This is a genomic window from Streptomyces sp. NPDC002574, from assembly GCF_042889545.1.
Taxonomy (GTDB): Bacteria; Actinomycetota; Actinomycetes; order Streptomycetales; family Streptomycetaceae; genus Actinacidiphila.
Genome location: NZ_JBIARB010000020.1, coordinates 1 through 54,400 on the forward strand (window position 1 = coordinate 1; position 54,400 = coordinate 54,400).

Below are 54,400 nucleotides of genomic sequence, written 5' to 3' on the forward strand. Positions count from 1 at the left end.
CCGGTGGCCGTTTGTCTATGCGGGCACCAACCCGTACGCCGGAGCAAACCCCCGGATCAGGTCCACCCCGCTACACCACTTCCAAGGACGCAACCCCAGGTTTGTAGGCTGAATCGCGCTGCGCCGTAAATATTTTTCATCGGTAGGTGTGGCACCCAACTGTTGTCGTGGGTCAAGGGACGGTGCGGGCGTGCTGGTGGCGGAGCGGTATCGACTGGACGAGCCGCTGGGCCGTGGGGGTATGGGCGAGGTGTGGCGCGCTGCCGACCAGGTGCTCGGCAGAGCGGTGGCGGTCAAACTGATGCTGCCGGGTGAGGCGGATGCCGAGGCCGCCGGCCGGTTTCGCCTGGAGGCCCAGACAGCGGCCCGTCTCAACCATCCCCACGTCGTCGGCGTGTATGACTTCGGCGCGCATGCCGGCCAGTTTTACCTGGTGATGGAGCTGGTCAACGGGCACAGTCTGGCTCAGGAACTGGCTACGCATGGTTCTGTGGACTCTTTGCGGGCGTCGGAGATCGGTGCTCAGGCCGCGGCTGGTCTGGCTGCGGCGCACCGGCAGGGTGTCATCCACCGTGACATCAAGCCGGCCAATGTGATGCTGACCACCGATGGCAGCGTGAAGATCGCCGACTTCGGGATCGCTCGCTTCACCGATGAGGCCTCCAGGGCGCTCACCGCCACCGGCCGGGTGATGGGCTCCAGCGGCTACCTGGCACCGGAGCGGGCGCTGGGTCGCCCGGCCGAACCCGCCTCGGATGTGTATGCCCTCGGCTGCGTCCTGTACGAGCTGCTCACCGGCCGCCCCCCGTTCGTCGGAGAGTCCGCGCTGGCAGTGATCCACCAGCACGTCGACGCGGCACCGGTTCCCGTCAGACAGCTCAACCCGGCGGTGCCGGGCGCTCTCGCGGACTACATCCTGTCGCTGCTGGCCAAGGAGCCGGGCCAACGTCCCACCGCCGAACAGATAGCCGGCTGGCTCGCCGTCTCGGCAGGCCAGAACGACAAGCCGCAGGCGGCCATGCCCGCTGGCACCGAGCCGACGCCTACGGCAGTCCTGCCCGACGCCGCTCCGTCCCGCCTGTACGGGCGCGGTGCCGCGCAGCAGCGGCGCATTCGAATCCTTATCGGTGTTGCCGTGGTCGCCGTGTTCGGGACTGCGGCCGCCGTCGGTGCGGCCTGGAGCTCCGATGACGGCGGCTCATCGTCACCCGGGCCGGCATCCTCTCCCTCCTCTGTTGTCACTGCGCCCTCCGTACCCTCTGGCGAAGTCTCCACGCCGGTAACTGTCTCGTCGCCGTCATCGCAGACCCCGTCGGGCCCTCGCGGCAAGGGTGAAGATCACAAAGGCAAGGATCACAAGAAGCACGGTCACGACGACTGACGAGCATCACTCAGTAGCGCGGCGCGGCACGGGATTCCTGGCGGACTACACTGATCGTCGGCGCGGGGGCGCTGCTGCTGGAGGACTGGATCCCGCATGGACAGGCTTCTGCCCGACCCCCGTACGCTCGTCGGTCGCCGGCGTGACGGCCGCCCCATCTTTCCGATCCTGGGCGCTGACCCCACCGATCCGTCCAACCAGCAGCTGCCGCCCGGCCCGGTCACGGACCTGGCTGGACCGCCGACGGTCGGGCATCCGCTCGACCAGGAGGCGCTGAACCGACTGCTGGCCCGCGAGAAGCAGCAGGGCGAACGTGCTGCGGTCCGCAAGCTCGTCGAGCAGCTGGGATTCGCCAAGACCGACGAACTGACGGCGTTCGTGCAGTCGCAGCGTGACGCGCAGGCCGCGCAGCTCTCCGAGATCGAGCGCCGTGAGCAGGCCGCCGCCGCGGCGACGACCGCCGCAGAGCAGCGCGAGGCGCAGGCCATCGTCCGTGAGCGTGCCGCGATCCGCCGCGCCGCACTCGTGGCGCTCGGAGCGACCGGTGACGACCTGCTGGACGCCGAACGGCTCCTGGTCGTCGAGGACGACGCCGACGAGGACGCCATCGCCGAGGCCGCTGCCGCCCTGCAGACGCGCAGGCCCGAGCTGTTCTCCGCGCCCGCCCCGGATCTGGTGCCGCCTGCCGCGCCCGGTGGTTCCCCCGCGGGTGATCCGCCGGCGCGCGGCGCCAACATGCCCAAGCCCGGCCAGCAGGGCGAGGCGATGGCGCGCCGGCGCGGCTACATCACCAGCGGCTGAACTTCCCACCGGCGGGTCAAGGCCGGACCTACGGGGACCACGCCCCTCCCACGTGGACGACGCCACCGGTCGGTGAGCGGACGGACTGCCCCACTCGTCTGATCGTCCACGGGAGGACTCATGACCGTTCAGCCGGTCACCACCACCCAGAGCCTGACGGCCGACCGGTCCTGGCTTGCCAGCCTTCACGGAACGCGCGACGTCGACTCCATCACCCTCGACCTGTCCACGTTCGTATCCGGCACCCACTACATGCCGTCGGCCGACACGAACGTCCCCTACAGCCGTCTCCTGTCGGGCCTGCCGGTCGGCAAGATCACCGCCAGTGGCCTGTACGGGCTGTACGCCACCGGGGCCGCCGACGGCCGGCAGAACCTGGCCGGCTTCATCTTCGCCGAGGTGCTGTTCGCGCCCGCCCAGACGAAGGTCGGGGCCGCGCTGCTGTGGCACGGCTCGGTGAAGACCGCCAAGCTCCCCGTCGCCGTTGCGGCGGTCGCCCCGTCCGCCCTCTGCCAGATCCGCTTCGTGTAGAGAAGGAGGCCCGCACTCATGACCATCCAGGACCTGATCAAGGGCGTCACCGTCAAGGACCTGACGACGTTCGCCCGTGCCATCCCCACCCCGGCTGACTTCCTGCTCACGCAGACGATCTTCCCGAAGGTGAAGGTTGCCGACGTGATGTGGCGGATCAAGAACCAGGGCCGGTACGTCAACGCGGCGAAGTACCGCAGCTACGACTCCAGCGTGCCGTTCGCGGACCGCCAGGCGTGGACGACCAGCACCCAGGGCATGCTGCCCGCCCTGGGCCAGAAGCTTCTCGTCGGCGAGATGGAGATCCTGCTGCAGGAGGCATCTCGCGGCGCCGACCAGGACCGCCTGATCGAGCTGCTGTACGACGACGTCGAGCGGCACGTCGAGGCGGTCAACTCCCGCCTGGAGCTGGCCGCCGGCGATGTCCTCACCGACGGCAAGTTCTCCCTCTCGGGGGAGAACGGGCTGACGATGGACCTCGACTTCCAGGTGCCGGCGTCGAACATGCCGACCGCTCCGGTGGCGTGGTCCGACTCGACTTCGGACCCCATCAAGGACGAGCTGGGGTGGCTGGACTACCTCGACTCCATCAGCGCTCCGTTCCCGGAGCTGGTCCTGACCAGCCGCCGCGCGAGCTCGTACCTGGGGAGGAACGATGCCTACCGGGCTGCGTACTACGGCTCGGTGAACCCGTCGAACGCGCCGACGGCGACGCTGACGCCGCAGCAGGTCAACGTGGTGCGCGGCAACTACAACCTGCCGCCGATCGAGCTGTACAAGGGGCAGGTGCGGGTCGACGGCGCCAACGTGCGGCCGCTGCCCGACGACCGGTGGGTGATGGTGCCGCCGGACCGCACCAAGTGGGGCCAGACCATGTACGGCACCACGGCGGAGTCCCTGGTGCTGTCCCGCGGCTCCAACCCGGAGATCACCCGCGCGAGGACGCGCCGTGCCTGATCATCACCAAGGGCACGCAGGACGACCCGCCGCAGGTGTGGAGCAAGGGCGCGGCCGTGGCCATGCCCGTGCTGTTCACGCCGGACTGCCACATCGTGGCGAAGGTGCTGTGACATGGGACGGCGACTGGCGACAGCGGTGCACCTGGAGCCCCCCGAGACGCACGAACTGCTGATCCTGCAGCCCGGCGACGAGCCGGATGAGGTGGTGGCCGCGGCCATCACCAACCCGGACGCGTGGGAGGAGGACCCGGAGGCGCTGACGCTCGACGACCCGGCACTGATCGGGGAGCAGCCGCCCACGCCGGCGTTCGACGATCCGGAACCGGAGCCCACACCCGCGGCCGAGGCGAAGCCCCGGACCCGGACGCGCAAGCAGGCCGACGAGAAGTAGTCCGGCCTGGCCCGGCATCCCTGTCCCACGCGCAGGGGTGCCGGGCCGCGCCACTCCCTGAAAGGACCCCGCCCGTGGACCCCGCAGTCCTGGCCTGGCTACTGTCGCAGCTGGGCCCCGCCACCGACCAGAGCGACCTGCAGACCCGCTACGGCCGGCTGGGCAGCGCGCGACCTGTCGCCCTGGAAGTGCTGTCCGAACGGCGCGCCAGACTCCTGGCCGAGCCACTGCAGCTGACCGTCAACGGCATCGTCACCCTCGACAACAGCAACTACCTCACCGGCCTGGAACGACAGATCACCGACGTGCAGGGCGCCCAGGCCCCCGACGACATCGCAGACGGCTCCGAGCTGGTCGTCGCCCCGCTGCGGCGCCGCACCTACCGCTGGGAACGGCTGTAGCCGTGGCATACGAGTTCGCTCCGCTCGAGCCCGGCGACGCCGACGTGGTCGCCCGCCGGGTCGCCGCAGTACTGCAGGACGCCTGGCAGCGCCTCGCCGACCAGCAGGCCGCCGTCCTTGCCACGCTGGTCGAGCACGGCAGGGCCCCGCACATCGTCGCCCGCACAGCAGAGTTCCAGGCAGCCATCACCGACTTCCAGCAGCGCGTCGACGCTGAGGCCCGTGCGTTCGTCGGCCTCCAGTTGCCCCACCTGTACGAGCAGGGCGCCCAGGCCGCTGCCAAGGCGGTGGGCGGCCGGTTCACGTGGACCCTCATCCACACCGAGGCCCTGCAGGCGCTCGCCGCGGACTCCTACGCCGACTTCCTGGTCCGCTCCCAGGAGGAGCAGCGCATTGCCGGCGCGTTCTACCGGGCCGTGCGGGAGGCCTCACGCCGCGAAATACCGATGCTGGCCGCAGGGAACACCACGGCGCTGCAGGCCGCAAGGTCGTTCGCCGATCGGCTGGCGCCGAGCACCAGCTGACCTACGTCGTCTACCGCAACGGCGCCCGGTACCCGGTGCAGGCGTGGGCGGAGTCGGCGACGCTCACCAAGAGCGCGGTGGCCTACAACGCGGGCACCCTGAACCGGGCGCGGGAAGCCGGCGTGCTGCACATGGAGGTCTTTGACGGCGCCGACTGCGGGTGGACCAGCCACCAGGACCCGGACAAGGCCACAGGCACGCTGCGTACGGTCGAGGAGGCTGCGGCGTGGCCGATCTCCCACCCACGATGCGGGCGGGCGCTCGGGCCACTCCCGCGGCCCGACGTCACCGTTGAAGCGTGAGCGTCGGACGGCCCGAAGCGGCACGGTGTGCGTCGGGGTCATATGCGGCGCCGGCCGATGGTCCTTCCATAGCACTGCCCCGCCGCCCGAGCGAGTGAGGCGGCGGGGCAGTGCTATGGAAGGACCTGATCACGCCAGTCGCGAGCCCCGCTGCGAGGTGTGGAGACCCGGCAAGCGCGAGCGGGGCCGCACTTCCAGGATGCGCCTCTACCGGGTTGCGGTCATCCTGGCCAGCTGCGTGATGGTCTACTCTCCGTCGGACACCAGACTGGGCCGTCATGTTCCCGACGCGGTAGAGAAGACATTGGCCGCCAGTCTGGGCGCACGTGCTACGGGTTCCGTTCCCGATGCTGGTTCTGCGGGTCGACGCTTGTGTATTCCGAGGCGTCCTCACTTCCGCTGGGGCGTGCGGAGCGGCCACGGCGCCCGGTGTCCTCCACCCCCTTCTTGCCGGATTTCCCGGCCCGCTCCTCGCCGCTACGGGAGACGTCCTTCACCGGTGTGCCTTCCAGCGACTCCTCGATCTCCTGCTGACTCGGCTCGCGGTTCCCTCCTCCGGGCGCGTAGGTGTCCGGATGGAAGGAGCGGTGCGCGCTCGGGTTCTCCTCCTGCCGTGTGGCGTCCACGTCGGGAGACCATCCGTGCTGGTCATCGCCCTTGAATCGGCTCGGACCCTCGCCGTGCGGAGGCTCACTCTTCTTCTTCGACATCCCGGGTTCCTTCCCTCCGGAAGCGATAGACATATTTGAACCCTATGCCGTATATGACCCCGCTGCGCTTCCTGCGGGTCGACGGGGTCGGCAGGCACCGGGCCTGCGAGCCGCACATCGTCCGCCCTCTGGGCCGCGCCCAGCGGACGGGCAGGTCCCTGCTCGCCGCCCGGCAGGGGATCGGCTCGTTCGTACCAGCCGCGATGGCGGCGGCAGCCGCATTGGGTCACGGTGAGAAACGTCGGCGGTCGCCGTCGGCAGACAGTGAGATCGCCATCCAAGGAGCCGGGAGCATGTCCGAACGCAATACGGTGTTGCGCAGTTTGCATGATGTGGGACTGGCTGCGTGGTTCGGCGGCTCCCTGATGGGCGCGGTCGGCCTGAACGGCGCTGCCCAGGCCGAAGGCGGGAGCGAGAGAAGAACCGCTCGGATGGCCGCTTCGGGATGGGAGAGGTGGAGCCCGGTCAATGCCGCAGCCATCGGATGCCACCTGATCGGCGCCAGCGGCTTGCTCGCGGTGAACGCATCCCGCGTCGCCGCTCAGCAAGGCGTGGCAGCATCCACCCTGGCCAAGACGGTCCTCACCGGGGCCGCTCTGGCCGCCACCGCCTACAGCGGCCTGCTGGGAAGGAAGATCAAGCTCGCCTCCTCCGACCGCCCAGAAGACGTGCAGAAGGCGACTGAGCATCCCGTCGACATCACCACAGCGCAGCGCCATCTGGCGTGCATGCAATGGCTGGTGCCGGCGCTGACCGGCGGCCTGGTGATCCTCAACGCGCTGCACGGAGAACAGCAGCGCCCCGCACAGCAGGTCCACGGCATGTGGCAGCGCGCCCGCTTCCTCGCCGAGCACACCCCCTCACTGCCCACCCATGCGCCCACCGTCCCCAACTGGCACCTGACGCACTGACGATGGGACGAAGCGGGCCCGCCGAGGGGAATAGAGCCCTCAGAGTCAGGGTGAGGACGGGATGTGCGGGGCTGCGCCCCTTCCAACGGACACACAGCGCTGAATGAGGTGAATGGAAATGCCAGCAGGATCGAACCGCAAGCGCGAGCGGCAGTACGAGCACATCAAAGAGAGCGCTCAGGAACGCGGCGAGAGCGAGAAGCGTGCCGAGGAAATCGCCGCTCGTACCGTCAACAAGGAGCGCGCCCGCGCCGGCGAGTCCAGGACCGCCAGCCGCAGTTCCACCGACGACATGTCCTCTGGACGCCGCGGTGGGCAGCGGTCGGGCAATGGCTCGCAGGGGCCGACCCGAGACCAGCTGTACGCGGAGGCCAAGCGCCGGAAGATCGACGGCCGGTCCCACATGAACAAGGCCGAACTCAAGCGCGCGCTCGACAACTAGGCGATCGAGCGGCTCGGCGCACACGCGAACCCGGGGCCAGGAGGAAATAGTACGCAGGCGCACCACCGCGCATGGGGGGCTGATCTACGGAGGGCACCATGCTTGTCTTGGGCATCATTCTGCTGATCGTCGGCTTCCTCACAGGAATCTCGATCCTGTGGACCATCGGGATCATCCTGGTGGTCATCGGCCTCGTGCTGTGGGTCATGGGAGCCTTGGGTCACGCAGTTGGCGGCCGGCGGCACTACTGGTAGGCGCGGCTGAGCTCACTTCGTCCACAATCTTCACAGGTCGCCGCCCGCGTCAGGAGCAGGCCTGGCACGTTGCTGGGCGCCGCGCTTCAGTGTGCCAGCATCGACGGGGCAGTCGCCATATCACTGACGGGCTCTAGGCCTCGGCGCAGGAATTGGGCTGGCACGTGTGCGCCGGGTCTGCTGTCTTCCTCGTTGTCGGCGGCGGTGAGCTGCGCGGCGAGTCCGGTGAGACCTCGTGCCAGCGCACGAAGTTCACTCGCCGGCATGCGGTGGATGGCTTGGTAGAGCATGGCCTCGCGCTGATCGCGGATGCCCTGAAGGTATTTCTTTCCGGCTGGGCTGAGTCGGAGGGTGATTTCGCGGCCGCTCTCCGGGTGCGGGAGGCGTTCGAGGAAGCCGACGGCCTGGAGGCGGTCGCACATGCGGCTGACGTTCGGCGGCGACGAGGCCAGCAGGTCACAGACAGCGCGCATCCTTATACCGTCCTGCCGGTCGACGACATACATCAGCCGCAGCTGTGAGGTGGAAGCGGGTGCGGTGGCGCCCCTTGAGCGTTCCCACATGACGTCGAGGAGCTCGGTAATGCTGCTGACGGACTGGGAGGCCTCACAGCAGATCCTGCTGGGGGCGGCTTCGCGTGCGGGCATGACTCCCCGTCGTAGTGTGCTCTGCCCGATGAGAGGCCGGGCAGTCGCTCAGGTGGTGCCGTCCGGTCCGGTGAAGCGGGCCGCTTGCGTTTTCCCCCGGGTCATCGGGGGTTTTGCCATGTTCTGCTGCGAGCTCGTGGAGCGGGTGGGGGTCGTCGTCGTGAGGTATTCGAGCGTACCGGTGATGGCGAGGAGCCGGTCCAGCTTGGCGGACCGGTCGTCCAGGTGGAGACGTGCCCTGGCCGCCCTGGTGCGGCGGCCGATCATCAGCAGGACGGATAGCCCCATGGAGTCGACGGTGCCGATCCCCGCGCAGTGCAGGTGCAGGTCTTTCAGATGTGGGCGGGCATCGAGTTGGGCGGTGACCTCGTCCGACAGAAGTTCGACGTTGTCGCAGTCGAGGTCCCCGGTGATCTCTATGTGGACCGTGTCCTCGGTGTAGACCGTGGCCAGTTGGAGTGCCGGGGGCCGCGTGGTCATGCGGGTGTTCCGGCGGGGGTGGAATGGTCGGTCGTGAGGGCGCCGACTCCGCGCTGGAGGGTGCGGGTGGCCCGGGGGAAGTCCTTGAGCTCACGCGCGAAGATGTTCAGGGCAGGCGGCAGTGACTGCGCGGGCACACCTCGCGCTTGGAGGATCTTGGCGGTCCAGGTGATGAACTCGGTGAAGATGTCCTCGTCGCCGAGGTACAGGGCGGTGGCGAGAAACTCCGCGATATGTGCGAGGTCTTCTGCCGTGCGCTCCCGCTGCAGGTCGTCGTAGGTGCGCATGGCGGGGAACGCGTCTTCCATGGCGAGGAAGACGGTCCGCACCAGGGAGTCGCTGCTGCGGACCACCATCGTGTATTCGTGGTCGGCCAGATGCGGCAGATCGTCCATCTGCTGGTGGTCGACCTGCGGCCGCGGCAGGGGCCCCTCGGCGAGCCGGTCGGCGGCGGTACGAGCATCGGGAGCCCATGCTTCGGCGCCCAGCAACTGCGCGTACCGGCCGTCCGGCCCGAACGCGGCGCCGCCGACCAGGACAGGGACTCCGATGGCCTGGCATGCGGTGATCGCCGCATGCGCGGTGGGGAGCCGTGTGGCGATCGAGCTGGACAAGGCGACCGCGTCGGCCTTCGTGGTGTGCAGGTGGGAGATGAGATGCGGCGCGGGGACCTGCGCTCCGAGGTAGTCGACCTGCCAGCCGCGCAACTTCAGCACCTCGGCCACCAACCGGGCGGGCAGAGCGTGCCATTCACCGTCCACGCACGCCACCGTGATCCGGCTCCGGTGGGGAGTCCTCCGGGCGGCGGGGTGCAGGGCGAGCGCGGCGACGGCGCGTTCGTTGATGGAGGTCGCGGCGTGCTCCTGCGCGACGCTGATGCGGTTCGCTGCCCATTCTTCACCGACTTTGCCCTGGACCGCCGCGATCACGTCCAAGAGGACGGATTCCGGGTCGATGTCGTCGTCGAGGGCACGCACGACGACCTCGATGGCGGAGTACTCGTCTCTGGCCGTCACGGACTTCCACAACTGGTCCGACAGCTCACGCAGGCGGGCACTGTCCGAGAGGCGAGGCGGGGTGCTCGTGCTCATGCGGTGTACCTGCCCCGGGTGTTGCCGTTCACCGCGCTCAGGTGATGGGTGCGGGGGGCGGAGATGGCGACGACGGCCATGTCGTCGTGACGGCGGTTGCCGAGCCACTGGGAGGCGAGCATCTGGACGTGCTCCACGATGCCCTCCGACGGCATTCCGGCGCATCCGGCGAGGGCGCGCTTGAGTCGTTCTTCACCGAAGAGGGCGTCCCCCATGGGGCCGCCCTCGGCCTCGGTGATTCCGTCGGTGTACAGGATGCAGGCCTCCCCGGGGGCGAGTGTGACGGTCGTGGTGCGGGCGGGCACGTCCGGCAGGGCCCCGACAAGGGTGCCGCGGGTGTCGGCTTCCTCGACGGTGCAGTTCGCGCGGATGATCAGCGGCTGCGGGTGGCCGGCGCTGGTCAGCCGCACGTGCACATCGCTGCCCTTACGGACGGCGGAAGCCAGGACCAGTGTCGCGAACCGGGCGTGGTGGGAGGTGAGCAGTGCTGTGTTGAGCAAGGTGAGCATCCGCTGGTGGTCGTCCGCCAGGGGCAGCAGCGCATGCAGGGTGCTGCGGATCTTGCCCGTGAGGACGGCGGCCTCCAGGCCCTTCCCGCACACGTCGCCCAAAGTCACCAGCGAGGGCTCGCCCTCAACGGTGGCGGGGTAGACGTCGTAGAAATCCCCGCCGATCCGCTCATGGTCCGCCGATGGGCGGTAACTGCCGGCGTAGTCCACTCCGGAGATCTGGCGCAGTGTCGGGGGCAGCAGCTCCCGCATCAGCGCCTCGGTAATGGCCGTCTGCTCCGCATACAGGCGGGCAGCCGACATCGCTGCCCCGGAACGTGCGGCGAAAAGGCGTGCGAAGACTTCTTCCTCTTCGGTGAAGGCGGCGCTGCCCTCCTTGCGCAGCAGGACCAGCGCACCGGCCGGGACGCCGTGCCCGGGCAGCGGAGTGATCACCAGTGCTCCGATGGGGCCGAAGCCGTCGGGGATCATCCATTGCGGCGCCACCGACGGGTCGATCCACCGGGAGGGCACCGGCGGGAACCCGCGCAGGGCTTCGCCGAGTCCGGGCACGTCGTCGGGGTCGACCGCCTCCTGCGACGTGGTGGGGACACCGCCGCGCAAACAGGTCACCACGGGCAGCCGGTGACCGCGGGCCGGTGCGATGGCCAGAGCCGCGTCGGCAAGGTTCTCGGCGGCCAATTGCGCAGTCACGTCCATGCAGCGCCCCAGGTTGAGTGAGGAGAGCAGGATGGTGGATGCCTTCACGAGGAACGCGGTCCGCTGCCGCTCCGTGCGCAGGGCTTCACGGGCGAGTTGGTGCTCGGTGTCGTCCACCAGCCACCACGCCACCGTGCCGTCGTCCCGCACGCTGGGGTACGCCTCGAAACGGCGCGCTTCGATGGCACCGGACACCGGCGCGCCCGACTCCTGCACGGCGCGAGGGCCGGCCGGCCGCATCGCCTGGTGGGCGGCGGCCAACCAGGCCGGGACCACGTCGGCCAGGCGTCTCCCGGGGCGGGCCACGGGCAGAAGCGCTTGTGCGGCGCCGTTGTGCTGTAGGAGAGTGCCCGCCGCGTCAGCGACCAGGACCGGGTAGGGGGCGCGGTCCCACGGGAAGTCCGGCTCCATGTCTGTGACGGTCTGCGATCGGGTGGAGACCAAATATCGAGGACCCGCTGGGCGAATCCCTCACCTCACCAACTCGAAAGGAATCATTTCCTTCCGGCAACAATCCCCCATGGGTCGTACGCCTGACAACCCGCCCCCGTCCCCACCCCACCATCTGCACACATATGAAGGCGATGTGCGGGTCGGGGGCCGGGCGGACGACACCTCCGGTGGTCTGGCTCCGGCGCTGTTCACGCCGCGAGCCGGCCCGCCCCCTCTGGACAGCGGGCCCGCAGCCCTTGGAAAGCCGCTTCCAAGCCCTTGGCGTTCAGGCAGAGCCGAGGACGCGACGGCCTTCTTTGAGGAGCACCGCGGTGTGGGCCGAACCCCACGCCCGTGCGAGCGGCGGCAGTTGAGCGACATTAAATGAATGTGCGTCAGCTTGCTGAATGCTCAGCGGGCGGCCGCGAGCTGAAATCACTGTGACGCCAGCGGCGGCTCCGTCCCCGCCTCCACTGGGGACGGAGCCGCGCGTCTTGGGTGTCGGCTACGGAAGGGCCAGTGCTTGGGTGCGGAGGCGGGTGAGGATCCTGGTCAGGAGACGGGAAACCTGCATCTGGGAGATGCCAAGGCGTTCGCCGATCTGCGCCTGGGTCATGTCGTGGCCGAACCTGAGGGACAGGATCAGCCGGTCCCGTTCCGGCAGCGCCTGGATCAGCGGCTTGACCGCCTCAATCTCCTCCACCTTCCCGAAGGCGTTGTCGTCGTAGCCCAGCCGCTCTGCCCAGCCGTTCCCGCTGTCGCTCTCCTCGGCGGGCGGCGCGTCCAGGGATGCGGCGGAGTAGGCGTTGGCGGCCGTCATCGCCTCCACGACCTCGTCCTCGCCGATCTCCAGGCGGGCCGCGAGTTCGGCCACCGTCGGCGCCCGGTCCAGCTCGACAGCCAAGAAGTCGGTCGCCTTGGCCAGGTCCAGGCGCAGCTCCTGCAGCCGCCGCGGCACGTGGACCGACCAGCTCGTGTCGCGGAAGAACCGCTTCATCTCGCCCACGATGGTCGGGAGCGCGAAGGTCACGAACTCCACCCCGTAGTCGGGGTCGAACCGGTCGACCGCCTTGATCAGACCGATCGTGCCGACCTGCAGGATGTCCTCCATCTGATCCGCGCGCTGGGAGAAGCGGCGGGCCGCGAAGTGCACCAGCGCCGTATTCATCTCGATCAGCGTGTTACGGACGTACTGGTAGTCGGCAGTGCCCTCTTCCAGCGTCTGCAGGCGGGCGAACATCACCTTGGAGACCTGCCGGACCTCCGGGGTCGTCATCGCCCCGGACGCCTCCGCAAGCGCCTCCGGCGCACCGAAGACCTGCGCCGTCTCAACCGCGTCACCGGCCAATACCTGCATCCCCGCACCCTCCTTAGCCCGCGCTACGTTGCTTCTGCCCTGAGCTCCCATGGCATCACCCACCTGCCCCGGATCACGCCCGACATTCGAACCCCTCAGCGAAGTGCGGCGGCCCGGCGACCGCTACCCAAAACCAGCACGGAAAGCCAGCGGCCCGGTGGCAGCGGCGCTACTGCCGCGGCAGCTTGGTGACGGTGTCGAGGTAGAAGGCGTCGATGCTCTGCACGGCCCGCTCGAAGTCGTCGAGGTTGACGGGCTTGGTGACGTAGGCGTTCGCGTGCTGCCGGTAGGCGCCGGAGACGTCGTCGGGCGCGGAGGAGGTGGTCAGGACCACGACCGGGATCATCCGCAGGTCCTCGTCGGTCTTGATGACGGCCAGCAGCTCGCGGCCGTTCATGCGCGGCATGTTCAGGTCCAGCACGATCAGGTGCGGTCGCGGGTTGGCCGGATCACGAAGGTAGTCGAGGGCCGCCATGCCGTCCTCGACCTGCGTGATGTTGCGGGTGCCGTGTGCGGTGAGGGCGTCCTCGATGAGCATGGCGTCAGCGGCGTCGTCCTCGACCAGCAGCACGTCGTAGGGGCGGGCGGGGGCGATCATCATCGGGAGCTCCGGGGAGTGGCGTGGGGGGTGGGGTCGTGGGTGATCAGTCCCGGCCATCGGCGGCGGGCGCCCTGCCGGGTCATGTTGGAGGCTCTGCCGATCTGCGGATAACCGGCACCGGCCTCGGCCGCCTCATGGGCAGCGTTCTCTTCCAGGCGCTCGATGGCCTGCCGGAGATGGACCAGCATGTGCAGATGTGCCAGGGCCTCCGCCTGGGCGGGCGACTGCTCGCCCCACGGCAAGCGCTCGAAGGCGCGAGCGACCAGGTCCCGGACAAGGTCATCGACCGCGCCGGCGGTGAGCGCGGCGATTTCCTCCTCGCTCATCCGCAAGGAAAAGTGGATGCCAGGCATGTTCACACTGTAGGCGCACACCCCCGAAGACGACAACAAAGGTTGTCGCCCCACCGGGTTGCGGGCGAGTGCGGTCGCGCGAGTCGCTGTGCGTCTCCGCCTCCCTCACACCAAGCGTGCGGTGGCGAGCGTGACCGTGCATGCGCCCCGGAGGGCGTCACGGCACGGTGAGCTGAGCAGAGACTCGACCCCCGCCGCAGCCGTGCGGCGGGGGTCGACTCATGGTGGAGGGTCCGCCTGGGGGTGAGCGGAGGCCTCTACTCCCACACAATTTGGTGCCGATCTTGAAGGCGCGCACGCCGGGCGCGGCCGGTTGGGTGAGGGGCGGCTCCGTACTGAGGAGGCTGTGGTTCGGCTAGGCGGGACCGCATCACCAGGCTGCACACCTCCGGCAGTCGGCCCCGGGTGACGGCGACAGAGCCCCTGCCGCTACCCGGCAGCAGGGGCTCTGTCATGGCTGGCGACCGGAGGGGGCCCAGCATGCCTGCCGCTCCCACGCTGCCCAGCCTCCCCGGCGCGCGCCCGTCGACTGCCGCCTCTCGGGTGACGGCTTCCGGCGCAGCCCTGTGCGGAGACCCGGGACTACGCCGGACCGCTTATCGCGCGACACTCGGCCAGGCAGAAGCCCAGCTGCGACGAAGGTACCTCTCTTCCGGAATGCGCCTCATTCCCGCCGAGGTCAGCCTCGCCAGGTGGCCGTATTAGTCCCTACGACGCTGTTGGTGGCTGCTTCGGCGCAGCCGATCGGTGTGGCGGGTGAGGCTGCCGACAGCAGCGGCGAGCTCGGGGTAGCCGGACTCCAAAAAGGGATGCGTGGCGGCGAGGGGAGCCAGCAGACCGGCCGCGTCATCGTGGGCCAGGGCGCGGTCCACGGCTGCGACAGCGGGGCGTGCCGATTCGGGCAGGTCGGTCAATGCAGTGACCTGTGCGGCGAGCCGGCGCAAGTCGGCGGCTTTGTCCCGGGCCCACACATTGACCGAGCGATCAGCGGCCCGGCCGTCGCGGGTGGCTTTCACGCGCTGCTCCCCTGTGGTGCCGGCCGCTCCTGGCCGCAGGCGCAGATAGCGGCGCTCGGCCGCCTGCCGGCTCGCGACGCCGAGCGGATCGGCCAGATCGGCCCAGCTCGCACCAGCGGCGCGGGCGGTCTCGATCAGGCCACTCTCCCAGCGGGCGAGTTGCTCGCGCACCTCACGCAGAAGAAACAGTGAGGCCAGCGCCTCCTGCGGTCCGTCGTCAGGGCTGGGTTGTGGCGCGGTGCCGTCGGTGGCGCGGGCCACACGAAGGGCCTCCTCGATGGCGGCCAGAGCGGTCGTGGCGGCGAGGAACGAAACGGCTGTGTCGTCGGGCGTTCGGGCGGCTGGGTCGGTCGTCAATGAAGTACTCCCCGCTTGTCATCCTTTCGACGACACATCATTTGTCATCGCTTGGATGACATGCTACAACGGAAGGCAGGTGAAGCGCATTGGCAGCTACTGCCCGAACGCTTGGAGGTGTTTCACGATGTTGATGCGCACCGACCCGTTCCGTGAACTGGACCGTCTGGCCCAGCAGATGCTGGGAGGGACCGGCACCTGGTCCCGGCCCACCGCTATGCCCATGGACGCCTACCGCGAGGGCGACCAGTACGTGATTGTCTTCGACCTGCCCGGCATTTCGCCTGAGGCGATCGACATCGACGTGGAACGGAACATGCTCACCGTCAAGGCCGAGCGACGACCCGTGGCCAAGGCCGAGGACGTGCAGATGGAGCTGTCCGAGCGGCCGCTGGGTGTCTTCTCCCGGCAGTTGGTGCTCGCCGACACCCTCGACACCGATCACATCCAGGCCGACTACGACGCCGGCGTCCTCACGCTGCGCATCCCTGTCGCGGAACGGGCCAAGCCCCGCAAGATCTCCATCACCTCGGCCGACGACCGCAAGCAGATCAGCGGCTGACCGGGCCCCGGGCCCACCCCTCACCGGGCAGCGGAGGACGGGCGGCCATTCCTTCGCCGTCGCCTGCCCGTCCTCCGCACCAGATACAAGCAAGGGGGAACATCCGTGGTCATGCGATCCGAATCGTTCCTGGCGCGGGTCCAGGAACGCGGCGAGTACCCCACACCGCATGAGGCGGACCGGGCGGCCCGCGTGGTGCTCGCCCTGCTGGGCGCACACGTGGTCGGCCGGGAACGCGCCGAACTCGCCGCACGGCTCCCGGAGACGTACGCGCTCATCCTGCTCAACCCCATGCAGGCCACCGAACCGCTGGACGCGGAGCGGTTCGTGCGGGCCACGGCCGCCTGGATCGAGGGCGCCACCGACCAGACCGCACGGTGGGACGTGGGCGCCGTGCTCAGCGTGGCCGCCGAGGAGGCCGGACCAGACCTTCTACGACGCCTCCTGCTGCAATTGCCCCCAGCCTACGACCTGCTGTTCGGCCACCTCGAACCCGGCTGACCCGGCCCGCAAGGGCGGGACGCATCCCCCCGCCCCCTCCCCTCGCATCCAGCACACAAAAACGAAAGGACACCCGCCGATGTCCCAGCAGCCTCAGACAACGCGCCCTGCAGCGGCGATGTCGTTCGAGCACATGGTCGAGCACGTGCGGAATGAGGGCGCCTACGCCACGAGTGAACGGGCCGAGCGGGCCGTACGCGACGTGCTCGCCGCTCTCGGCCGGCAGCTCACCAGCGAAGAGCGTGTCGCCCTGGCCGCCCGGCTGCCCTTCGAGGCCGCCCTTGAACTCACCGCCCAAATCCCTGCCACCCCCCGGACCGGCTTCGGCTTCGTCAGCGACCTGGCCACACGCACCGGTGGTACCCCGGCCACAGCACGCTGGGACGCGGGAACCGTCTTTGCCGTCCTTGCCCAACTCGCCGGGGACGACCTCATTACCCGCATCCTGAACCAGCTGCCCAACGGCTACGCCCTCCTGTTCGGCCGCGCCGAGCTCACGCTCTCTGCCTGACTGCCGCTCCGCAGGGCCTTCTCGGCTCGGCAGCCTTGAGTTCCCCTCCCAGGACGCGGACAGCCTGCTGGTGCGACCAGCCCGGGACGGGCGCAGAAGGCGCGCCCGCAGCCCGGGGGCAAGCCCACTGCTTTGATGCTGGCCCAGCGAAGCCGATGCACTGAACGTGCCGGCCTGCGTCGGTCCGCCATGCGCGAGCGGCGTCTGCCCTGAGGGGACCGAGCCCTGTCGTGGGCAGCTGATCATCGCGGGTCATTGGCCCGTTGCGGCGCCGACGGCCGTTCTGGCTGGTGCTCGCAGGTTGATCGGGCTGGTCAGAAGATTGAAGGACTGGTTGTGTTCCGTGCCGACCGCCGGCACTGACCCGGCTCAGGCGCCGCCAAACAACAGCAGAAGCGGCACTGGGAGGCAGACGGCTGCGGTGACCAGGGCGAGTGCGGCCACCGTGCTCAGCAGTCGGGTGCGCACGTCGTTGAAGCGCCGGGCGTACTCGAGGTGCAGTTGTTGGTCGCGGTCCCAGAAGCGGGTCAGCATCCCGCGGGCCACGTCGAGGCGGTCGACGGTATATAGCCGGACGACCTCGTCTCGCTGGGCGGTGGTCAGCCAAGGCATCCGGTCGGCGAACGCGGCCGCCGCGCTGTAGGCGTCGCCGATCTCGGCTTGCCAGGAGAGGAAGTCCTCACACCGGGCAATGCCGTCGGCGACAGCCGGACGCCAGGCCGCAGAGTCGGGCTTCATCCCTGCTCTCCCTCACCGAGGGGCTTCGCGGTGCCCTTGCCGGGTTCGATGACATCACGGCGGCCGGCATTGAGTTCTCCGCACACTGGCTCTGTCCTGGCCGGTGGTAGTTACGTCGTGCGGCGGTGTGCACAGCTGCCGCTCTCAGTCCCCGGACCAGGCATGACACCGCGGACCGCATTTTCCTTGCCCGAGGCCTTCCGCGTGCGGCGACCAGCATCCAGGGGTGAAATCCGCCGCGAACGGCGGACGTCCCATCCGGCCCTGTTTGCCCGCTTCCGGCAGTGGTTACCCGGAGGCGACGAGGTTTCCGAGGACGAGTGGAGGACGCCATGGCCAACGAGCCGGGGCCAGTCAAGAAGATCGTCGACAAGGTCATGGAAGTGGGCGCGGAGCTCACACCCGCAGCGCGGGCGGACCTTCCCGGCGTGCCCGCGAGCATGCCCCCCACGGTGGAGGAACCGGTCGAGCCGCACGCTCCGCTGCCGTCCAAGCCTGACCAGGGGGTTCCCACCCCGCTCAGCGCGACGGGACGCCCGGACGGCCCGTCCAGGACCGTGCGGGCGCAGGACGGGCCGTTCCTCACTACCGCGCAGGGGGCACGGCTGCCGGATTCCGACCATTCGCTCAAGGCCGGGCCGCGGGGCCCGGTTCTGCTGCAGGACCATCATCTGCGCGAGAAGGTCATGCACTTCGACCACGAGCGGATCCCGGAGCGGGTGGTGCACGCCCGTGGCGCTGCGGCGCACGGCGTCTTCCGGGGCTACGGCACGGCCGCGGAGGTGTGCGAGGCGGCCTTCCTCGCCAAGGACGTCGACACACCGGTCTTCGTGCGGTTCTCCACCGTGCTCGGCTCGCGGGGCTCTGCCGATACCGTGCGTGACACTCGGGGGTTCGCGACCAAGTTCTACACGTCCGAGGGTGTATTCGACCTCGTCGGCAACAACATCCCGGTATTCTTCATCCAGGACGCGATCAAGTTCCCGGACGTCATCCACGCCGGCAAGCCGCACCCGGACCGGGAAATCCCGCAGGCGCAGAGTGCTCATGACACCTTCTGGGACTTCGTGTCGCTGCACACCGAGGCCACCCACCACACCCTGTGGAACATGTCGGACCGCGGCATCCCGCGCTCGTTCCGCACCATGGAGGGCTTCGGCGTCCACACCTTCCGCCTCGTGAACTCAGCCGGCGCCACGACGCTGGTGAAGTTCCACTGGAAGCCGAAGCTCGGCGTGCACTCCCTGGTGTGGGAGGAGGCGCAGATGATCAGCGGTATGGACCCGGACTTCCACCGCCGTGATCTGGCCGACGCGATCGAGGCGGGCGCCTACCCGCAGTGGGAGCTGGGCATCCAGACGTTCCCCGACAGGCCGGAGCAGACGTTCCAGGGGATCGATCTGCTGGACCCGACGAAGATCGTCCCGGAGGAGCTGGCACCGGTGCAACCGGTGGGGCTGCTGACCCTCAACGCCAATCCCACCAACTTCTTCGCCGAGACCGAACAGGTCGCTTTCCACGTCGGCCACCTGGTCCCCGGCGTCGACATCACCGACGACCCGCTGCTGGCCGGGCGGCTCTTCTCCTACCTCGACACCCAGATCACCCGGCTGGGCGGGCCCAACTTCCCGCAGATCCCGATCAACCGTCCCCACGCGCCCGTGAACGACATGCTGCGTGACGGCTTCCACCAGGACGCGGTGCACACCGGTGTCGCCCCGTACAAGCCCAACTCCCTGGACGGCGGCTGCCCGTTCTTCGCCGGCGCCGAAGACCACGCGTACATCGAGTACCCCACGCCCATCGTCCCCTCGGTCAAGGTGCGCGAGGCACCGGCGTCCTTCGCGGACCATTACAGCCAGCCCCGGTTGTTCTGGCTGAGCCTGAGCCCGGTGGAACGCGAGCACACGATCGCCGCGTACACCTTCGAGCTCGGCAAGTGCTACGAGCAGGCGATCAAGGAACGCGCTCTGCGCGCCCTCGCCCACATTGACCCCTACCTTTGCCGGCAGGTCGCCCAGGGCCTGGGTCTGCCCGCCCCTGAGCCTTCCGAGCCCCTCGCCGACGTACAACCGAGTCCCGCACTGTCGCAGCTCGGCCAGACCTGGCCGACCGCCGGACGCGTCATCGGCATCGTCACCAATGGCACCGGCGACCTGGGCCCCGTCGACACCGTCCGCCGTTCCGTGCTGGCCAACGACATGGTCCCGCTGATCATCGCCCCTACCGGCGGCTCCCTCACGGGTGAGGGCACTGGCCCCGTCACCGTGCAGCGCACCTTTGCGACCGCGCGCTCCGTGGAATTCGACGCCCTGCTGCTGGCGGGGACTCCGGGACCGGCCGCCGACGCCCAGGGCGGGCGCGACGCCAAGGCAGGCGCCCCGGGGCTGGCCACCTCACCCGTGGACCCGCGCATCGTGCTGATGCTGCAGGAGGCCTACCGGCACGCGAAGCCGATCGGGGGCTGGGACGACGCGGACCTGGCCCTGCAGGCGGCCGGCATTGCTGCCGACGCAGTCGGCGTCATCACCGGCCCCGACGGTGAGGCCGCCCTCCGTGAGATCACCTCGCTGCTGGGCGCCCACCGCGTGTGGGAGCGGTTCCCGGCTCCGTCGGAGAGCGGCACCGCCTGAGCGGCCGCTCCCGCCTTGCCGGCGGTCTCCTCCGCCGAGCCCCCAGCCGGGCCCCCGAGGCCGCCGGCAAGGCGGGTCCCCTGCGTCGCGCTGCTCTCCGGCGGAAATCCACCGATCGGCGCTGGAAGAAGCGGGCGGTCGCCGTTCACCGCGATCATTCGACGGCGGCGCCGCGTGCCGCTGACCCGGGGCACGGGGCGTCACAGTTACTCTTCACAGCCCCTGTTGTGAACTTGCCGGGGACGGCCAGCGCATGCTCTGGGCACGGCCTGGACGCCGGGGACACGCCCGTACAGCTTGGTGTAGCCGAACAGCTCCGCTCCGCTGCCGTACTCGGTGACTTGAGTCGTCTCGCACTGCGTCGGCAGTCCTTCGCGGCACATGTAGCAGGTTCCGCACGCAATCTGGAACGGCACCACCACACGGTCGCCGGGAGAGAGGTTGCCTACCTCCGACCCGGTCTCCTCGACGATGCCCATCGGTTCGTGACCGAGGATGTCGCCGGGCGTCATCAACGGGGCCAGGACCTCGTAGAGATGTAGATCACCCGCACAAGCCGGTGGACGTCATGCGCACCACCGCGTCGGTGGGCTCTTCGATCCGGGGGTCGGGCACGGTCTCGACCCGAACGTCGTGCTTGCCGTGCCACACGATCGCCCTCATGACCGATCACTTCCTCGGGACGCTGACTGTGGACTGTCGCCGAACACGGCTTGGAACTGGGCGTGACGCGGAGCAGTGATCACCGGTACTGCCCTTCGTCCTCCTCTTCTTCCTCTTCTTCTCCGTCCTCATCCTCACCTTCGTCTTCCTCGTATTCGTCCTCGGGGAATTCGTCCTCAGCCTCTTCCTCTTCGGCGTCTTCCTCGACTTCCTCGTCCTGGTCGTCGGCTGCCTGCTCTTCTTCCTCAATGGCCTCTTCGTGGCTGCGGACCACCTCACCCTCACGGATTTCCCCGCGCCACCCTTCTGGTTCCTCGTCGGTCAACGTTACGTAGCGTTGGAAATGCTTGAAGTCCAGCCGTAGGCGCCGCCCCTGAACGCGCCAGATGTTGCCGGTCTTCTCGAAGAATCCGGAGGGGTAATACTCGACGACCAGCACGATGCGCGTCAGGGTGGGCGTCAGTTCATGGAAGCTGACGCAACCGCGCGTGGTGCCCTTGGCTCCCTCCGAGCTCCACGCGATGCGTTCGTCCGGGATCTGTTCCTGGACCGTGGCCTTCCAGCCGCGAGTGGAGGGACCGACCTTCACTTTCCAGTCGCTGTCGGCGTCCTTTCCCTTGGAGACGCTGCGGACGCCCTTGGTGAAGCTGCTGAACTTTTCGTACTGGGTCCAGTGGTCGTAGGCGTCGCGTATGGGTATGCCGACGTCAAGCACTTCGATGATGTTCATCACCTTCGTGGTGCCGGACCTGCGGCCTTTGCCACCGCCCCCGCCACCAAACGTCTCCTTGACCTTGCCGACCACACTGTCCTTGACGCTCTTCGCCTTCTCGCCGACCAAAGCCTTGACCGGTGAGTCACCTTGAAGCATCCGCAGGCCTGCCTTGGGGAGCACGCCGCCGTTCTCCGCCACACCCGTGAGTCCGCTGGTGATGTCACCCAGTTTGTCGCCGGCCTTGCCTGCCAGGTTCTCTGCCTGTGCTCCAATGAAATCCTTGAGGGCGCCACGTACTTGGTCCAGTCCCGAACCCTGCCCGTTTCCGGTGTCACGTGCCGTGTCGGCCATGGGTCTACCTCCGGCGTCCCGGGGATGCCTTCTTCGCCGCGGTCTTCTTCGCGGCACCCTTCTCCGGCTGAGCTGACGACTTCCTCGCTGCGGTGGTCTTCTTCGCGGGCGCTGACTTTTTGGCCACCGCCTTCTTCGCAGGAGCCGACTTCTTAGCAGGTGTCTTGCTGGTGGCGGCCCTCTCGGGATGCCGCTCACGACCGTGACCGCGTCGGGTACCGCGGTCGTCGTCCTCATCCGGCCGCCGGGCTGCGGGGCGACGCCGGGGCGCGGGCTTTTCCGGCTCTTCGTCTTCCTCCTTCGGTTCTTCTTCCTCGTTCTCTTCGTACTCGTCCTCAGCTTCCTCGTCCCCCTCTTCTTCGGGTTCTTCGTCCTCAGGCTCCTCCTCTTCCTCGTACTCGTCCCCCAACTCTTCGTCGTCGTCTTGCGGCTGATCCTTGCCCTTGCTGCCTATACGCTCGGTGCGCTGGTGCAAAGAGTCGGCGAAATCAGCGAGTTTGCGGTCGGCGACCGCCCTCAGCGCCTTGCGTCCTGCGTCGAGGGCCTCACCGCGGAGCTGCTCGTTGAGGTCGGCGAACTGGGGGAGCTCGCGAATCCTCTTGGCGCCCTCGGTCAGCAGTTGCTGTGGTTGCAGCCCGAACCGACGGCCGGCCAGGTAGGTGGCCATCCCGAACGCGACCCGTCCCTTTTTCGTCCGGCCCAGGACGTACCCGCCGAGAACCGCGGCGGCTAGGGCGACCTTAGGTACATCAGCCATCAGTGTTTTCCCTTCAAGGCGCTGCCGAGCAGACGCTCCGGCTGGCGAGTGACCCTGTGCAAGGGGCCCGCACCTCGCAGATGGAGGATCCGAATGGAGCAGCAGCCAGTGGCCGCGCTCATCGCTCCGCCCTCCCCAGTCTGGGCGGTGATTCCAGCGGTCGCACGCGGAGACCAAATCCACCCGCACGGAGTAGCCGCCGGCTCGTCTCGCTGATGCAGGTGACGGTCATGTCTGATCGACTGGCAACTTTGCGAATACGCGGGGACGGAGGGCGTGCCCGCCTGGATGCAACCGGTCCTTAAGACTCTCGCCCAGCTCACGGCCGCCATTGCGTGATGGCCAGAGACGGTGCCGGGAGCAGTTTCCGAAAGGCACCGTCTGGCTCCTTGGAGCAGTGAAGGACACTGCGGCCGGGAGCCGAGAGCGCGCAGCGGCCCAGGGCACCGCATACATCAGGACCCGTGTGTGCGGACGGTGCCAGCGCCGACCTCGCCCTGTGACGGGCACAGCGAGAGTCGGGAGGAGCGCCGGCCGGCAGTAGGGGAAGGTCATTCAGCCAGGTCCGTGGACCCGGATGGTGGCGTTAGCCGGTTGCGTATTTCGGGAACGGATCTGGGCTGAAGCTCGGGGACAGCCTGAACCGGGAGACGGTGAGCTGCATGGGACACGGCGGGAACGTCATTGAGGAACTGGTCGCCGATCATCGCGAGGTAGACAGCCTCCTCGGCAAGATCAGTGCGCTGCCCAAAGGTGACAAGGAGCGCAGGCGTCTGGCCGACGAGGTGACCACGGAACTGGTCCGTCACGCGGTGGCGGAGGAGATGTACCTCTACCCTGCGGTGCGGGAACACGTGCCCGGCGGCGATGCACTGGCGGACCAGGAACTCGAGGACCACGCCGGGATCGAACGGACCCTCAAGGATCTCGAAGGGCGCGACAGCGACGACCCGCAGTTCGACGAGCTGATCCAGCACCTGACCTCCGAGGTCAGCGAGCACGTCAGGGACGAGGAAAACCGCCTGTTCCCGATGCTCGCCCAGGCGTGCTCTGGAAAGCAGCTTGACGACCTCGGCGACAAGATCCGCACCGCCAAGAAGATGGCCCCCACTCGTCCTCACCCCAGCGCCCCCGACACCCCGCCGGGCAACAAGCTGCTCGCCCCCGGTGCGGGCCTGGTGGACCGAGTCCGCGACTTCGTCAGCGGCCGCGGCCGCTCCTGACCCTGGCCCCCAAGCTGGTGTACCGGTCAGCCCTGCCGTGACGACTGGTACGACGTGGTCCGCACCGGCTTGCGGGGCTTTGGGAGTAACTGGCGCTGGAGCGAGGTAGATGTATTGTGCGGCTCTGTCCAGCTCCACCTCGGATGGGGCCGCGCCGCTACGGCCACACTTCGGGGCCGCCGCCGCGCCACTCAACTACCTCTGGGTCGGTCAGGCTGAACCGATCGGGATTTAGCCCGGCGCGCCGCAAGACGTCCAGGAGCTCCGCCATTCGACGGGCGGATCCGGCGTAGCAGCCACGGACCGCGACCCGGCGATGGTGGTCGATGGGCGGATAGACGATGACGAGGGGCGGCTCAGCAGCAAGCATCTGCACAGGATGCCCATCGGTGGGGGGAAGCGCACTCTGGAATTGCGGCTTCGTTCGCGTTCGCCGAGAACCTGCCCAAGCGGATGGGGTCGCTCAGGTGGTGAGGGGGCCCCCGCCGCGTGTGCCGCGGCAGGGGTCACACCCAAACCCTCGGTCCGCCACCGCGCCAGTCGAAGAGGTCGGCGTCGGTGAGGTCGATGTCGTCCGGGTGAAGGCCCCGCTGCAGGAATTCAAGCAAGGTCGATCGGGCTGTGGGCGATGCCGAGAATCGTGCCGTCGATGCGGACGCCGCGGCCCCCGGTGTCCGAAGGCGGGCACGCGATCACGCGGCATTGCACCTGGCAAGCATGCCCCCGCCCGGTTGGAGGCGCATCCTGGATGTGCGACCCCGCTCGCGCACCCGGCAGGCCAGTGCCCGCGCAGCGGGGTCGCCCCCAGAAGCGGTCTGGCGCGCCTCTCATCCTCCATGACGGTGCCGCGCCGGACGCCATCACCCATTGGGCGTGCTTCGCGCGCGCCTGCGTGCAAGGGGGGGCAGGCTGGGGGTGCGAGCCCGAGGACACGGTCCGGAACCCGCCAAGTCCTCGCGCATGGGTGACCCCCACCGCCACGTAGGGGTGGTGGGGGTCAGCGCTGTCGGCGGATCCGTTGCCTGTGATGGCGGATCCCAACGCCGTGCCCATACCCCAGAGTGCTGCGGAACGGGATCGAGCGCACGGTGGAGGTGCGGCGCCGCCATCTTTGAATCGAAGGCTTCCGCTGCTGCGCCCAGGCGCCTGGTGAGTTTCAGCAGCCGACTACTCGGCGGTGGACCCGCGGCCGTAGTCGGCCCAGGTGCGGGACAACAAGAGGGGGAGTGTGAAACCCCTCCACCCCGCTCCGTCATTGCCAGGGGAGGGCCTTGTCCAGAGGCGATCCGATGCGACTGGCGGTGTCCTTGCCGGCAACGAAGGTGAGGGCACCGGTGACGATCAAGCTCCATCGCAGGCTGCTGGCGATGCCGGGTTGGGCGTCGATGGAGGGGATTAGCGGCAGGAGGGCACCGGCCGTAATGAGTGCCGCTGCAGGTCCAGCGCGTGTGACGACGCGACGGACGATGTTCCGTTCCATGACATGTTCGGGGGCGTTGGCCAGCAGAGCCACGTAATCGCCCCTTGCGAGGGCTTCGGTTGCCGCCATCAGCGAAGCCACGATGCGCTCTACGTCTTGCGGAGTCGCTGCCGTGACAATGGGCAGTCGGTGCCGGCGGTAGACCGCCGCGGCCCGAAGAGCGGGTTGCCGAAGCTCTCGTCGTACTGTGCGGGGACCTCGGAGCGGCAATGTCAAGTCGTGTTCGGCTAGTACGGCCAAGCGGTCAAGTCGGCGGCAGAGTAGGTAGATCGTTCCCGGCCTGCGTCGGCGGCGGCTTTCTGTGCAGAGTTCTGCTGCCAGGGCCGTTGTTTCCAACAACAGGCGGTCGGTGGGGCGGCATCGAGCAGCTATATGCCAGGGCATGTTCAGTCCGAAAGCAACCGTCAGTACGCGGTACGCCAACAGAACTACCCAGACCCCGTACCAGCCGTTCCAGAAGTGCCACGCCGTGGTGTGCTCTCTGACGTGAACCGTGACTGGCGAGACGGATACCTCCGCCAGGGCCGGAAGGGCGCATTGCACGGCCCAGGCACGTGAGGGCAAGGCGGTGATGCGCGGGTGTCGCCTGAGGACGGCATGAAACACCTTGGCACATAGGGCGGCGGCAAGGATCCCGCATGCCAGCGCGCCAACAGGGCCGGAGGACTGCAGTGTCGGGTCCGGAGGGGGAGGCATGGCACGGTAGTCCTCGATCGCCCCACGCGTAGCGCCTATGAGACCGCCAATGCTGATCCAGCTCAGAAGGATCATCAGGTTGTACCGAATGCGGGCGAGCTTGATCTCTTCCCTACCGCGTAATCGGAGGGAGGCGTACAGAACTGCTGCCCGCTGGCGACCCTGGTCTTGTGGGTCGCCGTAGGGCAGGCGGTCAAAGTTGGCCAAGTCCGCACGAACCGCTTTGTACAGCACGGTCCTGCCGCCGAAGATCGATGCGGCTGCCCTTCGGTCGAACCAGTCTGAGAAGGACTCGGTCCTAGCCGCCCCTGATGTGGCATGCCCCGTCACGCACACAGCATAGGTGCCCTCGAAGCCGTGCGGAGGAGGTTGAGGCTGCGCAGCCGCATTCCCCTGCTGGTTATGCGCCTGAGGACCCGATGTCGTCCTCCTGCGGGCGACGACGGGGCGGGATGAGTGGGGGCGTTCGATCAGTCGGGCCGGCGGCGTGGGCGTCGGAGACGCAAGATCCGAAGCAGCGGCATTGTCCATGAGGACGCCGACCCGTGAATATGAGTTGGTTCATCTCTTCACTGGGGACCGTCGGTGTTCCCGACTTCGACGAAGAGGATCACCTCGTTCCCGCGTTCTCATGCTCCCGTTGCGGGGCGACGGTGTACTTCGGGTCGTTGGCGGAGGCTGTCCCGGCGTAGAAGACGCCGAATCGTGTGCAGGCGGATGCGGCCAGCAGGGCTGCGCCGCTGAGGACGGCGGCCGTTCGGCTGCGGCGTGCGAAGAGGGTGGCGCCGGTTGCGCCGGCGAGGGATAGGGCCTGGGCGGCGCGCATGAACCGTCCGCCGCGGCCGCTGCGGTAGGGCTCGGCGATCATGCCGAGGCGGTGTTCCATGGCCTTTACGGCGGTGGTCTCCAGTGCGGTGCCGAGCACGGCGGCGCCGACGGCGGGGCCGTTCTCCACCACGGGCGCGGTGATCAGAGCCATGCCCGCTGCGGCGATCGTCGCCGAGCCGGTGAAGACGTAGGGCATCTCGCGGTATCCGTCGTGCCATGCGGGCACGGCGGTGTTGGTGGCGAGCACGGCGGTGTATGCGGCGACGGCCGGTCCGAGCAGTGCGGCTCCGGCGGTGGCGGCGCGTCCGATCCGGGGCATCCGGCGGGTCAGGTCCAGGGCGGCGGCCGCGCCGGCGGCGGGGGCATATGCCGACAGCAGCCACGAGCCGACGCTCATCGGTGAGGTGGGCCGGAAGACCCGCAGCATGTTGTAGAACCGCTCGGGCCGGCCGAGGTCGTGAACGAGCGCCACACCTGAGCCGCTGATGGCCGCGATCGAAGAGACCTTCAGGGCGCGTGCCATGCCCGGGCGTCCGGTCAGTTCGGCTCCTGCCGCCAGGGCGGATCCTGCACCTGCCAGCCCGCCGAGGAAGAAGTAGCCCGCGATGTCCAGCGGCGCCCAGGTGGGCGCTTTGATGACGGGCCTGCCGTAGTAGGAGCCGAACTCGGCATCGGGGACCATGAGTTGCTCGCCCCGGCGTCCACGCCGTTTGCCGCGCCGCCGGGGCGCACCAGCTGCCGGTGCCGGCGCAGTGCTCTTCTCGGGATCTCCTCCCACGGTCTGGCCGACCCGCGCCTCGCGCCCCGGTCGCTCGCCGTGGAGACCGCCCTTGCCGACGTCGGAGCTGCTCATCGACGGTCCTTTCGCGTTGCGTCGCATGCGGCGAAAACGGCGGCCAGCCCTCCGAGGACGGTGCCCGCGGCGACCGCCGCGTGGCGCCACATCGAGGGGAGGTCACGGGTGGTGACGACCGGGGCCGGCGGGAGACCGTAGACCTCGGGCTGGTCGAGGAGCAGGAAGAAGGCGCCGTTGCCGCCGACTCCGTCGTTGGGGTTCTCGCCGTACAGCCGGGCGTCGGTGACTCCGGTGGCGTGCAGTTGCTCGACCCGGGCTGCTGCCCGTTCCCTCAGTTCGTCCAGGGGGCCGAACTGGATGGAGTCCGTCGGGCAGGCTTTGGCGCAGGCCGGCTCTTGGCCGGCGCCCAGCCGGTCGTAGCACATCGTGCACTTGAAGACCCGGCCGTCGTCCTTGCGCTGGTCGATGACGCCGTAGGGGCAGGCGGGTACGCAGTAGCCGCAGCCGTTGCAGATGTCGTCCTGCACCACCACCGTGCCGAACTTGGTTCGGAACAGGGCGCCGGTCGGGCACACGTCGAGGCAGGCCGCGTGGGTGCAGTGCTTGCATACGTCGGAGGACATCAGCCAGCGCAGTTCGGTGCGGCCGTCGGGCGAGGGCGGGCCGGGGGTCGTCGGGGTGGCGGCTGCTTCTTGGGGCGGCGTGCCGGAGCCCTGGGCCGCGAGCGCGAAGACATCAACGCCGGTGTGGTCGACGCCGGACTGCGCGTGGCCGAGCGGTTTGCTCTGCTCGATGAAGGCGACGTGCCGCCAGGTGTCGGCGCTGAGGCCCTGGGTGTTGTCGTAGGACATGCCGGTGAGTTCGAGGCCGTCCTCCGGGATGGCGTTCCATTCCTTGCAGGCCACTTCGCACGCCTTGCAGCCGATGCAGACCGAGGTGTCGGTGAAGAAGCCCACCCGTTCGGGGTGGTCGGCGCCGTAGCCGGCGTCCCGGGCGGGGTCCGGCTCGGCGCCCGCCAGCAGATTGCGGCCGATGATTGTCATCCGGTGACCTCCGTTCCGGTGTGCTCGGTGATGCCGGCTCGCTGCTTGTATTCGGTGATCAGGTCGAGCAAGGCCGGGCCTCGTGGGCGGCGACCGGGCCGGATGTCCGCGGTCAGCGCCTTGACCTCCTGGATGTGCACGTTGGGGTCGAGGGCGATGGCGGACAGTTCGTTGGCCGCGTCACCGGTGGTGTACCCGTTGGGCCCCCAGTGGTATGGCAGCCCGATCTGGTGGAGGGTGCGCCCGCCGACGCGCAGGGGGGTCATCCGCTCCGTGACCAGCACGCGCGCCTCGATGGCGCCGCGGGCCGTGACCAGCGTGGCCCAGCCGGTGTGCTCAAGGCCGCGCTCGCGCGCGAGTTCCGGCGAGACCTCGCAGAACATCTCCGGCTGCAGTTCGGCCAGGTACGGCGACCAGCGGGTCATGCCGCCCGCGGTGAAGTGCTCGGTCAGCCGGTATGTCGTCACGACGTACGGGAAGACGTCCGCGCCGCGTTCGTGGCCGCTGGGGTGGAAGCGGTTGCCCTCGCGGGAGGAGATCTGGCGGACGGGGCTGCGCTGCTGCTTGCTGTAGAGGGGATTGCTGACCGGTGAGTCCTGCGGCTCGTAGTGGGTGGGCAGGGGGCCGTCCACCAGGCCGGCGGGCGCGTACAGCCAGCCCTTGCCGTCGGCCTGCATGATGAACGGGTCGACGCCGCTGAGCGCGTCGGGACCGGTGGCGTCCTCCGGCGGCCGGTAGGACGGCGGCCGGTCGGGGACGAAGTCCGGCACGTCGTGCCCGGTCCATTTCCGCTCCTCGGCGTTCCACCAGATCAGCGCCTTGCGGTCGCTCCACGGCTTGCCGTCCGGGTCGGCGGAGCAGCGGTTGTACAGGATGCGGCGGTTGGCGGGCCAGGCCCACGCCCATTCCAGGGCCATCCAGTCCTGCTCGGTGTGGGGCTTGCGGCGGGCGGCCTGGTTGACCCCGTCGGCGTACACGCCGCAGTAGATCCAGCAGCCGCAGGAGGTCGAGCCGTCGTCCTTGAGCTGGGTGTAGGCGCTCAGCGGTTCGCCGGAGGCGTCGTGGCCGTTGATCTCCGCGAGCACCGACTCCGCGTCGGGCTCGGCGAGTGGGCCCGTGGTGGGATAGTCCCAGGCCAGGTCTCGTACCGGCTGGTCCATCGGGTCGGCGGATTCGGCCAGGCGCTCCTTGATGCGCCTGCCCAGGTGGTACATGAACCACAGGTCGCTGCGGGCCTCGCCGTCGGGTTCCTTGGCGGCGAAGTGCCACTGCAGCATGCGGTTGGTGTTGGTGAAGGAGCCGGCCTTCTCGACGTGCGCGGCGGCGGGGAAGAAGAACACCTCGGTGGCGATGTCCTCGGTCCGCAGCTCGCCGGTCTCGATCTCGGGGCCGTCCTTCCACCAGGTCGCCGACTCGATGAGCGAGAAGTCCCGGACCACCAGCCAGTCCAGTTCGGCCATTCCCAGCCGCTGCATCTTGGCGTTGGCGGAGCCGACCGCGGGGTTCTCGCCCATCAGGAAGTAGCCCTTGCACGTGCCGTCGAGCTGGGCCTGGACCGTGTCGTAGGTGCTGTGCGAGCCGGTGATGCGCGGTAGGTGGTCGAAGCAGAAGTCCTTGTCCTCGGTGGCCGCTTCGCCGTAGTAGGCCTTGAGCAGGCTGACCATGTAGGACCGCATGTTGCCCCAGAAGCCCTTGTCGGCCTTGGTCGCCTCGACGAATGCGTCCAGGTCCTCGTGGGCGTGGGCGTGCGGCATGGGCAGATAGCCGGGCAGCAGATTGAACAGGGTGGGGATGTCGCTGGACCCTTGGATGCTGGCGTGGCCGCGCAGCGCCTGGATGCCGCCTCCGGGGCGTCCTATGTTGCCCAGCAGCAGCTGCAGGATGCACGCGGTGCGGATGTACTGGGCGCCGACGGTGTGCTGGGTCCAGCCCACCGCGTAGACGAATTCACTCGTGCGGTCGCGGCCGGAGTTGTCGATCAGTGCCTGGCAGACCTTCAGGAACGTGTCGTGGGGAATGCCGCAGACGTCCTCGACCATCTCCGGGGTGTAGCGGGCGTAGTGCCGTTTGAGGACCTGGTACACGCAGCGGGGGTGCTTGAGCGTGGGGTCCTGCCGTGTTTCACCGGAGACGGGTGCTCCCCCGGAGCCGTGGGATTCGGCGTGCCCGGAGGAAGCGATCGACGCTCCGCCGTTGGTGCGCTCGTCGTAGAGCTCGTCCCGCTCGCCCGCGACTCCCTGCACGTCGCCGCCGTCGTACTGCCAGCTCTCCACGTCGTAGTGGCCGGTCTCCTCGTTCAGGCCGGAGAACACGCCGTCGAGGTCCTCGGTGTCCTGGAAGTCCTCCCGGACGAGGGTGGCGGCGTTGGTGTACGCCAGGACGTACTCGCGGAAGTCGGCCTCGTTCTGCAGGACGTGGTTGATGATTCCGCCGAGGAAGGCGATGTCGGACCCGGCCCGGATGGGGACGTGCAGATCGGCCAGCGCGCTGGTGCGGGTGAACCGGGGGTCGACGTGGATGACTTTCGCACCGCGGGCCTTGGCCTCCATCACCCACTGGAAGCCGACCGGATGCGCCTCGGCGAAGTTGGAGCCCTCGATGACGATGCAGTCGGAGTTCTGCAGATCCTGCAGGAAGGTCGTGGCGCCGCCGCGCCCGAAGGACGTGCCCAGGCCCGCGACGGTCGAGCTGTGGCACACCCGGGCCTGGTTCTCGACCTGCACGATGCCCAGCCCGGTGAGGAGCTTCTTGATCAGGTAGTTCTCCTCGTTGTCCAGCGTCGCGCCGCCGAGGCTGGCGATCCCCATGGTCCGGTTCACCCGGATGCCCTCGTGCTCCCACTGCCACGTCTCACGACGGGTCTGGATCACCCGGTCCACGACCATGTCCATCGCGGTGTCGAGATCCAGCCGCTCCCAGTCGGCGGCGTGCGGCCGTCGGTACAAGACCTCGTGGCGTCTGGCGTCGCCGGTCGTGAGTTGCAGGGTCGACGCGCCCTTGGGGCAGAGGCGGCCCCGGCTAACCGGGGAGTCCGGGTCGCCCTCGATCTGCACGATCCGGTCGTCCTTCACGTACACGTTCTGCGCGCAGCCCACCGCGCAGTACGGGCAGACGGACTTGACGACCTTGTCCGCCGTCTCCGTGCGGGGCCGCTGGTCACGGCGGCCGCGGGACGCGGCGGCAGCCCCCCGGCCGAGGGGATCCTCACCGGTGAGCTGCCGGTACACCGGCCAGTCCTGGATCCACGTACGCACGCCCATGGAACAGTCCCTTCGCCCGTGCGATGGAGCCGCGAAGCGGCCACACGGCCCACGGGTTCCCCTGCGCGGACGTCTTACACCTGCCCTCAACCGGCACGCCAGCCGCCGTCCCTGCCGGCCGAGGTCCGGGCGGCCCTGCAACGCCACCGCGACACGTCCCGCCGGCCGATACCGAGAGTCGTTCTGAGCGACCCGATCCGTGCAGGTCGTCGTCAGGGTCCCGACAGCAGGACACGGTCGGGGCGGCAGACGGCGCAGGCGGCAGCGTCCTCCTGCTGGAGTGTGGTGCGGGCGTCATCGCCGTCGACGGGGAGGCGTTGGCCGGTGCCGGAGGAGCAATCGCCGCGATGGACGACGTACTCGGCGGCGGAGAGCGGGGCAGGGCGGCGTTCGATGACCCACGCCGGAGTACGGGCGGCGCGTTCGGTCGGCACCTCGCCGTAATCCTGTCCGTCGATAGGGGTACAGGAGGAAGCCGGCACCCAGAACGTCACCGGTTCCGGCAGCGCCACCGTCACCCCGCGCACGTCTGCCAAGGAGGGGAGGCTGATCTCCAGTTGATAGGCCCAGGTCCGGTCCGATTCCTGTCGGCGGCTTCGTACGACGGCGAACAGAGTCTGCGCGTCCGGCAGGGTGAGCCGGACGAGCGGGCCGTCGGCGACCGGCAGGCTTTCCTCACCACACATTGTTCGATTCTAGTTCGAATTCTGGTGCACGGGTGTCGACCGGCGGCGGCGAGCGGAAGCCGTGCTCACCGCCGCCGGCTGCGCGTACCGTCCCAGCTTCGGGAAGCGGTTGAGGGCGGAGGGCCCCGCCTGGATTGTGACGGCCTGGCGGGACCCTGCGGTGCACACCGACATCGACCCTGGTGCCGGGCGCGTTCTTCACTGAAGCCGACAAAGGACCCCACGGCGGTGATGGCGCGGCCCTGCAGGACGGTCGTCCACTCCAATGGAGGTGCGCCGAGTGAGGACGGGGTGCTCGACGCGCGAAGCAGGGGCGGTGGGCGCCGCTCAGTGGCCGAACGAGGGGGCCGGTGACGCTGGAATTCGACCCTTCGACGACAACCGATGTTGTCTTCCGATGTTGGCGTCGCTTACACAGGGGCAGGCCGAAGCCCTCGCGTACCTGCACATGCTTGTCCACCTGCGGCAAGCCGTCGAGCGCCTGGAAGAGACAGCTGCCCACGAGGCGGCTGACGCGGGTGTCGGCTATCCGCAGATCGGCAGGGGCGTCCAACATGACGCGGCAGGGCGCCCGGCGCCTATGGCCTGGCCTGAACACCTCGTCCCATTCGGCGTCGCCCAAGTCTCGGAGTTCGCGATGATGATCGCCCCCGCTCGTCCGTACGAGGTGCTGCTGGTGGAGGACGACCCCGCCGACGCCATGCTCATTGAGGATGCCCTCACCACGCGCGGCACCCGCAAAACACAGATTGGCGCCGAACTCGGTGTGACCCAGATGCACGTCTCCCGGTGACCAGAATCCTGACTCGACTGCGCACCCAGGCATTCAGCTAGCCAACGGCATGCCCGAAGCCTGCTCGCCGCCCGCGTGCGGACGGGCTGGCACATGTCCCCGTGCCGCCGCTGTGGTCGCCGCCGGCGCTGCTTGTGCGTCCCGGGCCTGCAACGGCTCCGATTGAGGTCAAGGGGGGTCGGAGAACTGGCTTCGGTATGGGTGAGCCGGCAGGGCCGATGCCGCCAAAGCTGCACCTCCGGGTGACCCGTCAGCCGGAAACCTGCTGGCCCGGGCACGCGGGCGAGGACCTGGGAGGGACTCTACGACGGCCTGGCGAGCGACGTGGACGGCCACGTCCCCACCGCCGCATGTCATTGCCGCCAACCGAGCGCCCTCGCGGGGCTACGTCAAAGGACGCGTCCCCCTCACCGCTGCCCGTCCCGCTCAGCGCGGTCCTGTTCCGGCAGTTTCAGCAGGCCACGTGCACACAGCTCGTCGAGCACCTGCAGCAGCAGGGGCCGGGGGCCCGCGCAGGCCTCCCGCGCAGCGGGCTGCGCCTCGTCTTTCGGGGACGTGCCGCGAGGCCGCGGGAGACCGTGCGGCGCGGGCTCCTCAGGGCGGTGAATGCACTTTCGGACCATCGGCAGAGGTGCACCCGCCGGAGATACGCCGAATGGGTGGCCCCACCACCGGCGGACTTCAACGAGTCAGTCCTCGGAGAACCGGATCCGTGCCCAGACGGGAAGCACGAACCAGCACAGCAGGTACCAGGCGAGGACCGCTGCCACCAGGTAGGGCACGTACGCGTCGTGGGTGGCCACCCGCAGGACCAGCAGCAGCGCTGAGGTCATGGTGGCCAGCAGGAGGACGAGCCCCACGAAGGTGAGCCGGGAGGCCCAGCGCACCGCCTGGGGCTTGATCCGTTGTCCCGACACCAGGCGGTGGAAGGACACAGGGCCGATCAGTGCCCCGGTGGCCGATGCGCCGAGGACGACCGTCACGATGTAGATGACCTGCTCGGTGTCGCCGAGTTGCGGGTAGTGCGGGGTGAAGACGACCGTCAGCAGGAAGCCGAAGAGGATTTGCACGCCGGTCTGCGCGACGCGCACCTCCTGGATGAGTTCGCCCCACTGACGGTCGGCGCGCTCGTCGTGGGTCTCGTCGCGCCCGCGCCCGGAAGCCCGCGGGGAAGTGCCCTTGCCGTCGGAACCCATGCCGCCCTCCCGAGTGCCCGATGTCCCTGTCCGGTGCGTGTACCCGCACAGCGACGGATGCCCCAGCACCCGTCCGTCGTAGTGGTCTCGACCGGCATACAGGTCGCTACCGATCGGATGCCATCCTGTTCGTCCCAGCCTGGACACCGGCCCCAGGGCGTGCCCATCACGCCGGTGGATCCGGACGACCGCGGCGCCTCCTGCGGATTGCGCAGGCTCATCGCGGTCCGAAGCGGAGGCGGCTCGCCGGGGAGGGACGCGCTGGTTCCGGAACGCGATGCCGACGAGCCGCTACCGGTGCGTCTACCCACAACGCGGCAGGGCAGCGCAAAGGGGTGAGGTTCGCGGCCCGCCGGCTGCACGAGCCCCACCCCTGGACTGAGCGGTATCAGGTCACCATCGGTACCAGCGGCGACGTCCGCCGCCCTCGGCCGCCCGGAAGACGAACCCGAGCAGCCACACCACCAAGACGATGACCGCGATCCACCACAGCGCCTTCAGGGCGAACCCGGCGCCGAAGAGAATCAGGGCCAAAAGCAGAACAAGCACCAAAGGAACCATGTCATCGACCTCCTGACTGCGCGTCTGCCCCGACGACCGGTCGCTATGCGCAACCCTGAGGTCACCGGCGAAGCGAACCAGGGCGAGCCCTGATCGCAGCGCGGATGGCTCATTCAAACTCCGCACATGCCGGCCCGCCCCCCAGTGCCGGTGAACCACGGTCACGTCCGCTGGAGTGGTGTATCGATGGCCACTCGGTGATCTCGTTTTGAGGTTATGCGGCGAGTTCGGTCGGGGCGATGGCGTCGTGGGTTTCTGACTCGTTCGGGTGGCGGTGGGCTTTGGCGAGGAGGTCTTGGCCCAGGGCGGCGGGCCTCGGTCCATTCGTCGTTCTGTTCGGCCAGGACGGCCCCGACCAGGCGGATCACGGCGGTGCGGTCGGGGAAGACATAGAGGCACTCCCCCCGCGCGTGGGCGAGTGCGGCCCATTTGCCGCCCACCCGCGTTTCGGCGATCCGGGTTCAGGCGGTGGCTGACCGGTTTACCGCGAAGCCGACGGTGCGTCTATCCGCAGAGGAGACGGGTAGCGGCTTGGTATGAGTCACTCCGGTAGCCGGGCGAAAAGTGCGCCCATCACGAGGGACGAAGTCGAGCGCGCCGCACTGTTCGACATGGACGGCACTCTCGTCGACACCAATTACTTCCACGCGGTCTCGTGGTGGGAGGCGTTCCGTCAGGCCGGACACACCGTGCCGATGGCGGACATTCACCGCTGTATCGGCATGGGCTCCGACCACCTCTTGGAGCGCCTGTTGGGCGAGGACCGCGACCGCAACGAGGACGACGCGATCAGTAACGCCCACAAGGCCCTCTACGGCGCCTACGGCCCCGCGCTTGCCCCTTTGGACGGTGCCGCGGACCTGCTGCGCGCCGTAGCAGCCCGGGGCTTTCGGGTTGTCCTGGCCACCTCGGCCGACAGCAAGGAGCTCGCCGTGATGCGGGCTGCCCTGGACGCCGACGACGTCATCGCGGACGCCACCAGCAAAGATGACGTCTCTGCGAGTAAACCGGCGCCCGATCTGGTTGCCCAGGCCCTGGATCGAGCAGGCGTAGGCCCGGACCGGGCGGTCTTCGTGGGCGACACGGTGTGGGACATCAAGGCCGCCGCAAAGGCGGGGGTGCCCTGCGTGGCGCTACTCTCCGGCGGAATCAGCCGCGCTGAGCTCGAGGAAGCAGGCGCCGCCGCCGTGCACCGCGACCCGCGCGACGTGCTTGCTTCGCTCGACAGCAGCACTGTGTGGCGGTAGTCCGGGCCCTACGTCGACTGCCGCCCGTCTGACCCGACTATGGGACCCACTCTTGCCGGATTTCTCCGAGGCGTCGTGCCGCGTTGGTGGATACGGGCCATCAGGCGGCGGACAGGGCCACGCGTGCAGTGATCCGCTTGCCGGTAGTCGTGTGCGTCACCTCGAAGCCACCGCACAGTGCGGTCACGATCTCCATACCGTTCCGGCCGACTCGTGCCGGATCCGGTTTCACCGCTGTGGGAACGAGCGGGGAGGTGTCCCACACGGAGATCTCCAGTACCTGTCCAGCCAGCACGAGTTCCATGCCGAAGCGTCCCGGGGCGTGCTTGACGGCGTTGGTCACCAGTTCGCTGACCACCAGCTGGACCGTGTCGGCCACGTCAGCGGATATCTCTCTCAAGGTGCCCTGGCTGATGCGCGCGATGAACGATGCGGCGGTCTGCCGCGCAGCCCATATGGCGCTGGGATCATTGCCGTAGACGTCACTGACGTGCAAGGAAGTCATCTCCGTAGACACCAGAGGGCCATCGCCCTTACCTGGTCGTCCGACCAGGTAATGTCTTACGCACCATACCTTCACAGGCCTTGCCGCTGTCCTGGTGCAGTCATACAAGCCGACCTTGCTCTCGGCCAGTCGGCAGGTCACTCCGCGTGCGAACGGTGCGGGGGCACGTCGCCTCAAGCTGATGCGCCATCAAGCTCCAGGGGTCGGTGGTGTCCACCGCAGGCTCCGCCTGTTCGCTCCCGGATGCGTCAACGAGACGGCCGCCCAAGCCACGCGCTGCGGATGTCTGGGGCGCTATGCGATTTAGGGCAGTTGAAGTCGGGCGGCGAAGACGATGATGTCGTCCTCCGGGTCCGCCCCGAATGTGGCGACCAGTTTGTCGCACAAAACGTCGGGGTCCCCGGGCCCCGCTGCGGCCGCGTTGCCGAGTAGCTGCATGCGCTGGTCGAGGTTGCTGTCGCGGGTCTCGATGAGCCCGTCGGTGATCATGAGCAGCTGGCTGCCCGGTTCGACCCTGTGACTGGAGGCGGTGGGCTGTGGCAGGCCCAGGCCGAGGAGCGGGCCGTGTTCGCGCAGGTAGCGCGGCTCGCCATCGGGTGCCAGGAGCAGGGGTGGCAGGTGGCCGGCGTTGGCGACGTGCAGGTGGGTGTTGCCTGGTTCGATCAGCACGATGCACACGGTGGCGGTCCATCCGGGCTGGTGCACGGCCAGCAGGTGGTCCAGGTGCTGCAGCAGGACGTGGGGGGCGTGGCCCTGGGTGGCGTAGGCGCGCAGACCGTGGCGGAGGTCGCCCATGACCATGGCCGCCTGGAGAGAGTGGCCGACGACGTCGCCGACCGCGAGGAGCAGTCCGTGCGGGGTGTTGACGGCTTCGTAGAAGTCGCCGCCGATCTCGGCCGTGGCGGCGGCGGGCAGGTAGCGCACGGCGAGTTCCACGCCGGCTGCCTCGGGCAAGGTTGCGGGCAGGAAGGTGCGCTGCAAGGTCAGGGCGAGCTCGTGCTCCTGTCCGTAGCGCTCGACCACGTCCTTGTGCTCGACCGTGAGTTCTGCATAGAGGGCCATCACCCCGGCATTGGTCTCGGTGAGTTCCTCGTTGAGCCTCTCGAGTTCGTCGCGCTGGGCGTGGGCTTCCTGCAGTGCGGCGAGCAGGTCCCGGGTCTGTGCCTGCAGGTCGTCGATCGCGCTCGCGGGAACGTCGAGCTTCAAGACGGCCAGGAGCTGATCCACCTCCACGTCCCCGGCGGGGCCGGGAACATGGCAGGTGATCTCGATCCGGCCACCCGGCGAACGGGCCACGGACGACGCTGGTTGGTAGTGGGTCTGCGGCAGCAGGCGGGTGACGGCGGACAGGGACTCGTCGCTTGGGGCGCGGTCGTCACGCCATTGCAGGAGGGCTTGCAGGGCGGCCGGTTCCCGTTGCACGCTGAAGGCGGCGGTCATGGCCGCAGGCCGCAGCAGGTCGCGTCCCAGCTCGCTCAGCGCGGTGGCCAGGCGCACCTGGTCGCGGTTGTCCAGGCCGACGGCCTGGGCGATGGTCTTGGCGTGGCGGCGCAGCGCGAACACGTCGCGCTCGCTGCTGACCGGTGTGACCAGCACGGGAGTGGAGTTGCGGGGCCGAAGGCTGGGCTCGTTCACCAGGCCGCCTTGGCGATCACCGCGCTGGCGTCGTCCCGGCGCGTCCCGGCCTGGCGCAGCAGTCCGGCGGCGATCACGGCGGGCGGGTGGTGGAGCAGCCCGGCCAGGTCGGCCGCGGTCCAGCGGTCGCTGAGTCCGTCGGAGTGCATCACCAGGGCTCCATGCGAGGGCAAATGTTGTTCGTACGTGCGCAGTTGGTGCATCTGGTGGCCCACGATGCCGGGGTGCGAGAGCAGGTTGGCGCGGGTCGTGGTGGTGACCAGGGCGGCGGTGATGTTGCCGATGCCGCAGAAGAGCACCCGGCCGTCGGGCTCCAGGCGGGCGACGGCCACGGCGGCGCCACGGGTTCCGCGCAGGGCCCGGTGCACCTGTTCCATTGCCTGCTCGGGTGTGCGCGCGGTCCCGGTGCGGAAGGCATGGACGGCCGCTTGCGAGGCCAGGGCGGCCATCGGGCCGTGGCCCAGACCGTCGCAGGACATCACCAGAACCCCCTGACCCGGTCCCGCCACGGCGGCGCGCACTGGCACGGAACGCCGCTTTTCTCCCGGACGCGGGAGGGCTGCGGAGCGCTCGGCGGCAGCTTGCGTGTGACCTTCTGGAGGCGGAGCGGCAGTCATCGCCGAACTGGGGTCGATGCGCGCGGCCCAGGCATCGCCGCAGACTTGCTCGCCGCTGATCGGCCGGGTGATTCCTCCGACAGCCGGTTCACCGGACATCGGGGGGCGTAGGTTGCGGGGCCAGAAGCGGGCCAGTTGCACGGTGCCCAGGCCGGGTTGGGAATGGACGTCGAAGTTGTCGGCCAGCCGCTGCACCGCGCCCAGGCCGATGCCCAGGGTGCCGGCCGTCGAGGTTCCGTCCCGTTGGGATTCCGGCACGTCCGCCATCCCTGGACCGCTGTCCACGACCAGCACCTCGACTCCGGCGACGGCGTCGTTGCGCAGCACGCGCAGCAGCAGGGAGCCGTCGACGGCGTGCTTGGTGATGTTGGTCGCCAGTTCGGCCACCGCCAGCACCAGTTCCGCGGTGCGCTGTTCCCCCAGCCCGATGCGCCGGCCCAGGGCGGCGGCGGCTCCGCGGGCGGCTTCGGGCTGGTCACGGAACCAGGCCACGTCCTCGCAATGCAGCAGCGGCGCCCCGCCGATGATGTTCACCTGGCCCATTTGGTGATGGTCACGGTGGTGCCCTGTCCCGGTGTGCTGTCCAGGACGAAGTCGTCGACGAGCCGTGGAGAACACGTGCCCTCCTGCGGAACCCTAGGCCATCCGGGTGAGTCGCACGTCCGTTCCCGATGCCCGCGAGACAAAGGCCATAGGCCCGACCCACCGGATCCCTCACGGCGAAGGCTTTCGCTCGCTGCGGGTGGCCGGTGCGCACCTGACCGCCTGGAAGGATGGCGCAGGACTCCGGTACCGCAAAGGGGCTGCCAGAGGCGTCCAGCACGATGACGCACCTGGAGGCCCGCAGGTCTCCGAGGTGACCTCGCCCGGCTGGAGGCACGCCGGCCCACGCAAGGCGATCTTTGCCAACGGCCCTAGTCCCGGAGTCGGGCCATGACGCGGGCAGCCGCCTTGTCGCTGGCGTGGCCTTCGAGTGCGGCCCACTCGGCGACGTCAAGTGGCCACAGCGCGCTGCGATATTTGATGATCACTTCGGCACCGTCCTGACGCACCGTGTGATGCGAGTCGGCGGGCACCTTGCCAACCTTGACCACGATGGCAGCGGACCGGGGGCTGCGACATTTGAGACGCGTCTTCGGCATGGCCAGGGCTCCTGCAACGACAGACTCGGCAATCACTGCTGCGGATGCTACCCCGGCACTGCGGTGATCGCCCGCGACTCAGTGCACACGGAGTAAAGCGGGCGGTCACCGGAACGGGGGCAAACGGCGCCGAGCAGCCGCCCCGGGCGGCTGAGCAACGCCGCTGTGGCCGGCGGCAGCTCGCTTACGGCTGACGTAGAGGGCCCCGTCGGCTGCCATACCAGCGATCAGGAGTAGCCGCCCTCGCGCCATCTGTCCACTCTTCAGCCAGAGGTGGGCCGCCCGGCCATTGGCACCTACGTGGCCGCTAGGGGGTGTTGTACCCCATTCGACGGGAAGCCGAGTAAGAACATAGTGAGGAGTGACTTCGGTGGATCTGCCTGATGACATAACTCCGGTGCCGGTGCCGGTGACGCAAGAGCTTCCGATAGCCGACTACAAGCACCTGCCGCGGATCTCGGTCGAGGGCCGAGTGGGCAAGCTGGATCAGGACGGCGCGGAAAAGGTGCTGAGGTACGAACACGAACACCGGGACCGGACCCCGGTCATCCAGCTGCTCGTCGCCCGGCTGCGGCAGCTCCGCACCAGCGAGGGAAAGGGCCGCTGATCACGGGGCCGTTTGCCGGCACGTCCGTCGGCTGATCTCTCCGCAGTTCGGTGCCCTATGTACACAGCTTTATCAACATGTGCGTTGGGGCCACACCGACTAGCGGAGTGACCCCAACACGGAGGGTTCAGGAATGGGCGATGTCCTCGCCGACGTCCTTGAGCTTCTCCTTGGCCTCGCGGGCGTCGCCCTTGGCCTGTTCGGCGTGGCCCTTCGCGATCAGCCGCTCGTTGCCCACGGCCTCGCCGGAGGTCTCCTTGGTCTTGCCGACGGCCTGCTCGGTCTTCGCCTTGGCCTTCTCGTTGGCAGTCATGCTGCTCACCTTCCCGGGCGTTGAGGTCGTCTGCTGTGGGTTCGTCTGACCGCTGGATGGTGCGGCAAACATGCCTAGTGGACCGGGCGACGGTGCCGCGTTTTCCCGTTATGGGGCCCGCATGCATTGCGGGGATCGGGGCATTCACGGGTGCACGCGGGTGTCCAATGTCCCGTGAAAGAAACATGATCTTCGTGTGCTTGCCGGCCTGGCTCAGGGGCACGCGGTGTCCAGGAGGTTGATAACGATGGTTCCCCTGCTTCTGGTACTTCTTCTGGCACTGATCCTGTTCGGTGCGGGCTTCGCGCTGAAGGCGCTGTGGTGGATCGCGGTGATCGTTCTCGTGGTGTGGCTGGTCGGGTTCTTCGTACGGCCCGCCGGTAGCGGTGGCCGCAAGGGCCGCTGGTACCGCTGGTAGAGGCACCACGACAGCCGTTCGGCGCCGCGGATGGCGGCGTAGCCAGGGTGGGGCCCGGTCAGGGATGGCCGGGCCCCACCCATGTCCGTACCCGTCCATCCGCGTGTACGCCGGGCCGGCGCCGGCGGAACCGGCCGGGTGTATCCGATGAGACCGAGGCAAGCGGTTTGCCGTTCGAGCAGCAGCGGTAGGACGGGTGGCCGGATGTCCTTTGCAGGGTCCGGGGCTTGCGGGTCACGCCAGCCCTTCTCGTGCGGGGTGCTTGGTGCTCGTGCGAACCGTCTGACTGAGCCGCCGCTCCAGCCACTCGTTTGCCGCATCACAGGCCTGTTCCGCAGAGCCGATATTGCGGTAGTGCGTGAGAACCGCTCGGACGTGGACCGTCCAGTCGTCCCGAAGCCGCGCGTCGCGTCGATCGGGGACGGCGTGACCAACATCGCGGACGTCCCGTGGGGACAGGTGGACGATAGCGACCTGCTGTTGCGCGTAGTCCAGGAAATGTGCGCACGTGGTTTTCTCACTTTGGCGGCCCCCTCTTCGGCGAGTGCCTCGCCAGGGGCGCTGAAGGGTGACCAGGCATAGGACGCCGCAGCTGACCATCACCGGCCTTCCAGAGCAGCGCGAAAGTCCGCTATCGGATCCGCCTGAGTGACCGCGCGGCAGTGATGCACCCAACTTTGCTGGGGACGCACCCTGGAGAAGCGACTCCGCTTGCTGCCGGAGAGCGGGCCCCGTCGCCTGCGTGCCGCGGCGGGGGGGGGCCTGGGATCGCCTGGCCGTGCTGCGGCCGCGACGGTGATGGCGCTCTTTGAAAACGGCTCTGTCCGCAGTTCCGTGATCCCGTGGAGCGTCAACCTTTGGGCGGTGCCACGGGCCAGGGGTGTCCATCTGGTGAGTTGTTTGCTGGCCGTCCGGCCATCACGTAGTCGAAGTACTCGGCCTGGACCAGGCCGGCGTTGACCCACCTTCCCCGTCCCGCTCCGGTGACGTCTTCGGCGGCTGCGAGTGCGCCGAGCGGGTCGTCGCGAGTTGCGACAAGTCGGCCGAACTCCTCTTCATCATCATCGGTGTTAAGAGGAGGGAACTCGACCACGTCACCGAAGGTCTCGTGACCGACGTCTTCCAGGGTGTGCAGGTAGATCTCGTAGTGGGTCTTGGCCGGCCTGACCTCGATGTAACGGATGCCGGGACGCTCGGGTGAGCCAGCAGGGCCGAGGAACTGCTCGATCGGTCGGCCCCGCCTCAGGGCGCCAAGGGCGAAGGACTCTGTCAGATAGCGCACGTGAGAAGCGTAGAGGCCCTCCAGGGGTGGTCATCGTACTCAATCATGGCTGGGTGAGGATCCGGGTCCGGAGGAGTTCGAACGAGGCCCGCCCATACATGGCTCGCTTGAGGGTTTTCACCCGGTTTACGTGTCCCTCAACGACGCCAGAGCTCCAGGGCAGGGTCAGTCCGGCGGTCACGGCGTCGAGGTCCTGGCGGAGGAAGCCGGCGAAGCCCTTCATGGGCTTCGGTGCGTCCTGCTCGGCCTGCCGGATCCACGCCAGCAACAAGGATCCGCGCTGGTGACGGACCAGGTCCGCGAACGCCCGAGCAAGATTGCAGGTTCGGGCGATGTCGGGGCAGGCGAGTCGGACTTGAAGGAGTCGCTCGTCCTGGCTTTCGGTGAGGGTCTCCCGGGGCCGCCTGATCCAGGAGGTGATCTTGCGGGGGCTGGGGGTATCGGCCCGGATTGGTTCGGCGGTGCCCGCGCGAAGGGCAGCGAGGTGTTTGCGGACTACCTGGCGGCTGCCGCGGTAACCGCGAGCCTGGATCTCCAGGAACAGGACTGTGCCGCTGACCTGGCCCTGCGCTTCGGTGAAGCGGGTGTTGACGTAGGCCTTGAACGGCTCCAGGACGCCGCCCGGGCGGCGCTCGCGGGCGGAGGCCAGCAGCTCATCGAGATTCGTGTCGCGGAAACGGCGCACGGTCTTGCGGTCAAGGTTCAGACGGCGAGCGATCGCGCTGATCGTCCAGCGCTTCTCCAGCAGGCGGTGGATGTCCTCGTAGCGGTGACGGGTGCGTTCGATGATCTGGGTGCGGGGCAGTTCCACGGGCGGGAACAGCATCGGGGGCGGCTCCGCCACCTCGGTCACCGTCTCCTCCTCGGCACGTTTGCGCAAGCAGTCGCGGTGCTGATGGCAGGTCTTCTCCACTGCGGCGGACAGGTTCCGCAACAGGTGCCAGCGATCAGCGACTTCCAGAGCGTCCGGGGCAGCCTCCCTGACCGCCTTGGTGTAGGCGGTGGCCCGGTCCCGGCAGATGATCTCCACTCCGGGATGCTCGGTGAGCCAGGCCGCGAACGTCTCCGAGGTGCGGTCGGGCAGAACGTCCACGACCCGGCTGGCCTCCACGTCGACCAGCACGGTGCCGTAGGTGCAGCCCTTGCGGAACGCGAACTCGTCCACCCCCAGCACCCGCGGCGCGCGGTCCGGCACCGCCGGCGCCGTCAAAAGCTTGAGCAGCCGGGTCCGGCCCGCGTCCAGCCGCAGGCGGCGGCACAATCGCGCGGCCGGACGTCCGCCCAACTCCACCGCAATCGACCGCAGCCAGCCTGTCAGCCCGATGCTGGAGCGGCGGTGCCGCTCGGACAGGCCCGGCACCTGCTCGACGAACGTCTTGCGGGAACACCTCTTCCGATCACAGAAGTACCGGTGTACCCGCAGGCGGACTATGACCCGGCGGGACCCTAACGGCTTTTCATTCAGCGCTCGTTGATAGGTGCTGTGTATACGCCTCGCCTGCTTCCGGCAGTCCGGGCACCGGCCCGGGCGTGCGGTGGACACGACCTCCACCACGAGAACGTCGGCGGAGTCGCTGACGTGCTCCACTCGCACATCAATTCCGGGAAACAGCACAGCCTCGACCGTCTTGCTCACCATGCCGGGACATACTCTGCCGAAACGATCCCTCGCTCACCCCTCTGACCTGGGGATTCACGGAACTCCGGCCAGAGCCTTGAAAACGGCCACCTCCTGCTCGGGAGTGACCCCACACCGGCTCGACGGATCTCCCCACCTGTGCGGCCCTTGGCCGTGGAGGGATGCCCTTGGGAGGCGCCGCCGCCCCTGAGCGGGCCCGAGTTGTTGCGGTACAGGAGCTGCCGTCGAGACTCGTCATGGTCGGCCAGTGCACCGTTCAGACGCACCGCTAGAGGGCAGGGAAGGTCATCGGACGGGCGCGAGTCCGACGTCGGCGTTCTTCCTTTGCATCGCAGCTTGACCGCCACGAGGGTCACCGCATCCCAGGAGGTGAGGCCGTGCCCACCTAGGGCGCGATTCTGATTCCCGTGCCGCTCGGACAGGCGGCCCCGTCCTGCGCGAGGTCTGCGCGGCCGGCTACGCGCTCCCCGCCGGGCCGAGATTCTGCCGGGGCCATCGGTATCCGACGGTGCTGCACGGCTATTGGGCCTTGGCGGCGGCCAATCGCTCCGACCACGACCGCATCGGTGATGCAGCCACGGTTCGCGAGGCTCATGAGGCTGGTGGTCGCGTCCCGCTGCGGCCCGAGTGGGCCCTCGTCCGCACCGCCGTCATGGCCGCGCTGTTACGTGCGAAGTTCGCCCAGCACCCCGATCTCGCTCAGGTGCTGGTTTCCACGGGCGACGCCAGAGTCAGCTACACGGGGGTCTCGGAGTCGCCGCTCTGGACCGATCGCGGTCCGCGGGAAGGCCGGAACTGGGTGGGTCGCCTGCTCGAACTCATCCGAGCTGAGCTCCTGGCGGATCGGGTCGTCAACGACGGAGCAACCGTGCCGACATCCGAGCCGGCGACATCCGTGCCCTTGGCGCCCCAAGAGCCCGGTTCCGGTCACTGGTGTGCTGAGGAGATCCTGCGAGTGAGGTGTCCGGATCGGTGGTCATCCCCGAAGCCGACTGCCGTCCGCGTGGGTTCCGCACAGCCGGTGGGTGAGCAGGGTTCGGTGCCTTTGTACCCGGTCCAGGACGATTGGCGCGATCACCGCCCCCACCATGGGAGCGAGCAGGTAGACCCACAGGAAGTCGAGGGTTCCGGAGACCACCGCCGGTCCGAACTGGCGTGCCGGGTTGGCGCATCCGCCCGTGGTGGTGCCGAGCAGGATGATCGCTGCGCCGATTAGAACGCCGACGAGCCAGGGGACCAGGTGTGCCAGGCGGCGAGTCTGCAGGAAGTATCCGACGACGAACACGATGACCGCCATGCTGACCGTCTCGGCTGCGAAGAGCTCACCGCTGGTCCAGTCGGAGCCGGGCTGCAAGGCCGCGTGGGTTACTGGTGGGTCCGCGGCTGCCGAACCCCACACCACATTGGCTGCGAACACTCCCAATACCGATCCGATCAGCTGCCCCATGATGTAGGGGATCACAGACACACCCGGGAAGACCCCGTAGCGCCACATGGCGAGGGAGATCGCCGGGTTGATGTGCCCCCCGCTTGTCCGACCTGGCGGACTGAGGATCAGCAATGCGAGGAGCAGTCCTACGCAGACACCGATGATGAGCAGTTGCAGGTGGATCTGGGGCACCGCGCGGGAGATCGGGGACGGCCCGGCGGCCCACCGTACGATCGTGACGACGCCGAAGAGCAGGATGAACGCCAGGAGGCATTCGAGGCCACTGTGTTCCGCGACCGCTTTCGGGGTGGTCGGGACGCCGGCCGGCCTACTGCGTGGGAAGGGGGCTTCTGCTGCCATGGTTGCGGACGCCTTAAGGGAACGGATTGGGGGAGCCGCAGGAAAATGACGTCAGTCAGGGCCGCGTGGCCGAGTCCGTAGGTAGTGGGAGACCTGGAACGTGTGCGCCGGGTCCGTCAAGGACCTGGCCATTTCCTCGACCGCGTGGTCATAGCCGGTGAGGCGTCCGCGGTGCTGGTGCAGGTGTTCTTCCCAGGAGGCCACTTGGAACACCTCGAGAAATATGTTGGGCTGTGCTCCGTCCTGGTAGAGATCCCAGTGCAACGCCCCGGTGCGCAGGCGGGAGCGCCCCACCGCTTGCATCGCCTCGACAAAGGCATTGGCCCGGTCGGCCGGTACGGGATAGAGGGTGGTGACCAGTACCGGTCCATCGGATTCCGCAGGATCCAGCACCATGGCGGGCGCCGGCCAGGTGCGCGTACCCAACCCGGTGCTGTGACCTGCATGAGGGAGTTGAGGGTCGACAGGACTCCGACCCAGGCGATCCCGGAGAACACGAGGACCACGCCGACGAGCCAGGGCGTGCGCAGCAGCGTCAGTAGCGCCAGGGTCGCGGCGAACAGGACGCCCCCGGCTGCCAACGCGGCATTGCTCGACCATCGGCTGCGCGCACGCGTGGCAGCAGTGCCGCTCCCAGTACGGCGCCCACCCCGACGGCTCCCAACAGCACGCCGTAGCCGCCGGCGCCCAGACCCAACTGCCGCTCCGCGACCACGGGCAGCAGGGCCCACAGCGCGGCGGCGCAGGGGACGAACAGCAGGGCGCGGCCGAGTACCCGTCGGATTGTGGGGGCGTGGCGTACGTAGCGATGGCCGGCTCGCAGGGCTGGGAGCATTCGTTCGGCACCCAGCGGATCCGGGGCGGGGTGGCGGTGCCAGGTGGCGAGTGCGGCGATGGTGACCAGGAAGGACGCGGCGTTGAGGGCGAATACCGCGGCGGAGCCTGCCAGGGCTACCACCAGACCGCCGAGGGCCGGGCCGACGGCCCGGGCGAGATTCATGTTCACGCCGCTCAGGGTGGCGGCGGCCGGGATCTGGTCGCGCGGCACGAGTTCGGGTTGGACGGCCTGCCAGGCGGGGTTCATCAGTGCCGTCCCGCTGTGTTCACCGACGCGCTCCTCGCCCGGTTCGCGCCCGACGCACGGGTCGTCGCGGTCGAGCTCAACCCGGCGCTCGCGGCACGGCTGTCGGCCACTCGGCGCGACACGCGGCTGACCGTGGTACGAGGTTCGGCAGCCGAGCTGTCCGCCGCGGTGGGCGAACCGGTCGATGCGGTGGTCTCCGGGCTTCCGTGGACGGTCATGCCGCGCGAACGGCGCGGGCACATCCTGGACGCCGTGACCGAAGTCCTCGCGCCTGGCGGCCGGTTCGCCACCTTCGCGTACCTGCACGCGGCCTGGACTCCGCCTGCCCGTCACTTCACCGCCGAACTGGCCCACCATTTCGACCGGTTGGAGCGCTCGACGGTGGTGTGGCCGAACCTTCCGCCCGCATTCGTGCACCGGGCCACCCGGAAGCCGTGATCGCGAGCGCCGGGACGGGTTGTTCCAGTCCATGCGACGTATTTGCCGCCTGCCGTAGGCGGACCCGCCCGCGCCGGACACAGCGAAAGGCGGCGCCCCTTGGGCGCCGCCTTTATCGATCCCGTTGCCCACGTTGCGATCGACGCCGAAACCCCGTGCCACCAGCGAAAATCCGTTGGGTACCCGGCCTTGCCCCTTGGCCCGACAGGGCCGCCGCCACGGCCAGTTGCGTTTGCCGGCTCAAGTGGACGGCCTCGGTGTCAGATTCCAGGTGTCAATTCCTGTTCGGCCCAGACGATCTTCCCCTCACCCATGTTGTAACGAGTTCCGCGGCGTTGGGAGAGGCGGTTCACGAGGAGCAACCCGCGGCCGTTCTCGTCGGTGACGCGGGCGTGGCGAAGGCGCGGAAGAGTGTTGCTGGTGTCGGAGACCTCGCAGGTCACGAATTCGTCGCGAATGAGGCGGAGGGTTACCGGCCCTTTGCCGTGCCGGATGGCGTTGGTGACCAGTTCGCTCACTATGAGTTCCGTGGACGTCACCAGATGGTCCAGCCCCCAATTCGCCAACTTGCGTGCCGACAGGAATCGGGCCTTGCCGACGGCGGCCGGGTTGGGAGGCAGATCCCAGGAGGCGACCTGGCACGGGCCGAGTCCGTGGGTCTGGGCCATGAGCAGCGTGATGTCGTCGGCCGGCGGGTGCGCCGACAGGGCCTCGACGACGGCGGAGCACTGGTCGTCCAGCGGGAGGTCGCGCTGCGCCAGGACTGCCCGGAGACGGTCGGTCCCGGCGTCGATGTCCTGGGTTCGCGATTCGATCAGGCCGTCGGTGTACAGGGCGAGGACGCTGCCTTCCGGCACCGCCAGCTCAACGGCCTCGAATGAGGACAACCCCACGCCGAGCGGAGTTCCGGGTGGGAGGTCGGGGAAAGTGATACGGCCTTGCGGGTCGATGATCGCGGGCGGTGGGTGACCGGCGCGTGCCATGGTGCATCGTCTCGTCACCGGGTCGTAGATGACGTACAGGCAGGTGGCCCAAAGGACTTGAGTCGCCAGTTCCTGGACGTCGTCTTCTCGGGTGAGACGGATGATCAAATCGTCGAGGTGGGTGAGCAGGTCGTCGGGGGGCAGGTCCAAGTCGGCGAGGGCCCGTACGGCGGTACGTAGTCTGCCCATCGTCGCGGCGGCTTCGATACCGTGCCCGACCACGTCGCCGACGACCAGTGCCACCCGGGCCCCGGACAGCGGAATCACGTCGAACCAGTCTCCGCCGACCCCCGCGTCGATGTCGGCCGGCAGGTAGCGGGACGCCACGTCGACAGCGGATCCCCCGGTCAGGTGGTGAGGAAGCAGGTTGCGCTGAAGGGCCAGTGCCATGGCGCGTTCACGCGTGTACCGGTTGGCGTTCTTCAGGCCGACCGCGGCCCGCGCGACGAGTTCCTCCGCGAGGAGCAGGTCGCCTTCCTCGAACGGCATCGGGTTCTTGGAACGAGCGAAGGCGGCTACGCCCAGCGCCTCGCCACGTGTATGGATCGGCACGACCATGAAGGCGTGGATCCCGTACTTGCGGATCTTTTCGGCCCAGGCCATGCCCCGATGGGGACGGCTGTCCGGCGGCAACCTCAGAATCGTTTTGGACGGTGTGCCTGTGGACAGCACGAGGGCGTAGGTCGAGGTCGGCGGGACAGAGATCTCCTCCCCGGGCGCCCATAGCGCCTCTGGGGCCCCCTGGTTGATGGATGCCAAGCCGGCGCGGCGGAAAAGGGGGATCGGGCTGTGTGCCGGAGCCGGGTAGAGCAGGGCATCCTGGCCGAGCCGGACCGAGTCGGCCAGGTCGACGATCGCGAAGTCCGCCAGGAGCGGCACGGCGATGTCGGCCAGTTCCTGCCCCGTCCGCGCGACGTCCAAGGTGGTGCCGACACGGCTGGCGGCCTCGTCGATGATCGCCAGGCGCTCGCGGGCCCGATCCCTGTCGGCGATGTCGACCCACATGGCGCACAGAGCCGGCGGGCTGCCATCGGGGCCGTCGAGGCGGAAGTACGAGGCCTCGAAAGGGCCGTACGCGCCGACTGCCGAGAGCCATTCCGGATATTCGAGGTCGATCGCCGAGGTCCCGCTGTGCAGGACGTGCCGCATCGCCGTCTCCAGTGCTTCGGACTCGGTGCCGGGTCGTATGTCCGACAGGCGCCGGCCGAGCCGCGTCGCGGAAGGAATTCCGTCGACGAGTTCCGCGGTGCCGCTCACCCAGGTACAGCGGAGCTCCGCGTCGCGGATGCAGATCGCGACCGGTGCGCGGCCCAGCAGGGAGGACGGCCTCAGGCCTCTTGCCGCCGACGAGAGCACGGCGTCGGCTCGGGTCGCCGTGACGAGCCAACGGACGGCGCCGTCCGGCCCGGACAGCCGGGAGAGCCGCAGCCCTACTTCGAGGGCGTGCCCGTCGATGTGGCGGAGCATGACGGGGCCGGACCAGACGTCCGGGCCGTGGGAGCCCTGTGCACGGGCAGATGCCGCCGTCCAGTCCGCCGCTGATGCCAGCATGCTTGCCGCCGGGCGCCTTGTTGCCTGCGCCGGCGAATAGCCGATCAGCTGCTGGGCCGGTTGGGTCCACCTGAACACCCTGCCTTCCCCGTCGATCACCGCTATCGGCGTGCAGACCACCTCGGAGACTTCCAGAAGTGTGGGGAGAACATGTCCTTCGTTTGTCGTCATCGGAGAGGTGTCTCCTGACTGGTGTGTGCCGAACCTCGACGCGGGCCAGGCCGGTCAGCCCCACCTTCCGCGCCGGCGGTCTCGGACTCGGACCGGCTCAGAAGGTTTGGCTGCGATCGAGTCGCGCGACGGTGTCGGACAAGGCCTTCGACCGTACGCATCCCCTCGATCGCCTCTGACTGGAAGGTGGGTGCTCCGTGTCAGTGTGCCCGGCTTCTGCGCTGTGCAGATCCGGGTTTACCCGCAGCCTTCGGCCGCGCTTGCGAGCGCTACCCCACGTCCCGATTGCGGGTTTGCCGCAGAATCGGCACGTGGGTCTCCGGGTGGCGGAGGATCCATCCCGAGACCGTTCGGGGCGACGGCGGCCGGGCGGTCACCGGTGGCGGTGAGGTGCGCTTCTTGTGCAGGTACGCGCGGACACGCTGGTAGCTGCCCTTGTAGCCGAGCGACACGATCTCCTCCCACAGCTTCCACGCGTTGGTGAAGCCTCGTTCCAGCGGTCGTCCAGGTCGGCTCGTAGTCATCGAGGACGCCCGGCCGGTTCTGCCACCGGCCGGTGAACAGGTTCTCCGGCTTCGGGCGCCGGCGAACCGTTTGACGGTGTGCCAGGCCATGCCGAGCTGCCGCTGGATCGCGACCTGTTCACGAAACACCCGCCGGTCAGCGGTCGGGCCCCCACCCTGCTCGTACCGCATTGCGACGGCATACCGCAGGGATCACCACCCGGATGCCCACACGAAAACCTCAGTAGTTCGCCCACGCCGGGCAGATCCGCCGGTACGCCACCGCACCCTCCGGCATCGCATCCAACGGCGGGCCGCCCGCTCCGCCACCCCGGACCGCTGTGGGCCCCGGTGACACGCTGTCACCGAGGCCGTCGGCCGCACACCGCACCAGAACGAGACGATCGCGCCACCGCGGACGGCCGGGAACTGTCAACCGTTCAGGCATTCCTCGGCGTCCCGGCGAGTGGGCGAGTTGTCCGGCCGCTGCCGGGCCACCTTCACACGGCTGCCGGCCCGCTCTCCTGGCAGGGAGACCGACGATGCCGGGGCCGGGGCCGGGGCCGGTGCGGGGGTGGCGGGCTCCGGGATCACCGCGCCTGCGGAGAGCGTGCCGTGCCTGGTGCTCCGGCGCACGAGCTGTCCAGCGGACTCGCCGTCGCTGTCCCTGCTCTGGTGCTCGAAGAAGCGGAGCATCTCCACGGGAAACGGCATCACGAGGGTGCTGTTCTTCTCCGCGGAGACGTCCACCACGGTCTGCAGCAGCCGCAGTTGGAGTGCCCCGGGGGTGTCGGCCATGGTCGCAGCGGCGTCGGTCAGCCGCTGGGACGCCTGGAACTCTCCGTCGGCCGCGATGACCCGGGCACGGCGCTCCCGCTCGGCCTCGGCCTGCTTGGACATCGAACGCATCATCGACTCCGGAAGGGCGATGTCCTTGATCTCGACGCGTTCGATGCGCAGCCCCCAGGGCTCCTCGGTAGGGGTGTCCATCACCTTCTTGAGTTCCGCGTTGATGTGGTCGCGGTCGGAGAGCAGCGTGTCCAGGTCGGCCCTGCCGATGACCGAGCGCAGCGACGTCTGGGCGATCTGCGAGACGGCGGCGGAATAGTTGCGCACGTTCACCAGGGCCTTGACGGGGTCGATGACCCTGAAGTAGACGACCGCGTCGACGGTGAGCGTCACATTGTCGGCAGTGATGGACCCTTGCGGCGGGATACCGAGGACCTCGGTCTGTACGGACACCTTCCGCATCCGGTCCCCGATCGGTCGGATGACACGCAGGCCCGGCCCGCGGATGTCCGGCAGCAGCCGCCCGAAGCGGAACACCACGCCCTTCTCGTACTGCTGAACGTTGCGCAGGCTCAGGGCGAGCAGGACCAGCCCGGCCACGGCGCACACCGCGAGCACGGTGATCAGAATACCCATGGATGTCACTTTCCTTACGTCGATGAACGGTCCCGGCCCGAGCAGTCCGGGAAGCACACGGCGTGAGGACCCCGGCTCGTTGTCTGGGGTGCGGCCGGGGCGCGGGCTGTTGATGAGGCTGTGGTGTGTCGGTCCGCCTCAGCCGGGAGAACTCTGCGGTTCGCCGGCCCGGGCTCCGCTGCCTGTGGCCCTGGTGACCGCTGGGGTGCGCACGGCTCTCACCTCGCCGTCGGCGGAGCGGAAACGGCCGGGATCCGCGGGCGCGCCGCGGGATCGCGGACTTCGTGGCCTTCTTCGGAGTACCAGGCCGCCTGAACGGCCGGGTCGGTCTCCGACATCGTGCGCAGGAGTGCCGCCTCCGCCATCAGTCGGTGCACGTGCGAGGTACGCAGGCAGTCCCGGCCGGCGGCCATCAGCCAGAGGGCAGTGACGGCGGTTGGCTGCACCTGCCCGCCGAAGAGCACCGCACCCGGGGCGGCCGGTGGTTCGCCAAGCCCCCGGTGATCCGCCTCCGCAGCGGATCGCACGGCCATCGGCGAGGAGCCGAGGGGAGCCAAAGCGATCCGGAGTGGCGTAGAGGAGGGCGTACTTCCGGGGATCAGCGTGGGGGAAACGATCGCAGTCATGACGCGAACCCTGCTCCGGGCCGACCGAATCGGCCCGGCATGATCAAAGCGCCGAAAGTGACAGCGACGTCGAAGCCGGTGTACGAAATACCCTCGGTGACATCAGCCTACTCCGTCGAGGGTGCGAGTGGGCCCTGTGCCCCAGGTCAGCCTCAATGCTGTCTGCGCTGCTGTGCGCATGAACCGGCCCGCTCGGGTCTCGATCAGCGTGTTGCGGACGTACGGGTAGTCGGCGGTGCCCTCTTTGCAGCGTCTGCAGCCGGGCGAACATCACAAGGGTGTCCGTTTTACGGGCAGCGCAGATCAGCTGAGGGTCTTGCGCGAGTTCCGCAAGGGCGAATCCGACCTGGTCGAACGCGACGGCGAGTTCTACCTCCTTGCAACGTGCAAGGTTCCCGAGGCTGACCTCAACGCGGACCCGGCTGGGTGTTCCTCGGCGCAGACCTCGGCATCGTCAATGTCGCGACGACCTCGGAGGGCGAGATCCTCGCCGGCCGCAGGTTGAACCGGTACCGGGGCCGTCAGGCAGCGTTGCGGGCCAAGCTCCAGCGCAAGGGCACCAAATCGGCGAAGCGTCTGCTGAAGCGGGCCTGCCGTGAACGGCGGTTTGCCGCCGACACCAATCACGTCATCTCGAAACGCATCGAGGCAGAGGCTGAACGCACCTCGCGCGGGGTCGCCCTGGAAGACCTGGGCGGTATCCGTACGAGGGCTCGGCTGACTAAGCCCCAACGGGCTACGGGGTACAGCGGGTCATTCGCCCGGCTCGGACAGTTCCTGGAGTACAAGGCACGCCGTGCCGGCGTGCCACTGGTGTACGTCGACCCGGCGTGCACGAGCCGGACCTGCTCGAATGCGACTGCACAGACAGAAGGAACCGGGCCTGGCAGGCCCGGTTCCAGTGCAGGTCGTGTGGCGTCGTTGCGCACGCTGACCTGAATGCTTCCCGCAACATCGCCCGCAAGGGCGAGGCTGCGTGGATTGCGGGCGTGAGTCATGCGTCCCAGCCACCTCCTCTGCGTAGGTGGCTGGGACGCGCGAGGTCACGCGGCAGCCAGTCGCGCCCTACCTGCAAGCCCGGTCCTCCAGGGCCGGGTCAAGTGACGAAGACCGGCCTCCGGCTCAGCGTGAGCTGATCAGCAGGCCGGGCACCGCCGTTCGGCCGGTGCGGAACTCGGTGTACGCCCACTGCTCGACGTCGGGCTGGGGGCCCACCGGGTTCAGTGTCACCTGTCCGTTTCCGCCGCGCTGCACACTCGACGGCGCTGTCAACGTGGCGTTGT

Annotated in this window: 55 protein-coding genes and 5 pseudogenes (1 of these 60 cut by a window edge); 23 read left to right on the forward strand and 37 right to left on the reverse strand. The window is 68.7% G+C overall.

Translation table 11 applies throughout. The features are described from left to right. Nucleotides 1-190 precede the first annotated feature (190 nt). The 8 genes from ACFYXS_RS35465 (at nt 191) to ACFYXS_RS35500 (ending at nt 5,290) form a co-directional block, all read left to right on the forward strand. Nucleotides 191-1,381, forward strand: coding sequence for a serine/threonine-protein kinase (locus tag ACFYXS_RS35465; RefSeq protein ID WP_389255872.1), 1,191 nt, complete (start codon nt 191-193; stop codon nt 1,379-1,381). A gap of 96 nt (nt 1,382-1,477) precedes the next feature. After that, entirely contained in the window at nt 1,478-2,182 is a 705-nt protein-coding gene (locus ACFYXS_RS35470) for a hypothetical protein (protein WP_389255874.1), read from the forward strand. 120 nt (nt 2,183-2,302) lie between these two features. Continuing rightward, nucleotides 2,303-2,713 (forward strand): head decoration protein, encoded by a 411-nt coding sequence (locus tag ACFYXS_RS35475; protein ID WP_389255876.1) that lies wholly within the window; start codon nt 2,303-2,305, stop codon nt 2,711-2,713. Between the two features lie 18 nt (nt 2,714-2,731). Next, entirely contained in the window at nt 2,732-3,670 is a 939-nt protein-coding gene (locus tag ACFYXS_RS35480) for a major capsid protein (protein ID WP_389255878.1), read from the forward strand. A gap of 114 nt (nt 3,671-3,784) precedes the next feature. Next, nucleotides 3,785-4,063 carry a hypothetical protein gene (locus ACFYXS_RS35485; protein WP_389255880.1) on the forward strand — a complete coding sequence of 93 codons (279 nt, stop codon included), beginning with the start codon at nt 3,785-3,787 and terminating at the stop codon, nt 4,061-4,063. A 74-nt stretch (nt 4,064-4,137) separates the two neighbouring features. Next, nucleotides 4,138-4,464: a hypothetical protein gene (locus ACFYXS_RS35490; RefSeq protein WP_389255882.1), complete on the forward strand. Its 327-nt coding sequence runs from the start codon at nt 4,138-4,140 to the stop codon at nt 4,462-4,464. A 2-nt stretch (nt 4,465-4,466) separates the two neighbouring features. Beyond that, a complete protein-coding gene (locus tag ACFYXS_RS35495) occupies nt 4,467-4,988 on the forward strand; it encodes a hypothetical protein (RefSeq protein WP_389255884.1) in 522 nt (173 codons plus the stop codon). Between the two features lie 77 nt (nt 4,989-5,065). After that, complete coding sequence (locus ACFYXS_RS35500; protein WP_389255886.1) at nt 5,066-5,290, forward strand: hypothetical protein; 225 nt, start codon at nt 5,066-5,068, stop codon at nt 5,288-5,290. Between the two features lie 329 nt (nt 5,291-5,619). On the opposite strand, the gene ACFYXS_RS35505 is transcribed toward ACFYXS_RS35500, so the two are convergent. Then, nucleotides 5,620-6,000, reverse strand: a complete 381-nt coding sequence (locus ACFYXS_RS35505) for a hypothetical protein (RefSeq protein WP_389255888.1) — start codon at nt 5,998-6,000, stop codon at nt 5,620-5,622. Nucleotides 6,001-6,293: 293 nt separating this feature from the next. Between ACFYXS_RS35505 and ACFYXS_RS35510 the strand changes: the two genes are divergently transcribed. From ACFYXS_RS35510 to ACFYXS_RS35520, 3 genes are all read left to right on the forward strand, one after another. Then, nucleotides 6,294-6,911, forward strand: coding sequence for a hypothetical protein (locus tag ACFYXS_RS35510; protein ID WP_389255890.1), 618 nt, complete (start codon nt 6,294-6,296; stop codon nt 6,909-6,911). Between the two features lie 118 nt (nt 6,912-7,029). After that, on the forward strand, nt 7,030-7,353 hold the full coding sequence (locus ACFYXS_RS35515; RefSeq protein WP_389255892.1) for a plasmid stabilization protein: 324 nt from the start codon (nt 7,030-7,032) through the stop codon (nt 7,351-7,353). Between the two features lie 98 nt (nt 7,354-7,451). After that, nucleotides 7,452-7,607, forward strand: a complete 156-nt coding sequence (locus ACFYXS_RS35520; protein WP_389255894.1) for a DUF6131 family protein — start codon at nt 7,452-7,454, stop codon at nt 7,605-7,607. A gap of 86 nt (nt 7,608-7,693) precedes the next feature. Here ACFYXS_RS35520 and ACFYXS_RS35525 read toward each other — a convergent pair whose 3' ends face one another. The 8 genes from ACFYXS_RS35525 to ACFYXS_RS35560 all read right to left on the reverse strand — a co-directional run bounded on the left by ACFYXS_RS35525 (nt 7,694) and on the right by ACFYXS_RS35560 (nt 15,149). Next, nucleotides 7,694-8,254 carry a MarR family winged helix-turn-helix transcriptional regulator gene (locus ACFYXS_RS35525; RefSeq protein ID WP_389255896.1) on the reverse strand — a complete coding sequence of 187 codons (561 nt, stop codon included), beginning with the start codon at nt 8,252-8,254 and terminating at the stop codon, nt 7,694-7,696. A 48-nt stretch (nt 8,255-8,302) separates the two neighbouring features. Continuing rightward, nucleotides 8,303-8,734, reverse strand: a complete 432-nt coding sequence (locus tag ACFYXS_RS35530; protein ID WP_389255898.1) for an STAS domain-containing protein — start codon at nt 8,732-8,734, stop codon at nt 8,303-8,305. Then, nucleotides 8,731-9,825 (reverse strand): B12-binding domain-containing protein, encoded by a 1,095-nt coding sequence (locus tag ACFYXS_RS35535; RefSeq protein WP_389255900.1) that lies wholly within the window; start codon nt 9,823-9,825, stop codon nt 8,731-8,733. Before ACFYXS_RS35535 ends, ACFYXS_RS35530 begins: the two co-directional genes overlap by 4 nt. Beyond that, nucleotides 9,822-11,444: a SpoIIE family protein phosphatase gene (locus ACFYXS_RS35540; protein ID WP_389255902.1), complete on the reverse strand. Its 1,623-nt coding sequence runs from the start codon at nt 11,442-11,444 to the stop codon at nt 9,822-9,824. The genes ACFYXS_RS35535 and ACFYXS_RS35540 overlap by 4 nt, the downstream gene beginning before the upstream one ends. A gap of 526 nt (nt 11,445-11,970) precedes the next feature. Beyond that, the gene (locus ACFYXS_RS35545) at nt 11,971-12,822 is read right to left on the reverse strand and encodes an RNA polymerase sigma factor SigF (RefSeq protein ID WP_389255904.1); all 852 of its coding nucleotides are present in this window, start codon (nt 12,820-12,822) and stop codon (nt 11,971-11,973) included. Between the two features lie 169 nt (nt 12,823-12,991). Further along, entirely contained in the window at nt 12,992-13,423 is a 432-nt protein-coding gene (locus tag ACFYXS_RS35550) for a response regulator (protein ID WP_389255906.1), read from the reverse strand. Further along, nucleotides 13,420-13,776, reverse strand: coding sequence for a hypothetical protein (locus tag ACFYXS_RS35555; protein ID WP_389255908.1), 357 nt, complete (start codon nt 13,774-13,776; stop codon nt 13,420-13,422). The genes ACFYXS_RS35550 and ACFYXS_RS35555 overlap by 4 nt, the downstream gene beginning before the upstream one ends. Before the next feature lie 701 nt (nt 13,777-14,477). Beyond that, entirely contained in the window at nt 14,478-15,149 is a 672-nt protein-coding gene (locus tag ACFYXS_RS35560; RefSeq protein WP_389255910.1) for an HSP18 transcriptional regulator, read from the reverse strand. Nucleotides 15,150-15,276: 127 nt separating this feature from the next. Between ACFYXS_RS35560 and ACFYXS_RS35565 the strand changes: the two genes are divergently transcribed. The 3 genes from ACFYXS_RS35565 (at nt 15,277) to ACFYXS_RS35575 (ending at nt 16,723) form a co-directional block, all read left to right on the forward strand. Then, nucleotides 15,277-15,711 carry an Hsp20/alpha crystallin family protein gene (locus tag ACFYXS_RS35565; RefSeq protein ID WP_389255912.1) on the forward strand — a complete coding sequence of 145 codons (435 nt, stop codon included), beginning with the start codon at nt 15,277-15,279 and terminating at the stop codon, nt 15,709-15,711. Between the two features lie 111 nt (nt 15,712-15,822). Then, entirely contained in the window at nt 15,823-16,212 is a 390-nt protein-coding gene (locus ACFYXS_RS35570) for a DUF2267 domain-containing protein (RefSeq protein ID WP_389255914.1), read from the forward strand. 79 nt (nt 16,213-16,291) lie between these two features. Then, a complete protein-coding gene (locus ACFYXS_RS35575; RefSeq protein ID WP_389255916.1) occupies nt 16,292-16,723 on the forward strand; it encodes a DUF2267 domain-containing protein in 432 nt (143 codons plus the stop codon). 369 nt (nt 16,724-17,092) lie between these two features. Here ACFYXS_RS35575 and ACFYXS_RS35580 read toward each other — a convergent pair whose 3' ends face one another. Then, nucleotides 17,093-17,461 carry a hypothetical protein gene (locus ACFYXS_RS35580; RefSeq protein WP_389255918.1) on the reverse strand — a complete coding sequence of 123 codons (369 nt, stop codon included), beginning with the start codon at nt 17,459-17,461 and terminating at the stop codon, nt 17,093-17,095. Nucleotides 17,462-17,793: 332 nt separating this feature from the next. On the opposite strand from ACFYXS_RS35580, the gene ACFYXS_RS35585 reads away from it, so the two are divergent. Beyond that, nucleotides 17,794-20,094 carry a catalase gene (locus tag ACFYXS_RS35585; protein ID WP_389255920.1) on the forward strand — a complete coding sequence of 767 codons (2,301 nt, stop codon included), beginning with the start codon at nt 17,794-17,796 and terminating at the stop codon, nt 20,092-20,094. A gap of 245 nt (nt 20,095-20,339) precedes the next feature. On the opposite strand, the pseudogene ACFYXS_RS35590 reads toward ACFYXS_RS35585, so the two are convergent. The 3 genes and pseudogenes from ACFYXS_RS35590 to ACFYXS_RS35600 form a co-directional block, all read right to left on the reverse strand. Continuing rightward, nucleotides 20,340-20,757, reverse strand: a pseudogene (locus ACFYXS_RS35590) (alcohol dehydrogenase catalytic domain-containing protein); the annotation flags it as partial. A 79-nt stretch (nt 20,758-20,836) separates the two neighbouring features. Further along, a complete protein-coding gene (locus ACFYXS_RS35595) occupies nt 20,837-21,823 on the reverse strand; it encodes an SRPBCC family protein (protein WP_389255922.1) in 987 nt (328 codons plus the stop codon). Nucleotides 21,824-21,827: 4 nt separating this feature from the next. Further along, nucleotides 21,828-22,580 carry a histone protein gene (locus ACFYXS_RS35600; RefSeq protein ID WP_389255924.1) on the reverse strand — a complete coding sequence of 251 codons (753 nt, stop codon included), beginning with the start codon at nt 22,578-22,580 and terminating at the stop codon, nt 21,828-21,830. Nucleotides 22,581-23,242: 662 nt separating this feature from the next. On the opposite strand from ACFYXS_RS35600, the gene ACFYXS_RS35605 reads away from it, so the two are divergent. Continuing rightward, nucleotides 23,243-23,803, forward strand: a complete 561-nt coding sequence (locus tag ACFYXS_RS35605) for a hemerythrin domain-containing protein (RefSeq protein ID WP_389255926.1) — start codon at nt 23,243-23,245, stop codon at nt 23,801-23,803. A gap of 1,252 nt (nt 23,804-25,055) precedes the next feature. Here the strand turns inward: ACFYXS_RS35605 and ACFYXS_RS35610 are convergent. The 5 genes from ACFYXS_RS35610 to ACFYXS_RS35630 form a co-directional block, all read right to left on the reverse strand. Continuing rightward, nucleotides 25,056-25,364, reverse strand: a complete 309-nt coding sequence (locus tag ACFYXS_RS35610; RefSeq protein WP_389255928.1) for a hypothetical protein — start codon at nt 25,362-25,364, stop codon at nt 25,056-25,058. A gap of 1,225 nt (nt 25,365-26,589) precedes the next feature. Continuing rightward, nucleotides 26,590-27,660: an NrfD/PsrC family molybdoenzyme membrane anchor subunit gene (gene nrfD, locus ACFYXS_RS35615; protein WP_389255930.1), complete on the reverse strand. Its 1,071-nt coding sequence runs from the start codon at nt 27,658-27,660 to the stop codon at nt 26,590-26,592. Continuing rightward, a complete protein-coding gene (locus tag ACFYXS_RS35620; protein WP_389255932.1) occupies nt 27,657-28,646 on the reverse strand; it encodes a 4Fe-4S dicluster domain-containing protein in 990 nt (329 codons plus the stop codon). Before ACFYXS_RS35620 ends, nrfD begins: the two co-directional genes overlap by 4 nt. Then, complete coding sequence (gene fdh, locus ACFYXS_RS35625) at nt 28,643-31,906, reverse strand: formate dehydrogenase (RefSeq protein WP_389255934.1); 3,264 nt, start codon at nt 31,904-31,906, stop codon at nt 28,643-28,645. The genes ACFYXS_RS35620 and fdh overlap by 4 nt, the downstream gene beginning before the upstream one ends. A 212-nt stretch (nt 31,907-32,118) precedes the next feature. Continuing rightward, nucleotides 32,119-32,592 (reverse strand): DUF6233 domain-containing protein, encoded by a 474-nt coding sequence (locus ACFYXS_RS35630; protein ID WP_389255936.1) that lies wholly within the window; start codon nt 32,590-32,592, stop codon nt 32,119-32,121. A 316-nt stretch (nt 32,593-32,908) separates the two neighbouring features. Between ACFYXS_RS35630 and ACFYXS_RS35635 the strand changes: the two genes are divergently transcribed. Then, complete coding sequence (locus tag ACFYXS_RS35635) at nt 32,909-33,385, forward strand: hypothetical protein (protein WP_389255938.1); 477 nt, start codon at nt 32,909-32,911, stop codon at nt 33,383-33,385. A gap of 689 nt (nt 33,386-34,074) precedes the next feature. On the opposite strand, the gene ACFYXS_RS35640 is transcribed toward ACFYXS_RS35635, so the two are convergent. From ACFYXS_RS35640 to ACFYXS_RS35650, 3 genes and pseudogenes are all read right to left on the reverse strand, one after another. Continuing rightward, the gene (locus tag ACFYXS_RS35640; protein ID WP_389255940.1) at nt 34,075-34,581 is read right to left on the reverse strand and encodes a DUF6328 family protein; all 507 of its coding nucleotides are present in this window, start codon (nt 34,579-34,581) and stop codon (nt 34,075-34,077) included. Between the two features lie 393 nt (nt 34,582-34,974). Further along, complete coding sequence (locus ACFYXS_RS35645) at nt 34,975-35,142, reverse strand: DUF5670 family protein (RefSeq protein ID WP_389256027.1); 168 nt, start codon at nt 35,140-35,142, stop codon at nt 34,975-34,977. 214 nt (nt 35,143-35,356) lie between these two features. Further along, nucleotides 35,357-35,528, reverse strand: a pseudogene (locus tag ACFYXS_RS35650) (IS256 family transposase); the annotation flags it as partial. Nucleotides 35,529-35,678: 150 nt separating this feature from the next. Here ACFYXS_RS35650 and ACFYXS_RS35655 point away from each other — a divergent pair. Then, nucleotides 35,679-36,389, forward strand: a complete 711-nt coding sequence (locus tag ACFYXS_RS35655) for an HAD family hydrolase (RefSeq protein ID WP_389255942.1) — start codon at nt 35,679-35,681, stop codon at nt 36,387-36,389. A gap of 100 nt (nt 36,390-36,489) precedes the next feature. On the opposite strand, the gene ACFYXS_RS35660 is transcribed toward ACFYXS_RS35655, so the two are convergent. The 4 genes from ACFYXS_RS35660 to ACFYXS_RS35675 all read right to left on the reverse strand — a co-directional run bounded on the left by ACFYXS_RS35660 (nt 36,490) and on the right by ACFYXS_RS35675 (nt 40,288). Further along, complete coding sequence (locus tag ACFYXS_RS35660) at nt 36,490-36,885, reverse strand: ATP-binding protein (protein WP_389255944.1); 396 nt, start codon at nt 36,883-36,885, stop codon at nt 36,490-36,492. Between the two features lie 312 nt (nt 36,886-37,197). Then, entirely contained in the window at nt 37,198-38,529 is a 1,332-nt protein-coding gene (locus tag ACFYXS_RS35665) for a SpoIIE family protein phosphatase (protein ID WP_389255945.1), read from the reverse strand. Next, complete coding sequence (locus ACFYXS_RS35670; RefSeq protein WP_389255946.1) at nt 38,526-39,689, reverse strand: ATP-binding SpoIIE family protein phosphatase; 1,164 nt, start codon at nt 39,687-39,689, stop codon at nt 38,526-38,528. The genes ACFYXS_RS35665 and ACFYXS_RS35670 overlap by 4 nt, the downstream gene beginning before the upstream one ends. 371 nt (nt 39,690-40,060) lie before the next feature. After that, nucleotides 40,061-40,288 (reverse strand): hypothetical protein, encoded by a 228-nt coding sequence (locus ACFYXS_RS35675; protein WP_389255947.1) that lies wholly within the window; start codon nt 40,286-40,288, stop codon nt 40,061-40,063. Nucleotides 40,289-40,658: 370 nt separating this feature from the next. On the opposite strand from ACFYXS_RS35675, the gene ACFYXS_RS35680 reads away from it, so the two are divergent. After that, on the forward strand, nt 40,659-40,895 hold the full coding sequence (locus ACFYXS_RS35680; RefSeq protein WP_389255948.1) for a hypothetical protein: 237 nt from the start codon (nt 40,659-40,661) through the stop codon (nt 40,893-40,895). Between the two features lie 127 nt (nt 40,896-41,022). Here the strand turns inward: ACFYXS_RS35680 and ACFYXS_RS35685 are convergent, their stop codons facing one another. After that, complete coding sequence (locus tag ACFYXS_RS35685; protein ID WP_389255949.1) at nt 41,023-41,208, reverse strand: CsbD family protein; 186 nt, start codon at nt 41,206-41,208, stop codon at nt 41,023-41,025. Between the two features lie 247 nt (nt 41,209-41,455). Between ACFYXS_RS35685 and ACFYXS_RS35690 the strand changes: the two genes are divergently transcribed. Next, nucleotides 41,456-41,626: a DUF5670 family protein gene (locus tag ACFYXS_RS35690; RefSeq protein ID WP_384273308.1), complete on the forward strand. Its 171-nt coding sequence runs from the start codon at nt 41,456-41,458 to the stop codon at nt 41,624-41,626. A gap of 850 nt (nt 41,627-42,476) precedes the next feature. Here the strand turns inward: ACFYXS_RS35690 and ACFYXS_RS35695 are convergent. Both ACFYXS_RS35695 and ACFYXS_RS35700 read right to left on the reverse strand, forming a co-directional pair. Beyond that, nucleotides 42,477-42,908, reverse strand: coding sequence for a hypothetical protein (locus ACFYXS_RS35695; protein ID WP_389255950.1), 432 nt, complete (start codon nt 42,906-42,908; stop codon nt 42,477-42,479). A 43-nt stretch (nt 42,909-42,951) separates the two neighbouring features. Further along, entirely contained in the window at nt 42,952-44,547 is a 1,596-nt protein-coding gene (locus ACFYXS_RS35700; protein ID WP_389255951.1) for an ISL3 family transposase, read from the reverse strand. 433 nt (nt 44,548-44,980) lie between these two features. Here ACFYXS_RS35700 and ACFYXS_RS35705 point away from each other — a divergent pair. Continuing rightward, a pseudogene (locus ACFYXS_RS35705) lies at nt 44,981-45,370 on the forward strand (NADAR family protein); the annotation flags it as partial. 153 nt (nt 45,371-45,523) lie between these two features. Here ACFYXS_RS35705 and ACFYXS_RS35710 read toward each other — a convergent pair. The 4 genes and pseudogenes from ACFYXS_RS35710 to ACFYXS_RS35725 all read right to left on the reverse strand — a co-directional run bounded on the left by ACFYXS_RS35710 (nt 45,524) and on the right by ACFYXS_RS35725 (nt 47,420). Further along, nucleotides 45,524-46,336, reverse strand: coding sequence for an MIP/aquaporin family protein (locus tag ACFYXS_RS35710; RefSeq protein WP_389255952.1), 813 nt, complete (start codon nt 46,334-46,336; stop codon nt 45,524-45,526). A gap of 51 nt (nt 46,337-46,387) precedes the next feature. After that, entirely contained in the window at nt 46,388-46,762 is a 375-nt protein-coding gene (locus ACFYXS_RS35715; RefSeq protein ID WP_389255953.1) for an MFS transporter, read from the reverse strand. Nucleotides 46,763-46,809: 47 nt separating this feature from the next. Continuing rightward, nucleotides 46,810-46,917, reverse strand: a pseudogene (locus ACFYXS_RS35720) (hypothetical protein); the annotation flags it as partial. After that, a complete protein-coding gene (locus ACFYXS_RS35725) occupies nt 46,872-47,420 on the reverse strand; it encodes an MFS transporter (RefSeq protein WP_389255954.1) in 549 nt (182 codons plus the stop codon). The gene ACFYXS_RS35725 and the pseudogene ACFYXS_RS35720, both read right to left, overlap by 46 nt. A 15-nt stretch (nt 47,421-47,435) precedes the next feature. Here ACFYXS_RS35725 and ACFYXS_RS35730 point away from each other — a divergent pair, with 15 nt between their 5' ends. Next, on the forward strand, nt 47,436-47,858 hold the full coding sequence (locus ACFYXS_RS35730; protein ID WP_389255955.1) for a class I SAM-dependent methyltransferase: 423 nt from the start codon (nt 47,436-47,438) through the stop codon (nt 47,856-47,858). 260 nt (nt 47,859-48,118) lie between these two features. Here the strand turns inward: ACFYXS_RS35730 and ACFYXS_RS35735 are convergent, their stop codons facing one another. The 4 genes from ACFYXS_RS35735 to ACFYXS_RS35750 all read right to left on the reverse strand — a co-directional run bounded on the left by ACFYXS_RS35735 (nt 48,119) and on the right by ACFYXS_RS35750 (nt 53,117). Beyond that, nucleotides 48,119-50,563 (reverse strand): SpoIIE family protein phosphatase, encoded by a 2,445-nt coding sequence (locus ACFYXS_RS35735; RefSeq protein WP_389255956.1) that lies wholly within the window; start codon nt 50,561-50,563, stop codon nt 48,119-48,121. 269 nt (nt 50,564-50,832) lie between these two features. Beyond that, nucleotides 50,833-51,087: a hypothetical protein gene (locus ACFYXS_RS35740; protein ID WP_389255957.1), complete on the reverse strand. Its 255-nt coding sequence runs from the start codon at nt 51,085-51,087 to the stop codon at nt 50,833-50,835. A 411-nt stretch (nt 51,088-51,498) separates the two neighbouring features. Then, entirely contained in the window at nt 51,499-52,491 is a 993-nt protein-coding gene (locus ACFYXS_RS35745; protein ID WP_389255958.1) for a slipin family protein, read from the reverse strand. Nucleotides 52,492-52,709: 218 nt separating this feature from the next. Then, nucleotides 52,710-53,117, reverse strand: a complete 408-nt coding sequence (locus ACFYXS_RS35750; protein ID WP_389255959.1) for a hypothetical protein — start codon at nt 53,115-53,117, stop codon at nt 52,710-52,712. A gap of 426 nt (nt 53,118-53,543) precedes the next feature. Between ACFYXS_RS35750 and ACFYXS_RS35755 the strand changes: the two are divergent. Continuing rightward, a pseudogene (locus ACFYXS_RS35755) lies at nt 53,544-54,253 on the forward strand (RNA-guided endonuclease TnpB family protein). Here the strand turns inward: ACFYXS_RS35755 and ACFYXS_RS35760 are convergent. Continuing rightward, nucleotides 54,240-54,400, reverse strand: the end of a protein-coding gene (locus ACFYXS_RS35760; RefSeq protein WP_389255960.1) for a S8 family serine peptidase. Its footprint extends 2,830 nt past the window's final position; the window shows 161 of its 2,991 coding nt (coding positions 2,831-2,991); its start codon lies beyond the right edge, outside the window; its stop codon occupies nt 54,240-54,242. The pseudogene ACFYXS_RS35755 and the gene ACFYXS_RS35760 sit on opposite strands and share 14 nt — an antisense overlap.

Excerpts from the sequence above, each read along its gene's own strand:
- ACFYXS_RS35595 (WP_389255922.1), bottom strand. The coding sequence starts at position 21,823 with ATGGCCGACACGGCACGTGACACCGGAAACGGGCAGGGTTCGGGACTG.
- ACFYXS_RS35710 (WP_389255952.1), bottom strand. The coding sequence starts at position 46,336 with ATGGCAGCAGAAGCCCCCTTCCCACGCAGTAGGCCGGCCGGCGTCCCG.
- ACFYXS_RS35530 (WP_389255898.1), bottom strand. The coding sequence starts at position 8,734 with ATGACCACGCGGCCCCCGGCACTCCAACTGGCCACGGTCTACACCGAG.
- ACFYXS_RS35535 (WP_389255900.1), bottom strand. The coding sequence starts at position 9,825 with ATGAGCACGAGCACCCCGCCTCGCCTCTCGGACAGTGCCCGCCTGCGT.
- ACFYXS_RS35750 (WP_389255959.1), bottom strand. The coding sequence starts at position 53,117 with ATGACTGCGATCGTTTCCCCCACGCTGATCCCCGGAAGTACGCCCTCC.
- ACFYXS_RS35510 (WP_389255890.1), top strand. The coding sequence starts at position 6,294 with ATGTCCGAACGCAATACGGTGTTGCGCAGTTTGCATGATGTGGGACTG.
- ACFYXS_RS35555 (WP_389255908.1), bottom strand. The coding sequence starts at position 13,776 with ATGCCTGGCATCCACTTTTCCTTGCGGATGAGCGAGGAGGAAATCGCC.
- ACFYXS_RS35630 (WP_389255936.1), bottom strand. The coding sequence starts at position 32,592 with ATGTGTGGTGAGGAAAGCCTGCCGGTCGCCGACGGCCCGCTCGTCCGG.
- ACFYXS_RS35600 (WP_389255924.1), bottom strand. The coding sequence starts at position 22,580 with ATGGCTGATGTACCTAAGGTCGCCCTAGCCGCCGCGGTTCTCGGCGGG.
- ACFYXS_RS35605 (WP_389255926.1), top strand. The coding sequence starts at position 23,243 with ATGGGACACGGCGGGAACGTCATTGAGGAACTGGTCGCCGATCATCGC.
- ACFYXS_RS35520 (WP_389255894.1), top strand. The coding sequence starts at position 7,452 with ATGCTTGTCTTGGGCATCATTCTGCTGATCGTCGGCTTCCTCACAGGA.
- nrfD (WP_389255930.1), bottom strand. The coding sequence starts at position 27,660 with ATGAGCAGCTCCGACGTCGGCAAGGGCGGTCTCCACGGCGAGCGACCG.
- ACFYXS_RS35550 (WP_389255906.1), bottom strand. The coding sequence starts at position 13,423 with ATGATGATCGCCCCCGCCCGCCCCTACGACGTGCTGCTGGTCGAGGAC.
- ACFYXS_RS35700 (WP_389255951.1), bottom strand. The coding sequence starts at position 44,547 with ATGGTGAGCAAGACGGTCGAGGCTGTGCTGTTTCCCGGAATTGATGTG.
- ACFYXS_RS35515 (WP_389255892.1), top strand. The coding sequence starts at position 7,030 with ATGCCAGCAGGATCGAACCGCAAGCGCGAGCGGCAGTACGAGCACATC.
- fdh (WP_389255934.1), bottom strand. The coding sequence starts at position 31,906 with ATGGGCGTGCGTACGTGGATCCAGGACTGGCCGGTGTACCGGCAGCTC.
- ACFYXS_RS35540 (WP_389255902.1), bottom strand. The coding sequence starts at position 11,444 with ATGGAGCCGGACTTCCCGTGGGACCGCGCCCCCTACCCGGTCCTGGTC.
- ACFYXS_RS35475 (WP_389255876.1), top strand. The coding sequence starts at position 2,303 with ATGACCGTTCAGCCGGTCACCACCACCCAGAGCCTGACGGCCGACCGG.
- ACFYXS_RS35570 (WP_389255914.1), top strand. The coding sequence starts at position 15,823 with ATGCGATCCGAATCGTTCCTGGCGCGGGTCCAGGAACGCGGCGAGTAC.
- ACFYXS_RS35470 (WP_389255874.1), top strand. The coding sequence starts at position 1,478 with ATGGACAGGCTTCTGCCCGACCCCCGTACGCTCGTCGGTCGCCGGCGT.
- ACFYXS_RS35655 (WP_389255942.1), top strand. The coding sequence starts at position 35,679 with ATGAGTCACTCCGGTAGCCGGGCGAAAAGTGCGCCCATCACGAGGGAC.
- ACFYXS_RS35620 (WP_389255932.1), bottom strand. The coding sequence starts at position 28,646 with ATGACAATCATCGGCCGCAATCTGCTGGCGGGCGCCGAGCCGGACCCC.
- ACFYXS_RS35565 (WP_389255912.1), top strand. The coding sequence starts at position 15,277 with ATGTTGATGCGCACCGACCCGTTCCGTGAACTGGACCGTCTGGCCCAG.
- ACFYXS_RS35485 (WP_389255880.1), top strand. The coding sequence starts at position 3,785 with ATGGGACGGCGACTGGCGACAGCGGTGCACCTGGAGCCCCCCGAGACG.
- ACFYXS_RS35545 (WP_389255904.1), bottom strand. The coding sequence starts at position 12,822 with ATGCAGGTATTGGCCGGTGACGCGGTTGAGACGGCGCAGGTCTTCGGT.
- ACFYXS_RS35740 (WP_389255957.1), bottom strand. The coding sequence starts at position 51,087 with ATGACTACGAGCCGACCTGGACGACCGCTGGAACGAGGCTTCACCAAC.
- ACFYXS_RS35575 (WP_389255916.1), top strand. The coding sequence starts at position 16,292 with ATGTCCCAGCAGCCTCAGACAACGCGCCCTGCAGCGGCGATGTCGTTC.
- ACFYXS_RS35725 (WP_389255954.1), bottom strand. The coding sequence starts at position 47,420 with ATGAACCCCGCCTGGCAGGCCGTCCAACCCGAACTCGTGCCGCGCGAC.
- ACFYXS_RS35480 (WP_389255878.1), top strand. The coding sequence starts at position 2,732 with ATGACCATCCAGGACCTGATCAAGGGCGTCACCGTCAAGGACCTGACG.
- ACFYXS_RS35735 (WP_389255956.1), bottom strand. The coding sequence starts at position 50,563 with ATGACGACAAACGAAGGACATGTTCTCCCCACACTTCTGGAAGTCTCC.
- ACFYXS_RS35585 (WP_389255920.1), top strand. The coding sequence starts at position 17,794 with ATGGCCAACGAGCCGGGGCCAGTCAAGAAGATCGTCGACAAGGTCATG.
- ACFYXS_RS35640 (WP_389255940.1), bottom strand. The coding sequence starts at position 34,581 with ATGGGTTCCGACGGCAAGGGCACTTCCCCGCGGGCTTCCGGGCGCGGG.
- ACFYXS_RS35525 (WP_389255896.1), bottom strand. The coding sequence starts at position 8,254 with ATGCCCGCACGCGAAGCCGCCCCCAGCAGGATCTGCTGTGAGGCCTCC.
- ACFYXS_RS35505 (WP_389255888.1), bottom strand. The coding sequence starts at position 6,000 with ATGTCGAAGAAGAAGAGTGAGCCTCCGCACGGCGAGGGTCCGAGCCGA.
- ACFYXS_RS35745 (WP_389255958.1), bottom strand. The coding sequence starts at position 52,491 with ATGGGTATTCTGATCACCGTGCTCGCGGTGTGCGCCGTGGCCGGGCTG.
- ACFYXS_RS35690 (WP_384273308.1), top strand. The coding sequence starts at position 41,456 with ATGGTTCCCCTGCTTCTGGTACTTCTTCTGGCACTGATCCTGTTCGGT.
- ACFYXS_RS35670 (WP_389255946.1), bottom strand. The coding sequence starts at position 39,689 with ATGGGCCAGGTGAACATCATCGGCGGGGCGCCGCTGCTGCATTGCGAG.
- ACFYXS_RS35580 (WP_389255918.1), bottom strand. The coding sequence starts at position 17,461 with ATGAAGCCCGACTCTGCGGCCTGGCGTCCGGCTGTCGCCGACGGCATT.
- ACFYXS_RS35685 (WP_389255949.1), bottom strand. The coding sequence starts at position 41,208 with ATGACTGCCAACGAGAAGGCCAAGGCGAAGACCGAGCAGGCCGTCGGC.
- ACFYXS_RS35645 (WP_389256027.1), bottom strand. The coding sequence starts at position 35,142 with ATGGTTCCTTTGGTGCTTGTTCTGCTTTTGGCCCTGATTCTCTTCGGC.
- ACFYXS_RS35675 (WP_389255947.1), bottom strand. The coding sequence starts at position 40,288 with ATGCCGAAGACGCGTCTCAAATGTCGCAGCCCCCGGTCCGCTGCCATC.